Below are 57,671 nucleotides of genomic sequence, written 5' to 3'. Positions count from 1 at the left end.
TTGACGCGATTACGTTCAGCTTCAATTTCTGCTTTACCCTGAGCGATGATTTTAGCACGCTCAGCGTCTGCTTCGGTTTTGGCTTCTTCAACTATTTGAGCTTTACGCTTGTTAGCTTGCTCAATAATTTCATTAGCCGTTACCTTGGCTTCTTTTAGTTGGTCAGTCGCTTTCGCTTGTGCCAACTCCAGGTCTTTTACCGCACGATCAGCATCAGCTAGACCGTCAGCAATCCTTTTTTGGCGCTCTTCGATGGCATTCATCAAAGGGGGCCATACAAACTTCATGCAAAACCACACGAAGATGATAAAGGCGACCGTCTGACCGATTAGGGTAGCGTTGAAATTCACAACAGCCTCCTATTTAGAGTTAAGACAGAAGCGTTTTTTACAGCATTGCACCCAGTGGGTTGGTAAATAGCATAAATAATGCGATACCAACACCGATCATAGTTACGGCGTCAAGAAGACCCGCTACGATGAACATTTTAACTTGTAGCATAGGAGCCATTTCTGGTTGACGCGCAGCGCCTTCCAAGAACTTACCGCCTAATAAGCCGAAACCGATTGCAGTACCAAGAGCACCCATACCAATCAGCAGAGCAACAGCGATAGCTGTCATGCCTAAAATCGTTTCCATCTGTATCTCCAGTATCTAAATCTATATTAGTTGATGATTTAGTTTAAAATTTCTTCAGCAATCCTTAATGATCTTCATGCGCCATGCTTAAATAAACAATGGTCAACATCATGAAGATAAACGCCTGCAGCGTGATAACCAAAATGTGGAATATTAACCAGCCCAGTTGCAGAGTCACACCTAGGGTAGATAATAACAAGTTGGTACCATACATCAGCGCAATAAGGATGAAGATCAACTCACCTGCGTACAAGTTACCAAAGAGTCGCAATGCCAATGAAATTGGCTTAGCAATCAAAGTAACAGTCTCTAATAGGAGGTTGACGGGTATCATTGCCTTATGGTTAAAGGGCTGTAGTGTCAATTCTTTAACAAACCCAGACACACCTTTGACCTTAATGCTGTAAAAAATAATCAGCACGAACACACCGATAGCTAAGCTAAAGGTAATGTTAACATCAGTCGTCGGAACCGCTTTTAGATAGGGAATACCCATTAAACTTGCTGCGTGAGGCAGCCAATCTACAGGGATCATATCCATGAAGTTCATCATGAATACCCATACAAAAATGGTCAGAGCTAAAGGCGCGATCAGAGCATTGCGACCATGAAAACTTTCTTTCACGCTGTTATTTACGAACTCGACGATAATCTCAACAAAACATTGCAGTTTGCCAGGAACACCGGAAGTCGCTTTTTTACCAACGCTGCGGAAAATCCACAGGAACAGAACACCAAGACCAACCGAAAAGAACAACGAATCAATGTGCCATGTCCAAAAGCCTTCACCAACACTTAAGTTGGTAAGGTGATGTTGGATATAGCCCTGCGGTGTTAACGCTTCACCAGTTGCAGCCATGATTCATCCCACTTAACTTTGCTTGAAGTATAAAGGAGCTGTCCAATGCACGATTAGCGTCAGCACATAACAAACAAAAAGCGGCATAAAAGCGACCTTAAGATTGATAAATACAAACGAAAACATTGCGATGGTTAACAGCAACTTTACCGCTTCCCCCCAGTAAAAAGTCTTTATGACTTTTGCAGCTGAACTTGCTCCCGTGTGGGAGAAAGCGAGGGTTGCGAATACAAAATTAGGGAGCACAGCGATTGAACCACCTGCTAATGCAGAATAGCCAAACTGAACTCCCCACACGGCGAAAAAGAGAATTGAAGCACCCCCAGCGACCGCCGCCTGCATCATCACCAATTTATAGGCTGACCACCGGCCACGACGCGCTAAAACCTTACTCAATTCATCCTCTCCGCATTCATACTTTTTGTTTCGATGACCGGATGACAAATACCCGTATTTATGTCGATGCACAAAAAGCTTGCGAAAGTATACCTTTTCACGCCTTCATTGCAACTTTGAGATAAGGAAAAACAACACTTTTAACGTGATCTCGCGCCAAACGAGTTAAAATGTAAGATTAGCATCTGTCACAAATTTACATTAAAAACTGTTAATCTACAGACATTAATGAATTTTACTAAGAATTCCGTCTAATTCAGCCAGATTCTGATAGTTAATTACAATTTTACCCGTGCCCTTACTGCTATGAGCGATCGAAACCTTGGCACCTAATCTTTCAATTAACTGCTGCTCTAAACGACAAACATCTTGATCTTTAGTCGTAGTTTCGGCTTGTTTAGGCGGATTTAAGGTTTGATTAATTAATCGTTCAGTTTCGCGAACGGTTAATTCCTTAGCGGCCACTAATCTCGCAAGATTTGTTTGTTCTTCTCCCTCAATTGCCAACAAAGCGCGAGCATGACCCATATCAATGTCGCCATACTCGAGTAGACGCTTAACAGGCTCATTTAAGCCGTTTAAACGTAACAAGTTAGATACACTCGCTCTGGATTTTCCCACAACATCGGCAACCTGTTGGTGAGTCAGTTCAAACTCTTGCATTAAACGTTGCAATGCAATGGCTTCTTCCATGGCATTTAAGTCTTCACGCTGAATGTTTTCAATCAAAGCAATAGCAACAGCGGCTTCATCAGGTACTTGCTTTACTATGCAGGGGATTTTATTCAAACCAGCAAGTTGCGCAGCACGCCAACGACGTTCACCCGCAATAATCTCATACATGTTATTCGTTACTTGTCTTACAACGATAGGCTGAATAATGCCTTGATTGCGGATCGAGTGTGCCAGTTCTTCCAACGCTTCGGGGGACATGTCTTTACGAGGTTGATACTTACCTGGCTGTAATAAGTCTAAATCGAGATGGATAAGCTCTTCTTTTTTATCGACAACATCAGCTTCGTCAGTGTGCTTTTTACTGGCGGCATGGCTGTTACTCAGTAGGGCATCTAACCCTTTGCCTAATCCTCTTTTCTTCAACGTCATGGTGATCCTTTACGCTTGCTTAGCCTGAGTTTGTTGTTCTGAACGACGGATCATTTCACCCGCAAGCGCTAGATACGCCTTAGCGCCGGCACTCGATTTATCGTAATACATAGCAGGCGCTCCAAAACTTGGTGCTTCTGCTAGCCTCACATTACGTGGGATAACGGTACGATAGACTTTGTCACCAAAATGTTGTTTTAGCTGATCGGACACATCATTAGATAAACGATTACGCGGATCATACATAGTACGTAAAATGCCTTCGATGCCAAGTCCAGGATTAACCATAGCTGCGAGCTTAGTGATGGTATCAATCAGTGCCGTTAAGCCTTCGAGGGCATAATATTCACACTGCATAGGCACGAGTACAGAGTCGGCCGCAGACATAGCGTTTACGGTCAACATGTTCAATGAAGGAGGGCAGTCGATAAAGATATAATCATATTGATCTTTGATCGGTGCGAGTGCGTTACGCAAACGGATCTCACGGGCAAAAAACTCCATCAATTTGATTTCTGCCGCAGTGACATCGCCATTACTGGCGATCAGATCATACTTACCCGCAGTGTTTTTAATGACGATCTCGTCGAAGGATTTTTCTTCAACCAATAATTCATAGGCTGTATTAGCTACGTCATACTTATCGACACCGCTCCCCATGGTGGCATTACCTTGAGGATCGAGATCGATCAATAATACTTTACGTTTTGTTGCTGCTAACGAAGCGGCGAGGTTAACGCAAGTAGTTGTTTTTCCTACGCCACCTTTCTGGTTAGCCACGGCAATCACTTTACCCACAATATCACCCTGTATGTAAATGCTGGTTTATTGCCCTTGCTTATAAATGATTTATTTATCACTTTTAAGCCTGTTATTCTTTGATTATCTTCAATAAATGTCTTTTTTCATCGAGTTTAGGCACCTTAAGCTCGATAACTTCTTTCACCACAAATCCACTTGGAATATGTTGCATCTCTTCATCATTCAACTGGCCTTTAAGTGCATAAAACTGTCCATGTTCGGCGGGGAGATGATGGCACCAAGTCAGCATATCTTGGATTGAGGCAAATGCACGACTTAATACGCCGTCGAATTTATCCTCCGGTTGATAAGCTTCTACGCGGCTTTCAACTGAGCTGATGTTATGTATGCCTAATTCAAAGGACACTTGTTTTTGAAAACGAATACGTTTACCTAAGCTATCCAATAACACAAATTTTTTATCGGGATTCATAATGGCTAATGGGATCCCTGGTAAACCCGGTCCAGTGCCTACATCGATAAAACGTTCACCTTGCAGGTGTTTTGAAACCACTAAACTGTCCATGATATGACGGATCAGCATAGCTTCAGGATCTCTCACCGATGTCAGGTTATAGGCTTTATTCCATTTGTTGAGCATACCAACAAAATCAATTAGTTGTTTTTTCTGCTCGGCGGTGGCGGGCAAATTAATTTCGGCTAAATAAGCCTCTAACTGGGCAGATAACACTGAGCAACCTCAACAAAGATACGATTATGAACGCGAAGGCTATTATGAAGCCCGAAAACGATGAAGGGAAGCCTGAATGCTTCCCTTCTATGACCTAAGCAGCGATTAAGCTAGCTTTTACGCACTCTTACGTAATAAGCCACGCTTTTTGAGGTGAACCAACAAAATTGAAATAGCCGCAGGCGTAATACCAGAGATCCGTGAGGCTTGGCCTATGGTTTCTGGTTTATGGTTATTTAACTTAGCAATCACCTCGTTCGACAAGCCCGGTACTTCTTTGTAATCGAGCGTCAAAGGCAAACCAGTGTTCTCATTACGCACAGCTTTGTTGATCTCTTCCTGCTGACGTTGAATATAACCAGAATACTTAACTTGGATCTGAACTTGCTCAGCCGCCTGTGGATCTTCAAGCCCTGGACCAAAACCTTCGATCTGCATCAACTTGCTGTAATCCATTTCTGGACGACGCAGTAATTCTTCAAATGATGCTTCGCGAGAGATAGGCGTATTCAAGTGTGGGTTTAACGCATGGATCAAAGGTGAATTTGGATGCACCCATTGAGCGCGCAAACGTTGTAACTCAAGTTCGATCGATTCTAACTTCTCACTAAATGCCGCCCAGCGAGTGTCGTCAACTAAACCTAATTCGCGACCTTTTGCCGTTAAGCGAATATCAGCGTTATCTTCACGGAGTAGCAAACGGTATTCGGCACGACTAGTAAACATGCGGTACGGTTCTTTGGTACCCAGAGTCGATAAATCGTCAACTAGCACTCCAAGATACGCTTCGTCACGGCGTGGACACCAGGCTTCTTTGCCTTGCACTTGCAGTGAGGCATTCATGCCTGCTAACAAACCTTGAGCACCGGCTTCTTCATAACCTGTAGTGCCGTTTATTTGGCCAGCGAAGAATAAACCGTTGATCGCTTTGGTTTCTAATGAGTTTTTTAGATCTCTTGGATCGAAATAATCGTATTCGATCGCATAACCTGGACGCATGATTTCTGCGTTTTCCATGCCTTTGATCGAACGTACTAAATTCAACTGTACATCGAAAGGTAAACTAGTAGAGATCCCGTTAGGATAGATCTCATTGGTATTTAAACCTTCTGGTTCGATGAAGATCTGATGCGAAGATTTATCCGCAAAGCGGTGGATCTTGTCTTCAATCGATGGGCAATAACGTGGACCAATACCTTCGATGACGCCTGAATACATAGGGCTTCTGTCTAAACCACCACGAATAATTTCATGGGTTTTTTCATTGGTGTGAGTGATCCAGCAAGAAATCTGTTTTGGATGATGACTGATATCCCCCATAAATGACATGACAGGTAACGGAGAATCACCTTTTTGTTCAGCCATTTGAGAAAAATCGATCGTGTTTGCATCGATACGTGGCGGTGTACCTGTTTTTAAACGACCGACTCGGATCGGTAATTCACGTAATCGATTTGCTAAAGCAATCGCTGGTGGATCGCCTGCACGACCACCGCTGTAGTTTTCTAAGCCTATATGAATTTTGCCGCTTAAGAATGTACCTGCTGTTAATACAACAGCTGGAGATTCAAAAGCTAAACCCATTTGGGTAACTACACCAACTACTTGATGATTTTCAACAATTAAGTCATCTACGGCTTGTTGGAAAATACGTAAGTTAGGTTGGTTTTGTAATATATTTTGGATTTTTTGACGATACAGTGCACGGTCAGCTTGTGCTCGTGTTGCTCGTACTGCTGGGCCTTTACTTGAATTTAAGGTTCTAAATTGGATCCCTGCATAATCGGTTGCGATTGCCATTGCACCACCTAAGGCGTCAATTTCTTTCACTAAATGGCCTTTGCCTATGCCACCGATCGCTGGATTACATGACATTTGTCCTAACGTATCGATATTGTGCGTTAGTAATAATGTTTTTGATCCCATTCTTGCTGCTGCCAACGCGGCTTCAGTTCCGGCATGACCACCACCAACAACAATAACATCAAACCGTTCATGAAAATGCATGCCACTACCTTCAATTGCTAAGAGACTCAGTACGAGCCGAGCATTTTAGCATTTGCTTCGTCTTAGGTGAATGATCATTTTACGCTGTTCGATCGAGATGATCAGGACTAATAGATCTTAAGATCTTTATATAGATCTTCTTATTATGTTTACTATTAGGATCGCGTTTTTCTGTGCATAACCCAAATTCATTATATAAATCATTAATTAGCGCGATCTTGATCCTGTGATCTGATCGCGATCTAATGTCATTAAACATGGGGATAGATCGCCTACTTATCCACAAGGCGGATCATTAAGCAGATCGGACTGTGAATAGTACAGAGGTTGATCAGATCTAAATAATAGCTTATCCACATGTTTATACTTTAAACAAGTAAATTGTGGATAAATAGGATCTAAACTGTACATAGATCGGGACCTTATCCAATAAGCGATCTTAAATGTCCTGTTGCCATTGTGCTAACCATGCAAGGGCTGGGTCTTCCGGCACAGGATCAAGCTGTACATCGATCTGGATCTTATCCACAAAGGCTTTTGCATCGCAGTCTTGAATGGCCGAAATTAATTTTTCTGGGCCTTGGCAAAAGGTATCGTAACTTGAGTCACCAATTGCACATAAGGCAAAGTTTACTTGGCTGAGATCCGGTTTTTGCTCGGTAATTTCGTTGAAAAAAGGCTGAATATTATCTGGAAGATCACCAGCTCCATGAGTTGATGACACGATAATCCACAGTGCATGGGTGTCTATTTCGCACAATGTTGGGGTTAAATGAACTTGAACTTGGTGTCCTTGCTCCGTTAATTGGGCCATCATTTCGTCGGCAACATACTCTGCACTGCCCAATGTTGTACCAACGATTACTTCAATCTTTGCCATTATGATTTCTCAGTGTGTTGTTGTTTTTAAAACTAATTTCAATTAAATAGATAGCTGAATGGCTATTATTATGTTCATCATAAAGGAAATGTGGATAGGACCACAGAAGCAATATGTGATTTTTGCAGTTTTTGCATCCTTTATATAAGGTTGGTTTCGCTTACATGTTACCTTTAGCTTCTTGATACATAATTAATATATTTAAAAAGTTAATTTCATTTAAAATCAAATAATTATAATAGGATTATCCATGACAACACCCGTAAATGCGCCCCAGTGGCCACGGCAAATTCCTTACATCATAGCCAGTGAAGCTTGTGAACGTTTTAGCTTTTACGGTATGCGGAATATTCTTACCCCATTCTTGATGACAGCACTTTTGTTGTCTATTCCAGAAGAACTGCGCGGAACTATGGCTAAGGATGTGTTCCATTCCTTTGTCATTGGAGTGTACTTTTTCCCGTTACTCGGTGGTTGGATTGCCGATCGTTTTTTCGGTAAATACAATACTATCTTATGGTTAAGTTTAATTTATTGTGTTGGTCATGCGTTTCTCGCTATTTTTGAACACAGTATTCAAGGGTTTTATACGGGATTATTTTTAATTGCGCTCGGATCGGGTGGGATTAAGCCCTTGGTTTCTTCCTTTATGGGTGATCAATTTGATCAAACCAATAAAACATTGGCGCAGAAAGCGTTTGATCTGTTTTATTTTACGATTAACTTTGGCTCCTTCTTCGCCTCGTTATCGATGCCATTACTATTGAAATATTATGGTGCTGCGGTCGCATTTGGGATCCCTGGTGTCTTAATGTTTATTGCAACTGTGTTCTTCTGGTTAGGCCGCAAACGCTATGTGCATATGCCACCTGAACCGAAAAATCCCCATGGTTTTTTACCCGTTATTCGTACCGCATTGCTCACTAAAATTGCTGGTCAAGCCAACATAGGTTTAGTGTTAGCTTTAGTTGGGATAATTTCTGCAGCGTATGCTTTAGTGAATATTCCAACCTTAGGTATCGTTGCTGGTTTGTGTTGTGCGTTAGTGCTTGTGATGGGATTTGTTGGCGCAGGGGCTTCATTGCAACTCGAACGGGCTAGGGGGATCCATCCGGATATCGCTGTTGATGGGGTACGCTCAGTACTACGGATCTTAATATTATTTGCGTTAGTGACTCCTTTTTGGTCTTTGTTCGATCAGAAAGCGTCCACTTGGATACTGCAAGCCAATGACATGTCTAAACCGGAATGGTTTGAACCCGCCATGATGCAAGCTTTAAACCCATTATTAGTTATGTTACTTATCCCATTTAATAACTTTGTGTTATATCCGGCGATTGAGCGTATGGGTATAAAGTTAACTGCTTTGCGTAAAATGGGGGCAGGGATTGCCATCACGGGCGTGAGTTGGATAGTCGTTGGTAGCATTCAATTGGTGATGGATGGCGGCTCGGTATTATCAATATTTTGGCAGATTGTGCCCTATGCTTTGCTCACCTTTGGTGAAGTATTAGTCTCTGCCACTGGGCTAGAGTTTGCCTACAGCCAAGCGCCTAAAGCCATGAAAGGCACTATCATGAGTTTTTGGACCTTATCGGTGACCGTCGGTAACTTATGGGTGTTACTGGCGAACGTCAGTGTGAAAAGTCCGGCTGTGACTGAGCAAATTGCCCAGACGGGGATCAGTATTACTGCATTTCAGATGTTTTTCTTCGCAGGTTTTGCCATCTTGGCGGCATTGATGTTTGCGCTTTATGCAAGATCCTATCAAATGCAAGATCATTACCGCCACGTCGAATCATGAGGATGGGTGGAAATATTCGGTTGTAGATAAAAAATCAGCCCATATTGTATGGGCTGATTTTATGGAAATAATATTAAGGTTAGTTATTTTCCGATACAGAAAGAGCTAAAAATTTTGCCTAAGAGATCATCTGAGGTGAAGCGGCCAGTGATTTCTGATAGTGCTAATTGGCACATGCGTAACTCTTCTGCCAGCAGTTCTCCTGCTAGATATACTTCTAATTGTTCTTTACCCAATTGCAGATGGCTTGCGGCGAGTTCAAGGGCTTCTAAGTGACGACGCCGGGCGATAAAGCCACCTTCGAGGTTACTCTGGTAGCCCATGAGTGATTTTAAATGCTGCTTTAACTGTTCAACACCTAAGCCCGTTTTAGCCGAGATCCGGTAAACACTATAACCTTGTTCCTCTGTCATCATTAAGTCTTCGCCAGTGAGATCGGCTTTATTGCGGATCACTGTCACACCTAAATTTGAGGGCAGGCGATCGACAAAGTCAGGCCAAATATCATAGGGATTAACGGCGGCAGTGGTGGTGCCATCAACCATAAATAACACCCGATCGGCACTGTTTATTTCATTCCAAGCGCGTTCTATACCAATTTGTTCAACGGTATCTGTCGTATCACGTAGGCCTGCGGTATCGATAATGTGCAGTGGCATGCCATCTAAGTGGATGTGCTCGCGTAATACATCCCGTGTTGTACCAGCAATTTCGGTAACGATAGCCGATTCTTTACCGGCTAAGGCGTTTAATAAGCTGGATTTTCCGGCGTTGGGACGACCCGCGATCACGACTTTCATGCCTTCGCGGATGATAGAACCTTGTTTAGCACTGGCTTGCACTAGGTCGAGTTTGTCGATGATTTTGTAGAGTGCATTGGCAATTTTACCATCACTTAAAAAGTCGACTTCTTCATCGGGGAAATCAATCGCAGCTTCTACATATAAACGTAGGTTAGTGACTTGATCCACCAGCTCATGAACTTCCTTAGAAAATTCACCCTGGAGTGATTGCAGCGCACTTTTAGCCGCTTGCTCACTGGTGGCATCGATAAGATCGGCAATCGCTTCGGCTTGGGTTAAGTCTAGCTTGTCGTTCATAAAGGCTTGTTCGCTGAACTCACCGGGTTTGGCTATTCGAATACCACCGACTTCCATTACACGTTTGATCAGCATGTCTAGAACGATTTGGCCGCCGTGGCCTTGAAGTTCCAATACATCTTCGCCGGTAAAGGAATTGGGTCCTTTAAAAAACAGCGCTATGCCTTGGTCGATTACTTGGCCTGTTGCACTTTTAAAGTCGCAATAATCGGCATATCTCGTTTTAGGAAGATGACCCAATACGGCCATAGCGACATCACTGGCCTTGTTGCCTGAAATTCGGATGATGCCAACGCCGCCACGTCCGGGCGCGGTGGCTTGAGCCACGATAGTGTCAGTTGTCACGGAAATACCCACCAAACTAATATCTACCAAATCATGTAAAGGAAAAGGCGGCTAATTAAGCCGCCTTTAGTATTATTTTCACTTTATGCTTTGCTAAAGGTAGGGCTTATTTTAAGCCTTTTTTCTCAAGACCTGCATAAATAATCTTCTGCTGCGTGATGGCAACTATGTTACCTACTAACCAGTACAGTACTAGACCTGATGGGAACCACAGGAAGAATACGGTAAAGATTACTGGCATCCATTGCATCATTTTCACTTGCATTGGATCCATTGTCGGCGCAATTGGTTGCATCTTCTGCATTACAAACATAGAGACGCCCATCAGCAGCGGCAGTATGTAGTAAGGATCTTGTACCGATAAATCGTGGATCCACAGCATAAATGGTGCATGACGTAATTCGAAGCTTTCTAGCAATACCCAGTATAAAGCAATGAAGATTGGCATCTGTAAAATAATAGGTAAACAGCCACCCATAGGGTTAACTTTTTCTTTCTTATACAGTTCCATCATGGCTTGACCCATCTTTTGACGGTCATCACCAAAGCGTTCTTTTAAATCTGTCAGCTTAGGTTGTAGGTTACGCATCTTCGCCATTGAGGTGTACTGTGCTTTTGTCAGCGGGAACAGTAAACCACGAACGGTTAACGTGATTAGAATAATTGCCACACCCCAGTTACCGACGAATGATTGATAGAACATCAATAGCCAGTGAATAGGAACCGCTAACCACCATAAGAAACCGTAATCGACCACTAGGTTTAAGGTTTCAGAAATCGCTGACAGTGCCGCTTGATCCTTAGGACCAACATAGAACTGTGAGCTAATTTCTTGGCTGGCACCAGGTGCAATATCGTATACCGCGCCGCGGAAACCAATATTAGCTAAACCGCCAGCACTGACACTAGAAAAAATAGTGTTGCTGTCAGTTGCGGGTGGCACCCAAGCTGAAACGAAATAGTGTTGTAACATGGCTGCCCAACCGCCTAAAGTGGCTTGGTTCAGGTTACTTTTGGCCATGTCGTCAAAGTTGTATTTTTCATAGCGCACATCATTCGTTGAGAACGCACCACCACGATAGGTAGGCATCATCATGCTGCTTTCAGATGGCTTGATCGTTTGTTTAATCTGACCGTACATCTGAACTTGCAGCGGTGCTGCTGAAGTGTTGTTGATTTTATAGTCAACATCTATGTTGAACTTACCGCGATGGAATACGAACACTTTAGTATAAGTCACACCATTGTCAGCGATATAAGTTAACGGTACTTCTAAGGTATCTTGGCCTTCGGCTAAGGTATATTCAGTTGCCGTTGTGCTAAATGCGGCACGGCCTTTTGCGCTGCTATCGATACCATCGCGACCAATTAGGCCGCTTTGAGCGATATAAGTGAAATCATTCGTTTGCTCAAGCAATACAAATGGTTGATCTTTCTCTAGTTCTTTTTTGTGCGAAACTAACGCAGCAAAAACGATGTCACCACCCACTGGATTGATCTGAATGTCTAACTGATCTGTTTTTACCGTAATCAGTTTGCTGTTTGCAGTAACTGCTGCAGCAGGAACACCTGTATCAGCTTCTGGAACATCGGCACTGTGCGAGCTTGCCGCGTTCGCCACTAAGGACGATTCGGTTGCAACGGGTTTAGGAGCTTTGTCTGCTTGCCACTGTTGCCACAGCAAAAAGCTGACAAACAGTAGTCCTATGAGCAATATATTGCGTTGAGATTCCATAGCCTATTTATTACACCTATCATTTTTAGGGGGGACGGGATCACTACCGCCGGGATGTAAAGGGTGACATTTTAATATGCGTTTCAATGCAAACCAACAACCTTTCGCGGTTCCATGCACTTTTATTGCTTCAATAGCGTAGTGAGAGCAGGTGGGATTGAAACGGCATCGAGGGCCCAGTATAGGGCTTATGAATACTTGATAGCCACGAATTAACGTGGTCGCTAGCCATTGTAGCGGCGACTGAGTTTGCGCCATAGCTTTTCTATCAATTTGTTGATTTCAGCGTTTTCCATTTCCATCACGCCATTTCTGACAAGCACAACAATATCAAGATGAGGAATGTCGTGTTGATTTAAGCGAAAACTATCTCTGATCACGCGCTTAATACGGTTACGTTGATTGGCGCGTTTTACATAGCGTTTAGCAACAGTAAGGCCCATACGCGGATGTTGTTCCGTGTTAGGAATAGCGAGCAAGGTAATTTCAGCAGAAGATGCTTTGATGGGATTGGAAAATACAGATTTAAATTGCGCGGGAGTTAACAAACGTAACTCCCGCGAAAAGGTATAGCTAGTCAACTAGTTACCCACTTATTAAGCAGATAAACGAGCGCGACCTTTCGCACGACGACGTGCAAGCACCTTACGGCCGCCTACAGTAGCCATACGAGCGCGGAAGCCGTGAGAACGCTTGCGCTTCAGGTTGCTAGGTTGAAAAGTACGTTTACTCATGATGGCAATCCGTCTTTGTTATTAGTGAACATATCCTTATCTCTAGGATAGAGGTAAGGGCAAAAAAGAGGCCGAATTGTAATCACAATACTTAGTCACGTCAACAACGAAAGTAAGTAAGTGCTTTATTTCTGCCAGCGTATCCTTAGATCAATCCCCAGAATACACCATAAGATGTGGATAACTCTGTGCACGGACACTACATGTAGTAGTGCAGGGGATCTTCGAGCCGATCGAAGGGGCGCCATTATAGATCAATGTGGATCGCTTAATAAAGCAGGATTTGCGGTTAGTGCTGAATAAAAGGATCGTTTTGGATCTTTGATGATCGAGGATATCCACATAGAATGATCTCGCTGGGGATAAATATTTTTTAAGGATAGCGATCCTTGAGATCTCGCTATAGAATACACCTCTTTTTTGATGATCTTTTGGGGATAACTAAGTGGCTGTTTCACTTTGGCAACAATGTATCGGACGACTGCAAGATGAGCTTTCTGCTCAGCAGTTCAGTATGTGGATCAGACCGTTACAAGCCGAAATGGATGGAGATACTCTGGTGCTTTATGCGCCCAACCGCTTCGTGCTTGATTGGGTCAGAGATAAGTACATCAATATCATTAATCAGTTCTTTACTGAGCAAATGGGTAGCGACGCGCCTAAATTGCGTTTCGATATCGGTAGTCGTCCTTCGGCGAAAAAGCCAAGTGTACCGGCACCGATTGCGCCAACTCGAGCACCCAATACTCAAACGAAAGCGACTGTGGGCACGACCTTTAATGTCCAAGCCGAGCCTATGGCGAACGCGAATCACCGCAGTAACATCAATCCGAGCTACCAGTTTGATAACTTTGTAGAAGGTAAGTCTAACCAATTAGGTAAGGCTGCGGCGTTACAAGTGGCTGAAAATCCGGGTGGTGCTTATAACCCACTATTTTTATATGGCGGAACAGGTCTAGGTAAGACTCACTTGTTGCACGCTGTCGGTAACGGGATCATTAAAAATAATCCTAATGCCAAAGTGGTTTACATGCATTCCGAGCGTTTTGTCCAGGACATGGTTAAAGCGCTGCAAAACAATGCGATCGAAGAATTTAAACGTTACTACCGTAGCGTCGATGCTTTGTTTATCGATGATATTCAATTTTTTGCCAATAAAGACAGATCCCAAGAAGAATTCTTTCATACCTTCAATGCGCTGCTTGAAGGTAATCACCAAATTATTTTGACTTCAGATCGTTATCCAAAAGAGATCGACGGTGTTGAAGACAGATTGAAGTCGCGTTTTGGTTGGGGTTTAACCGTGGCCATTGAGCCACCAGAGTTAGAAACCCGCGTAGCGATCTTGATGCGTAAAGCTCAAGAGAGCGGCATTAACTTGCCCGATGAAGTGGCTTTCTTTATTGCTAAGCGTTTACGTTCAAACGTGCGCGAGCTAGAAGGGGCGTTAAACCGCGTTATCGCCAACGCAAACTTCACGGGTCGGCCAATTACTATTGATTTTGTTCGTGAAGCCTTACGTGACCTCTTGGCACTTCAAGAAAAATTAGTCACTATAGACAATATTCAGAAAACCGTAGCTGAATACTACAAGATCAAGATGGCTGATATGTTGTCTAAGCGTCGTTCACGCAGTGTCGCGCGCCCAAGGCAAGTGGCAATGGCGTTATCCAAAGAATTAACTAACCAAAGCTTGCCGGAAATTGGTGATGCTTTTGGTGGTCGAGATCACACCACAGTGTTGCATGCCTGTCGTAAGATTGCTCAGCTACGGGAAGAGAGCCACGACATTAAAGAAGATTATGCTAATTTGATTAGAACCTTATCTTCTTAAAACAAGGAATTTGGACACGATGAAATTCTCAATTGATAGGGATGCCCTATTAAAGCCGTTGCAATTGGTGTGTGGTGCGGTAGAAAGACGCCATAACTTGCCCATTTTGTCTAACCTCCTTGTAGAAGTAAGTGGTCACTCACTTAAGCTGACTGGTACAGATTTAGAAGTCGAACTCGTGGGCCAAGCTGTGGTTCACGGTGATATCGAAGAAGGTCGTACTACGGTTCCAGCGAAGAAACTGCTCGATATTGTTAAGTCTTTGCCAGAACAAAGCGAACTGAAAGTCGAACAACAAGATAATAAATGGTTGCTGCGCTCAGGCCGTAGCCGTTTTTCCTTAGCGACTTTGCCCGCAGAAGAATACCCTAACGTTGAAGCCTTCCAAGCTGAGATTGAATTTAGCTTAAAGCAGGGCGTGTTGAAGTCGATTATCGACTCGACGCAGTTTTCGATGGCTAACCAAGATGTACGCTATTACCTCAACGGTTTATTGTTTGAAACTGAAGGTAATGTGTTGCGTGCGATAGCGACCGACGGCCATCGTTTAGCCTTAAGTCATCGTACGATTGAAGCACAATTACCAGAAAAACAAGTCATTGTGCCCCGTAAAGGCGTAATTGAAATGGCGCGCTTATTGGAGTCTGACGATCTCGATATCACCATTGCTATTGGTGATAATGCTATTCGTGCCACCACGGCTAACACAGTATTTACCAGTAAATTAGTCGATGGTCGCTTCCCTGATTATCGCCGTGTATTGCCAAAGGGCGGTGATAAAATTGTGATTGCGAGTCGTAATCATCTGAAGCAAGCGCTGACGCGGGCTTCTATTTTATCCAATGAAAAATTCCGTGGTGTGCGTATTCAACTCGAAAATGGTCTGCTCAAGATCACTGCTAATAATCCTGAACAGGAAGAAGCGGAAGAAATCATTGATGTGGAATACAACAATCAGGCCTTAGAAATTGGTTTTAACGTCAGTTACTTACTGGACGTGCTCAACAACCTTAAGTCCGATGATGTGCGTATCACGCTTATTGATGGTAACTCCAGCGCCCTAATCGAAAACCATTTGGAAGAAGATTCCATGTATGTGGTTATGCCGATGCGCTTATAAACCATCGATTTTTTACGTTACCCGTGTCTGTACCTCTGTCTTCGATGTCTATGCCGCTTAACGGCGGCATAGTGTTTAATGCACAGCATTGGCCATTCCTTCACTCATTTACCGATAGCCTTAGCCTGTGGCAGCGATTGAGTTGCTCATTAAGTGCTATGAATCCTTGCCTACGCCGTTTACGCGGCTTAATGAGTAATGCATGAGCCTGACCCGTCTCAATATTGAAGCGTTTCGCAACATTCAGTCCGCACAGTTAATCCCCGCTCTTGGGATTAACGTGATTTATGGTCAAAATGGCAGCGGAAAAACCAGTATTTTAGAAGCCATTTATTTCCTCGGTATGGGGCGCTCTTTTCGCAGCCATTTATCCCAACGAGTGATTAATCACGATGACGATAAATTAACGCTATTTGCGACTTTAAATTTAGCGCGCGGTGACAGTAAAATTGGTTTACGCCGATTTCGCAATGGTGAGACGGAAGTGAAAATCGACGGCGAAAAAGTTAAACGTCTGTCGACATTAGCCGAAGCTTTACCTATTCAAGTGATCACACCTGAAAGCTTTTCTTTACTGTTTGAAGGCCCAAAATCCCGTCGACAATTTATCGATTGGGGCGCATTTCATGCTGACCCACAGTTTTATGGCGCTTGGACGAATGTTCGTCGCGTTCTTAAACAAAGAAATCAATTGCTTAGAAACGGTTCGGCTTACAGTCATATTCAATTTTGGGACCAAGAGTTTGTGCGCTATGCCGAGCAGGTCACCGAAATACGAAACCATTATGTAGACTCGTTAAATGAGCTACTTAAGGGTATAATCGGGGAGTTTTTACCGAGTGTCGATGTGAAGGTTTCATTTACGCGCGGCTGGGATAGTAAAACGGATTTTGCAGAACTACTCGAAAACCAATATTCCAGAGATTTGGCCACAGGTCATACCGTCAGCGGTCCCCATAAAGCTGACCTTAGACTTCGTGTAGGCACTTTGCCGGCGCAGGATGCCCTGTCCCGTGGTCAATTGAAATTATTAGTCTGTGCACTGCGTATTGCACAGGGAAAGTTGCTCAAACAACAAATAGATAAAAACAGTATTTATCTTGTGGATGATCTTCCGTCCGAGTTGGATGCACAGCATAGGCAGCTATTGCTTAAGCAGTTAACGGATACCGGAGCACAAGTTTTTGTGACCGCCATTGATCCTGCTGCAATAGTCGATTCGTTACACACGCCTCCCAGTAGGATGTTTCATGTGGAACAGGGACGTGTAACGGTAATTGAATAACCATTGAGAGAATAATATGTCAGAGAATAGTTACGATTCTTCGAGTATTAAGGTCCTTAAGGGCCTTGATGCAGTACGTAAGAGACCTGGGATGTATATTGGTGACACCGACGACGGTACGGGTCTACATCATATGGTGTTCGAAGTAGTCGATAACTCTATCGATGAAGCCTTAGCCGGCCACTGTAGCGATATTACGATTACTATCCATGTAGATGGTTCGGTTTCTGTTAAGGATGACGGCCGTGGTATTCCGGTCTCTATCCATGAGGAAGAAGGCGTATCGGCGGCAGAAGTTATTATGACGGTATTGCATGCCGGCGGTAAGTTCGACGATAACTCCTATAAAGTGTCTGGCGGTCTCCACGGCGTGGGTGTATCGGTTGTAAACGCTTTATCTAAAAAGCTGCAAATGACCATTCGTCGTGCTGGCAAAGTATACGAGCAGTTTTATACTCACGGTGTGCCTGATGCGCCGATCAAAGAGATTGGTGATGCAACCAAAACCGGTACCGAAATCCGTTTTTGGCCAAGTGAAGATACCTTCAGCGATGTTGAATTTCACTTTGAAATTCTGGCAAAGCGCGTGCGTGAACTGTCTTTCCTTAACTCAGGCGTGGGTATCCGTCTGGTTGATGAACGTGACAATAAAAATGAATTCTTTAAATACGAAGGCGGTATTAGCGCATTCGTCGATTACCTGAACCGTAACAAAACCCCAGTCAACAAAGATGTATTCCACTTTATGCAAGAGCGTGAAGATGGCATTACCGTTGAAGTGGCTATGCAGTGGAATGACGGTTATCAAGAAAATATTTTCTGTTTTACCAACAACATCCCACAGCGTGATGGTGGTACTCACTTAGTCGGTTTCCGTAGTGCGTTGACACGTAACCTCAACAGCTACATGGAAAACGAAGGCTATAACAAGAAAGGCAAAACCAGCGCGACTGGCGACGATGCCCGCGAAGGCTTGACTGCCGTTATCTCTGTTAAAGTGCCAGATCCTAAGTTCAGCTCGCAAACCAAAGACAAACTGGTTTCTAGTGAAGTGAAAACCGCGGTTGAACAAACCATGGGTGAGAAGCTGAACGATTATCTGCTGGAAAACCCAGCTGATGCGAAGTTGATCGTCGGTAAGATTGTCGATGCGGCCCGTGCCCGTGAAGCGGCGCGTAAAGCTCGTGAAATGACCCGTCGTAAAGGCGCACTCGATTTAGGTGGTTTGCCAGGTAAGCTGGCCGATTGCCAAGAAAAAGATCCTGGTCTTTCAGAAATTTACATAGTGGAAGGTGACTCTGCTGGCGGTAGCGCTAAGCAGGGACGTAACCGTAAGAACCAAGCGATTTTGCCACTGAAAGGTAAAATTCTAAACGTTGAGAAGGCCCGCTTCGATAAGATGTTGTCTTCTCAAGAAGTGGCCACACTGATCACGGCGCTTGGCTGTGGTATTGGTCGCGACGAATATAACCCAGATAAAACCCGTTATCACAACATCATCATCATGACGGATGCTGACGTCGACGGCTCGCACATTCGTACTTTGCTGTTGACCTTCTTCTTCCGTCAAATGCCTGAATTGATTGAACGTGGTTATGTGTATATTGCTCAACCGCCTTTATTTAAAGTGAAAAAGGGCAAGCAAGAACAGTATTTGAAAGATGAGCCAGCATTGACTCAATACCTCACGACTCAAGCATTGGATGGCACTGTTGTGTATCCAACGCAAGGTGCGATTGGTATGTCAGGTGAGCCGTTAGAGCGTTTAGTGACTCAGTATCGTGAAGTGGAAGCCATTGTGGCTCGTTTAGAGCAGCGCTATCCAACGCACATTACTAACCGTATGCTTTACCACCCAATGATCACCAACGAGATGTTGGCCGATGAAGGCAAGATGAAAGAGTGGATCGATGCCTTTATCCATGAGCTGGTGGAAATGGAAAACAGCGGTGTACTGTATTCTGCTGAGCCGATTCTCGATCCTGAGCGTAAAGTGTATCTGCCTAAGATCACCATTCGTAAACACGGTATCGATACTAACTATCTGTTTACTTATGACTTCTTCCAATCAAGCGATTATCAACGTATCGGTAAGTTAGGTGCGGCGTTAGATGGCATGATTGAAGAAGGCGGCTATGTACAACGCGGCGATCGTGTTAAAGAAGTCGGCAGCTTCCTCGAAGCGCTAGATTGGACGATTTCTGAAGCCAAACGCGGCTTATACATTCAACGTTATAAAGGATTGGGTGAGATGAACCCTGAGCAATTGTGGGAAACTACAATGGATCCTGAATCACGCCGTATGTTGCAAGTCACGATTGATGATGCCGTGGGTGCCGATCAGTTGTTCACTTGTTTGATGGGTGATCAAGTTGAACCTCGTCGTGAGTTCATCGAAGCGAACGCATTGAACGTGGCTAACTTAGACGTTTAATGCTAGATGTATAATATTAGACGTGTAATGCGCGTTAAGACTCGCGTTAGTACGTGAATGATTAAGGGAAAGCCAAGGCTTTCCCTTTTTTATCTCTATGATTTATCTCTTTATCGATCAATACCCGCTTCATCCGCTGCAACAATTTCAGTCTCTGCTTTAGCCGCATTAATCCACGCCTGCATTTCCGGACAGCTGATCACATGCTGCATATAGGCATGGCTTGCCTGCGAGACTTCAATATCGTAGGTAAGAAAACGCATAACCACAGGGGCAAACATCATGTCGGCAATCGACCATTGGCCAAATAACCAAGTACCTTCGGAATTTAATGGAGCAAACTCGGCCATCTGTGCTGACCAAATCGCATCGATGCGCTCAATGTCTTTGCGGACCGCATCAGTGAGCTCAACATAGCGCCTCGCGCGTATGTTCATTGGTAGAGCGTTACGCACGGCATTAAAGCCTGAATGCATTTCACTGGCAATCGATCTAGCCTTGGCTTTTTGTTTAGGATCTTGCGGCCATGCGCTACCTGCAAGATAGGTGTCGTTGAGGTATTCACAAATTGATAGTGAATCCCATACCCTAATGTCACCATCGACTAATGTCGGTACTTTTAACGTCGGCGAAATGGCTTTGAGTTGCTGATAGAAGCTGTTGGTATCGAGTTGCAGTAATACTTCGTTGAACGGTACGCCAGATTTTTCGGCCATAAACCAAGCCCGCAGTGACCAGCTAGAGTAGTTTTTATTGCCAATATAAAGATCCATTGTTTGTCCTTGAGTGAAATGCCGAGTGTTTCTGCAAAGCTACTATATGGACTCATTCCACCTATGACTAATGAATATTTTACCCTTTCTACATCCGCTAATACGCGTCATTTATCTTGAGCTTACGAGTCACTTTTATTGAATTTAAACGACCCACAGCATTGAGATAATTTAACCATATCTTAATTACTTTGTTCGATGGATTCTGTCGAGATAAAGGCTAATTGGCGAGATAAATGGATGTGGCAGCGAGTGATTTACCCCGTAAGTGCATTGATTTTTATGCTATCGGCGGTGGCAAACGCCGATGAGGCAAATAAGTTATTGAATATGTGTAAGGCCTGTCATGGCGAGTCCGGTGTGAGTCGTTTTGAGCATATTCCTAATATCGGATGGCAAAACTCAGAATACCTATTGAAGCAACTGCGAGCCTTTAAGGCGGGGAATCGCCAAGATCCCACTATGACTAAAGTCGCCCAACTCTTGACTGAGGCTGATATGCAGCTGATGGCGGATTACTTTTACCTCGGAAAGGATAAATAACATGGATCTTAATCGTCGGGTTTTTATTAAAGGTGCGGTAGCGACTTCTGTTTTATCTGCCTTACCCGTTAAGTGGGTATTTGCCGATCAGCTTCCCGCAGAGGTCATTCCTCTGGATATATCAGCATTAACTTGGACTAAGGGTGAGGACTTGCCGAGTTATTTCAAAGTGTTAAACACTCATCCACTGAATGCGTTTCCGCCGGAGCATAAGCTCGCTCCAGCTGTGACGCCTGCCGATGCCTCGTTTATCCGTTGGAATGGCATAGTGCCTGACTTTAAGGCGTTAGATGCTAAAACTTGGACTTTTCAAGTGGATGGTGAGTCTGTTATCACCCCAAAAACCTACACAATTGATGAACTTAAGCGTCGCTTTAAGCATTACACATTGCAGTTGCTGATTGAATGTGGCGGCAATAGTCGCTCTGGCTTTTTTCCTAGTACTAAGGGTAATCAGTGGAATAATGCTGGCGTATTTTGCTCCGAGTGGACAGGTGTCTTAGTGAGTGATGTGCTTAAGGATTGTGGTATTAAAGCTGATGCTGTTTACACAGGCCACCACGGTGTTGATCGGCATTTGAGCGGCAAAGGTGAGGCGATTTCACGCGGCGTACCAATAAAGGCGGCGCTCGAAGAGCTTGGGCTTATTGCATGGTCGATGAATGGTGAGGACATTCCTTATCTACATGGATATCCCTTACGTATTGTGTTTGGTGGACGGCCAGGCTCCGTTTCGCAAAAAGCGGCGACGGGGATCAGTGTGCGTAATAAAGTCCATGATGGACATAAAATGGAAGCACCAGCGTATCAACTCCCTAAATATCCTATAGCGCCAGGAGAGTCCGTTGATGATAAAGACTATAAAATCATTGAAGAAATGATAGTGAAGTCATTGATCACTCAACCCCAATCTGGAACCGAATTAGCTGTGGGTCAAAAGATGACTATCGCAGGCCATGCTTGGGCGGGATTGCGGGAAGTGGTTAAGGTGGAAGTAAGCTACGATTATGGCACCCGTTGGTTTGCCGCTGAATTAGAAAAACCTAAAAACATAACAGCATGGCAGCAATGGAAGATTGAATTGCAATTACCGTCGCAGGGCTATTATGAAATCTGGGCCAAAGCAACCGATAGTGAAGGTGATAGTCAGCCTGTCGTACAACCGCAATGGAATCCTAAGGGATATATGTTTAACGGCTGCCACCGTATTGCCGTTAGGGTGGTGTGATGAAGTCACATATCAATAAACTGATATTGCTTGGGTTAGTGGCATCCAGTATTTCGCTAGCTGCTGAGTATCCAGTGGACCCTAAATCGGGTTTGATCATGGCTCCTGGCTGGGAGTTAGTGAACTATCAATGTAATGCTTGCCATACCAGTATGATAGTCGTGCAAAACCACGGCGATAAAGCCTTTTGGAAAGAGACTTTGCAGTGGATGATAGACACTCAGGGTTTATGGGACTTGTCGGATACTTGGGAGCCCACCTTGAGTTATCTAAGCACTCATTATGGGCAGGCTGAAATGGATATGACGATCTTCAGACGTCTACCTTTAGAACCGAGCCTGCAGCCTGTGCTAGTTAAACCTTTCCCTAAGGAGCCAAAATGAAAGCGATTATCATAAGTTTGATTGCACTATGTGGCTTATCCACAGAGGTTAATGGAGAGGTTTATCAAGCAGATATAGAGCGAGGTCAGGCATTGGCTACAGCACAGTGTGAGTCATGCCATGGCAATGCGGTGATCGCTATGGCCAAGCAATTCCCAAACTTAAAGGGACAAAAATTAGCTTATCTTAATAAACAGCTCGTCGATTTTAAAACCGGTTTACGACTCGATCCTTTGATGCAATCACAAGTCAGCGCGTTAAGTTCTGAGCAATTACAAGATGTGGCGCTGTTTTATAGCCTGCTAGTTACACCGAAGCTAAGTGCGAATTAGCGCGAGTATATAGTGTGTTATTTGAATTAAACCTATATGGGCTTTAGTTGGGATACGGGGTGATATTTTGTAGATTTGATTATGCAGTGGTTCGTTAACCTAGGCTACGTTGTAGTCGGTAGAAGTAATCATGCCATTCCGCTTGCGCCGTTGCCGCTTGTTCATCATCAACCAATTCGAACTTAACTGTCTGCCCTGGGCGAGTTTGCGCGAGTTTCCATAGATCGGCTTCAATAATCACGGCGATTTGAGGATGATTGCTGGTGGTCTTAGCATCGGCAAGTAACACTAAAGGTTGCCCCGAAGCTGACACTTGAATGACTCCGGGCTTGACTGTATGGGATTGAACGGGAAATGGTTTTGCTAAGGTCAATATTTCCCCGTTGAGTATTGCACTTGCCCGATTGCTTTCTGCCGAAAGTTGCCACTGTGTTTGCCAGAATGTTTGCTGCGATTTCAACGAGAAGGCTTGGGTGTGCTTTGTTGCGAGTGCGCGAATATGCCCATTCCAACTTTTTTGAATTGCGCCAACTTGCCTTCTTAGTGGATGAGCGGAACCTAAGGTCAGGCTATCGCCAGCTTCTAATGCGCGGCCATGAAATCCACCGATACCTGAGGTTAAATCAGTTGCAGCAGAATCCATCACTAACGGCACTTTAACACCGCCGTCAACCGCAACATAGGCACGCATGCCTTTATTTCCCCCTCTAAGACTGAGTTTTTGTCCTGCCTTAATGGAGTAACGCCAGCCGCAAACTATGGGTTTATTGTCTATGCGGGCATCGAAATCGGCACCCGTTAAGGCAATCCAAGCATCGCGTTTAAACAAAAAAATCGATTGTCCGAAGGTCAATTCCAGTACGGGTGTATTGTCTGGATTTGAGAGTAGGCGGTTTGCTAAACACAGTGCAGGTCTATCTAAGGCACCGGCTTGGGTTACGCCTAAATGTCGATATCCCATGCGTCCGATATCTTGAACTGTGGTTAGTGCACCCGCTTTTATTACCTCGATCATCAAATTTTCCGTTGTTAGCTCGCGAGTAGATTGTTAATCACTTAAAGGGAGACAAAATACGTATCCCTTTATGAATTGTCGGCATATTGTCGGTTAAATGATGCTGAAATGTAAGTTTTTTGAGGTTTCAACTTGTAACCAAGATTGTCTTTGTAAAAGCAGTAATGGTGGGATAGAAGAAGTCCGAAATGAATTGAATATGTTACACTTAAGCTAAGTATTAGCCTGTCTACAATGTCTTAATACATGGCTTGAGCTGATCAAAATGGATTTATGATGGGCAATATTTAACTGACTTTTTAACAATTATTTATAATGACAGGTTGATGCTTCTTGATTAAATCACTTTTTAATAAACTCTTTAATATTCGCGATACGGCGACCGTTGAGAGACCCAAAAGTTTTTCAACGACGGACTTAGGTAAGTCGCTTGAACCTGCGCGAAAGCCAGCTAAACCTCTCGAAGACATTAGTGTGGTATCTGTGGATTTATCTGCACTCTTTTATAGTTTGTTATTTCCGACACGGGTTAAGGACACTGGCGGTGTAGCCAATAATCTTGAACGTCGAGTCATGACGGAGATAGAGCAGGCCTTGGCATCGCCACAAGTGATCGCCGAAAAAGTGTTAAAACTGCCGTCAAAAGTATTGGAGTTAGATCGTAAGCTGGCTGACCCACAGTTTGATATTAAGGCTCTATTAGCACTTATCGAGCGTGATCCTTTACTGAGTGTGGAGGTGCTTAAGCTGTGCAATTCCCCTGCGTTTAAACGTAGCGATAGGGATATCACCAGTTTACAACAGGCTTTGGTACAGCTTGGTCGTGAACAGCTGAGAAAGTTTGTCACCACTTGCCTAGTGCGTGAAATGTTAGATATCAAACCAATTTATTTCCGTCGTTTTGGGGCTGAAATTTGGCGCCATTCGATGCAGGTCGCTTTTCTTGCCAGTGAGTTAAGCGATGAAGATCAAGATACAGCTTTTTTATTGGGCCTATTGCACGATGTCGGCAAGTTGGCTATTTTTAAAATGCTCCTCGATGCATTTGTGCTGGCGGAGCCGGGAGAGCAGCCTAATTCTGGGTTATTTAGACAAGTTATGACTACCAAATCGTTAACCTTGAGTTCATTGCTTGCTAAGCATTGGCAGTTACCTAATACCTTTGAAACAGAATTAGACAGGCTCGCCACTGTGAACTCGCGTCCTCAAGCGGGGCTTGCTGCAGTGGTATGGCGGGCGAATGTGATCAGCGAGATTTCTATGCTGCATCAAGCAGGGCAATTATCCCCTGAGATACTGGCGAATTTACTGCAGCAAGTTAACTTGGAACGGACCCAATTTGATGGCTTACATCAAAAGCTGCTGCAGTTCTGATTGGGTAATTTAATACGTTTGGTATAAGAAATCAGGCCAATAAAAAACGCGCTTAAAAGCGCGTTTTTTATTGGTGCTTAGCGGCACATTATTGCAGTAATGAGATATCCGCTACGTGCAGGAACTGCTCGCGTAGATTATTCAACAATGCTAAGCGATTGTTTTTCAATGCTTCATCATCCGCCATAACCATCACATCTTCGAAGAACTGATCCACGCTTTCACGCAGGCCAGCTAACAAAGTTAAGGCTTGTTGGTAATCGGCATTGGCAAATAAAGGTGCCAACTGTGGTTGCAGCTCATTCAACTTGGCCGCTAATGCTTGCTCTGCGGCTTCGGTTAACAAACTCGCATCGATAGTAGTTGGTAAAGCGCCTTCAACCTTAGCCAGAATGTTGGATACACGTTTGTTCGCTGCTGCAAGTGCGCCAGAAGCTTCTAGGTTTCTAAAGTGTGATACCGCATTGATACGGCTATCAAAATCAGCAGGGCGTGTTGGGCGACGTGCTAGCACGGCTAAGATCACATCAACACCAATGCCTTTATCTTGATACCAAGCGCGGAAACGAGCCATTAAGAATTCAAGTACTTCCTCTGCAGCGTTTGCGTTGCTTAAGTTAGTACCATGGAGTTCCTGAGCTTTAGCTATCAGCGTTACTAAATCCAGTGGCAGTTTGTTCTCAACGATAATACGCAGCACGCCAATGGCTGCGCGGCGTAGGGCAAAGGGATCGGCTGCGCCTTTTGGTGCTTGGCCAATACCAAAGATACCGACTAAGGTATCGAGCTTATCTGCTAATGCGACTGCACAAGATACGCCAGCACTAGGCACTGTATCGCCAGAGAACTTAGGTTTGTATTGCTCTTCCATTGCAACCGCAACGGCTTCGGTTTCACCATCGAGGCGGGCGTAGTGCATGCCCATAGTGCCTTGAGTGTCGGTAAACTCCATCACCATATTGGTCATCAAATCGGTTTTAGATAACAAACCTGCACGTGCTGCATCAACCGCATTCGCGCCAGTTTGTCCGGCAATAAAGGCGGCTAGGGCAGAAATACGATTCACTTTGTCTTTTAAGGTACCGAGCTGCTGTTGGAACAGGACGGTTTCAAGACTAGGTAAACGCGATTCCAGCGTGTGTTTTTTATCGGTATTAAAAAAGAACTCGGCGTCGGCAAGACGTGGGCGAACGACTTTCTCGTTACCTGAGATAATTTGCGCGGGATCTTTAGATTCGATATTGGCCACAAAGATAAAGTTTGGCAGTAACTTGCCTGCATCATCAAAGACTGGGAAGTATTTTTGGTCGCCTTTCATGGTATAGACCAAAGCTTCAGACGGTACACTTAAGAATTTTTCTTCGAAGCTAGCGGTCAATACCACAGGCCATTCAACCAAAGAGGTGACCTCTTCAAGCAGGCTATCTTCGATATCCGCTGTGCCACCAATCTTAGCGGCGGCTTTTTCGGCATCGGCTTTGATTAACGCTTTACGGCTTTCGTAATCGGCGATGACTTTGCCTTTTTCTTTTAGGTCGGCAAGGTAGTGATCAGCATGGGCTAATTCAAACTGCTTGAGTCCCATAAAGCGGTGACCGCGAATAGTGCGTGCCGATTTAATACCCAGTAATTCACCTTCAATCAACTCACTGCCTAACAAGATAGTGGCTGTATGAACGGGGCGAATAAATTGGGTTTTATTATTGCCCCAACGCATTGGCTTAGGAATGGGCAATTTATCGAGGGCACGTTGCGCCATAGCAGCGATCAAACTTTTGGTTTCGACGCCCTCAACTTTGGCGTTATGGACTAACCATTCGCCTTTATCTGTAACTAAACGTTCGGCTTGCTCAACGGTAATGCCATTACCACGTGCCCAACCTTCGGCGGCTTTAGTCGGTTTGCCTTCAGCATCGAATGCTGAACTCACTGCTGGGCCGCGTTTTTCAACGACTTTGTCAGCTTGTGCAAGGGCAAGTTCAGTGACGTTAATTGCCAGACGACGTGGCGCTGCGTACCAAACGGCTGAGCTGAACGCTAAATCGGCTTTGGTGAGTTCTTCAGTAAAGTTAGCTAAAAAGGATTCAGCCAGTTTACGCAGTGACTTAGGTGGTAATTCTTCCGTGCCTAACTCTATGAGTAAGTTTTCAAAATTCATGTTTTTACCTCTACTTACACATTGGGAAGCCAAGCGCTTCGCGTGCCTGATAATAAGATTCAGCGACCGCTTTCGCCATAGTACGAACACGTAAGATGTAGCGTTGGCGCTCGGTAACTGAAATGGCATGGCGGGCATCGAGCAGGTTGAAGGCGTGTGAGGCTTTCATCACTTGCTCGTAAGCGGGCAGAGGTAAGGGTTTTTCTAGCGACAATAAATGCTGACACATTTTTTCGCACTGATCGAACAGGGTGAACATAAAATCCACATCGGCGTGTTCGAAGTTATAGGTCGATTGCTCGACTTCGTTTTGATGGAACACATCGCCATAGGTGATTAGGCCTAGTGGACCATCGGTCCATACGAGATCATAAACACTATCTACGCCTTGGATATACATGGCCAGACGCTCTAGGCCATAGGTGATTTCACCTGTGACAGGGCTGCATTCGATGCCGCCGACCTGTTGGAAGTAAGTAAACTGAGTCACTTCCATACCATTAAGCCAAACTTCCCAGCCTAAGCCCCAAGCACCTAGTGTTGGTGATTCCCAGTTATCTTCCACAAAGCGGATATCGTGGATTTGAGTATCAATACCCAGTGCTTGCAGTGAGCCTAAATACAGCTCTTGAATATTGTCAGGTGAAGGCTTCAACACGACTTGGAATTGGTAGTAGTGCTGCAGACGGTTAGGGTTTTCACCGTAACGACCATCCGTAGGGCGGCGCGATGGCTGCACATAGGCACTGCTCATAGGTTCTGGCCCTAAAGAACGTAGGAAAGTTTGTGGGTGGAATGTACCCGCGCCGACTTCCATATCTAGAGGTTGAACAATTGCACAGCCTTGCTGTGCCCAATATTCCTGCAGGGTGAGAATGAAACCCTGAAATGTTTTTACGTCGTGTTTTGTCGTCATGTCTACTTGTCTACTGCCGTCAGCCTGAATAGAAAATGGGTTCGATTATACCTTGTAGATATCTGCTTATGTAGGTTATTTTTTACCTTCTTAATTAAAACAATAAGGTTATATACCATGGAAGAGATCCGCTGTGGCTGGGTCAGTGATGATCCCTTGTATCGTGAGTATCACGACAAAGTGTGGGGGCGACCTGTTTATGATCCAAAGGAGCTGTTTGCTAAGTTGTGTTTAGATGGTCAACAGGCCGGATTATCTTGGATAACTATCCTGAAGAAGCAACAAAACTATGAACAGGCCTTTGCTAATTTTGAACCTGAGATTATTGCGACTTTCGATGAGGCGAAGGTAGAGGAGCTCATGTTGAATCCCGGTATAGTGCGCAATCGCTTGAAGGTGAACTCTATCATCAAGAATGCTAAAGGTTATTTAGCCTATACAGCCGATGGGAAGGATTTCTCTGCATTTTTGTGGAGCTTTGTGGGCGGTAAACCCATAGTTAATCAGATTAGGGCAATGTCGCAGGTTCCGGCACAAACACCAGAATCTGAAGCCATGTCAAAGGCGTTGAAGAAACTCGGATTCAATTTTGTCGGTCCAACCATTTGTTATGCCTTTATGCAGGCGGTGGGTATGGTGAACGATCACCTTGTCGAGTGTATTGCTTATCAGGCCTGTGTCGATTCCTGTGCTGAGCATAGCCACTAGAATCATTAATCGTTGGGCTGACTGATATTAAAGAAAACTCTTGTAGAGTATCCAAATACAAAAAAGCATGTTCCACGTGGAACATGCTTTTTGAGCTTCGCTGGAACTCATCTTGTTAAACTTAAACGGTCTCAACAGGAAAGCTATTCTCCTAGACTTGAAAGTTGCCCTTAGAGTTTCTCAAAGAAAAACGGCTTACGCTGTTCTTTATCCCCATTAAGTTCCTTCATAGTCTCTGCATCAAATAACTTACCATTGACCATAGTATGAGTGACTCTGTCGGTGACGCGAATGTCGGCTAATGGATCACCATCAATAACGATCAAGTCTGCGAGCTTACCTTCTTTGATAGAACCGAGTTGCTGCTCCATGCTAAAGGTCGTCGCTGGATTAATGGTGGCCGTTTTCAACACTTCCATATTGCTCATGCCGCCTTGGGCAAACATCCACATTTCCCAATGTGCCGCTAAACCTTCACGTTGACCGTGGGCGCCAATATTTGGGTGAACCCCTAACTTATTGAGCTCGTTAGCAACCTTAGCAACATTGAAATGATTGTAGTGGCTCTCTGGTGCATGGGGGCGTCGCATTGATCTTGCTTGTAAAATATCGGCTGGCACATACATGGATAGGCGTGGATGTGCCCACACATCGGTTTTATCATACCAGTAGTTTTCACCAGAAATACCACCATAGGCAACCACTAAGGTTGGCGTGTAACCAACTTGAGTCTGGCTCCAAAACTGTTTGATATCGTTATAGATTGAACCAACGGGGAGTGAGTGCTCAATCGTAGTATGTCCATCGGCGACCATGCTTAAATTATGTTGCAGCAAGCTGCCACCTTCAGGCACGACCATCATTTCGAGTTCACGTGCTGCGGCTATGACTTGCTGTCTCTGATTGCGGCGCGGTTGGTTATAGCTTTTTACGCTAAAGGCTCCAACTTTTTTCAGGCGTTCAAGATGGAATTTGGCATCATCTAGTGAGTCTATGTGCGATGTGTAGCCAGGCGCATTGGCACCATAAAGTATGGTGCCGGTGGAGAATATTCGTGGGCCAACAATATTACCTGCTTTTTGTTGCTCAGATGCGGCAAAGATTTCTGTGGTGTCATTCGAGGGATCGTGAATCGTGGTGACACCCAAGGATAAGCCTGAATACAGCGCCCAGTTCTGTTGTGGCACAATTTCATCATCTGCTTGCGGTCCATGGGCATGGGCATCGAATAGTCCTGGCATAATGGATTTGCCTTTGATGTCGATGATCTGCGCATCCTTAGGAATCGCAACATTGGCATCGCCTACGGCGACAATATGATTGTCTTTGACTATGACCACACCATTATCAATCACCTGGTCATTTTCCATCGTAATCACTTTGCCACCGACGAAGGCGATTGTTCCACGTGGAACATCGGCCTTTTCGGTAAAGCCTAAATCGATAATGCTTGGTTGTGCCTTTTCATCTTTGTCGCGATATTGAGTGTCAACCTTGGCTTGGTACAACTCGGGGCCAAGAGTCCAATATAGTTGGTCGCTTTTACTGTTCCAACTGATACTTTCGCCCGCACGGGCACTCAATTGGCTTACGGGTAGATTGCTGGCATTGGGGCCAATCTCAACTGTCTCGCCGTGTTTAGCAAAAGGTGTTACCCAAACCTTAAAGCGTTCAGCAAAGGCGAGTTGCTCGCCATCGGGTGAAACCCTAAATTCAGTTGCATGTTTGCTGCTGTAATGAACCCGCTTATCGAAGCCGTCTAAGTTGATGGATGATAACTGCGGCGTTTCATCTTCGCTGCTATTCATAAAAAAGACGCGATCAGCATTGGCACCGAATTGAGCTTGATAGCCATCGGTACTGATCTTGCTATTTTGTTTACCTTTAATATCGACTTTATATAGCCCGGGCTCCTGCGACCAAGTTCTTGGTGTGAGGTTACCGCCTTGAGTTTTACGATACACTACGAGTTCACCATTGGGTGAAAAGGTGGGTTCGACATACTTTCCTGGTTCAGATGTTAGCTGCTTAGGTTTGCCACCTTTGGCGCTAATCACTTGTACTGTGCCTTGGTCTTGGTCATTCCAAGTGGTGAAAACAATATTTTTACCATCGCGCGACCATTGGGGATAAAGTTCTGCAATATTTTTGTCTAGATCAGTTAAGCGCGACATTCTGCCATCGGGTAAGGATTTTAACCAAATTTTCCCCAGTGCTTCGAAGGCGACTTTGCTACCATCCGGTGAGACTTGCGCCATACGTAGCATTTTTACATCGAAAACGTCTTTATCGATATCTTGCTTAAAGCGCACCGAGGGTTGTATGGCTAACTCAGTTTTTACACTAAAGGGGATATCTGTGAGTGTTTTATTGGCAACATTCAGACGATTAATTTTTCCCTTAGCCCAGAAGAAAATATCCTTGTTATCTTGTGTCCATGCCATTGTTGGATAGACGCCATGAATGGCCCAAGTCTCTTGCATATCACGGTCAAGTTCGCCAAACAGTTTAGTCGTCTCTCCCGACTTAAGGTCGAGTAGGTAGAGTGATGACTGAAAATCATCGCGCTTAATATAGGCGAGCTTAGTGCCGTCTGGGCTCGGCGTTGGCCGAATTGCACCACCCGTGCCTTCGATTAATACTTCAATCTCACCAGTTTGAGTATCGTAGCGTTTTATTTTGTAGATACCGTTGACCGAGTCCTTTGAGTAATGGAATGTTTTACCCGGCGTGTCATCTTGGCTAAAGTAGATATAGCGACCATCGGGTGAATACGCGGGTTCACCTAAATCTTTCTCATCATTAGGACGCTCGGTCAATTTAACGCCTTCACCACCCGCAACGTGGTATAGCCACACTTCGCCCGCACCCAAACTACGACTGGCGGTAAAGTGCTTACGGGCAACCAGATACTGGGAGTCTGGGCTCCAAGCTGGACTGTTTAGCAGCCTGAAGGTTTCTTGGGTAACTGTTCTTGGGTTTTTACCATCAGCATCCATAATCCAAATGTTATCACCACCATCACCATCGGACGTAAAAGCAATGTGCTTGCCATCAGGGCTATAGACGGGCTGCATCTGCCAAGCTATGCCTTGGGCTAATGGCTTAGCTTCACCGCCTGTTACTGGAATTTGGTAGATGTCACCGAGTAAGTCGAAGACGATATATTTACCATCTGGGCTGACACTTAAGTTCATCCAAGTGCCTTCATTAACATCAACTTTGACTTGCACTAAGGGAGCATTCGCTGGAGCGTTAACATTCCAAGTCGATTCTTTCGTTTCTGTGGCGTTAACTGCGAGGGTATTCATCCCAAGAGTGAGGGCAATATAAAGCGGGGTAAGTTTAGAGTTCAACATGTCACTTCCTGTTATCGTTCTTATGGGCTACATGAGCGGTATTAATCACAAGATAAAGTTTTGTTAATACTTGGTGTAGTTATCGCATAAATAGATAGGAAGGAAAACGTAAATACTGTTTCAATTGATGTTCGAGCTAGAAAGCTGATATTTATATTAGGATTGGGACAACAGAAATAGAACCAAGTTATTTGGTTCTATTTATAGAGGAGTATGGAGAACTAGCTGAGATAGGCTGATTGGATTAGCTAGGAAAGAAAATTGCTATCTCATCACCTAAGTGGATCATAGCGTCATTCAATACCCTGCATGTTACACCTCCTCGCCAATCTGGGGTGAGTGCGGCTTCTAAACCAACATGTGCAATTTCCATTTTTTTACAAGGATCGGTCTCACCTGTAATTTCAAGTAGTAACTCACCAATCTGTAAATGTTTACCAACATCTGCACTGCTAAATACTAGACCATCAACGAGCAGATTTGCTCTGCGAGTCGTCCAAGGCAATTCTGCCTCGATAGCACGACAGGCTTGTTGCCATTGTAGTTTGGAAAGCACAGTGACTTGGCGTTTGCCTGGACGACCAAATACATCTTTCTCTACACCATTTAACTGGGTGACATTGGCACAGAGAACCTCATTCATTGGGCCGCGCTTTACAGTTTTATAGGCAATTGCCAGCAGTTTTGGCATAGTTCCTCACATCCTTTTTTAATGATTAAGTCGCTAAAACGATACGACTTAAAGTCCTTTTTTGATCAAATATTGGTATGGCGTCTGAGCCGTTTCGCTGGCGATAAGGGTGTGATCCATAAACTCACAGAAGCTTGGAATATCGCGTGTCGTTGCAGGGTCATCGGCAATGATCAGCAGTGTCTCGCCTGCAGCCATTTGTCTTACCGTTTTACGCACCATCATTACAGGTTCTGGGCAACGTAAGCCTATTGCATCGAGCCTATGCTGTGCGGTTGAGAAAGCGTCGTTCATATTACCTCTACTGAACGGTTAAGCAGAATTAGCTAATGTTACTCCAGCCCCCATGATAAACCAAGTTGGTGGTCTCAATTTGTGATGTGGTTTGATTGGTGTGCTTTTTGTCGTTACCAAAGCTAGAGATAAAATGTTCCACGTGGAACAAACTTATGGCTGATAGTAATTAACATTACTCAACGGCTTTATCAGCAGCGCTTTGAGATTGAGAGATTGGATGGATGACAGCTGTACTATTCTCTGGTGCTAAATCATTTGCTGCCGCCATAGTTTGTTGCTGCAATTTGGACGCCCGTTTGTAGCTATACATTTTTTGATCGGCTTTATGAATTAAGCTATTGGCTTCTTCATATTCATAGGGGCCAGTATCTGTAATGCCAAAGCTTAAGGAAATATTGTTTAGACTGAGTTTTATTTTTTGATTAAACCGAGTGATGAAATTCTCGCGAGCTTGTTCCTCACGGCAGTTAGGCATGATGATACAGAACTCATCTCCACCATATCGAAAACATTGATCTTCAGCACGAGTGGTTTCTTTAATCGCTTTTGCGACAGCACAAAGTACTTCATCACCTGATCTATGGCCTTGAGTGTCATTAAATAATTTAAAATCATCTACATCTAAGTAGATGACACATACAGGCTCGGCGCGTCTTTGGGCTGCTCTGAGTATGCGAGTTGCGGTTTCTTGTAAGTGCCTTACGTTGAGCAAACCTGTTAAGGGATCGGTTTGCGAGAGTTCTTCTAACTGCTGGGTCCGCTCTTTGACTTTGCTTTCCATGCTTTGGGCATATTTCTCGGCCTTATCTTTAGCGTTCTCAATCTCTGAGACTAAACTGCGAATATAAGTATCGAATACTAGTGTGACATCAAACAGCACGAGTTTATCAATTGCGGCTCGAATACGTTCGGCTTGACGTACATCTTGTACTGAGCCGTTGATCACGGCATAGATCAACTCCTTGAGTGTGTGTACCGCAGACAGGTAAAGTTTGGGCTCAACACCAATGCGTTTATGGACTAAACCAATCCGTAGGCGATTGTTTACGTACTCAAGATCATAAACACCATTAAATAAATCAAGCACATATCTTCTCTGTGCGGTACGCAGGCGGGCAAGGGTGTCTGAGTCTCCAATCAAGAGCGCAATTTCTGACACACTGGTTTGTAAGCCGTAAAAGTCGTCGACGATTTTATCTATGTTTTCTTCAATGATGGGCTTAAAGGATTGCAGGGCCTTTACGTCCGCCCCAGTAAAAGAGAAGAGTGCCTTACGAGACTCGATCTCCAGCTCAGTGATCCGCATTTGTTCGAAAAGGGTCTGTTCCGTTTGTAGCATCTGGCATTCCTCTGGTAAAACAACGAATTGCATCCTTGCACTACACTGCCTAGATTTGGCTGATGATTGCTTGCCTGTTGTCGTCCACAATAGCCAGTAATGCCCTTGTAGTTAAGTCGATAACGGACTGATTTTCAAATGAACAGCAGAAGAAATGAGAAATATTAATATTTACGATGGCAGAAGATTTGGCATAAAAAAGCCGGAACAAGTTCCGGCTTTGATGATTATTTGATTAACGAATTAAACGCGTTCGAACACGGTTGCGATACCTTGGCCTAAACCAATACACATGGTCGCTAAACCTAAGGTCGCGTCTTTGTCTTCCATCAAGTTGATCAGCGTCGTAGAGATACGCGCACCTGAACAACCCAGTGGGTGACCTAGTGCAATCGCACCGCCGTTGAGGTTGATTTTGTCATCAACCACATCCGCTAAGCCTAAATCTTTTACACAAGGTAAAGACTGAGCTGCAAACGCTTCGTTCAGTTCAATCACATCTAAATCGGCAACTGTGATACCGGCACGAGCCAGCGCTTTTTGCGTGGCTGGCACGGGGCCGTAACCCATGATAGCCGCATCACAACCCGCAACCGCCATAGAGCGAATACGTGCACGAATTGGTAAGCCAAGTGCGCGCGCTTTAGATTCTTCCATGATTAACATGGCTGAAGCGCCATCAGACAGTGCAGAAGAAGTACCCGCAGTGACAGTACCGTTAACTGGATCAAATACCGGACGCAGTGCTGCTAGAGATTCCATAGTCGTTTCTGGGCGGATCACTTCGTCTTGCAGGACTTTAATTAAGGCACCGTTAGCATCGTGACCTTCAATGCCATAGATTTCCTTGGCAAAACGGCCTTCAATCGTCGCAGCATAAGCACGTTGATGAGAACGTACTGCAAAAGCATCTTGCTGTTCACGGGTAATACCGTGCAGCTTACCCAGCATTTCAGCTGTTAACCCCATCATGCCAGAGGCTTTTGCCACGTTATTAGCAAGACCTGGGTGGAAGTCGACACCATGGCTCATAGGCACATGGCCCATATGTTCTACGCCACCGATAATAAAGGTGTCGCCCATGCCTGTCATAATCGCACGCGCCGCTTGATGGATAGCATCCATTGATGAGCCACACAGGCGGTTAACCGTCACAGCGCCAGCGGTTTTTGGAATGCCGGCTAATAGTGAAGCATTACGGGCAATGTTGAAGCCTTGCTCTAGGGTTTGTTGCACACAACCCCAAATCACGTCTTCAATTAGGTTTGGGTCGAGTTGCGGATTACGCAGCAACAGACCTTTCATCAATTCGGCAGACAGAGTTTCTGCACGCACATTACGAAATACGCCAGCCTTTGAGCGGCCCATCGGAGTACGGATGCAGTCTACGATAACAGCTTGTTTCATGATTAAATTCCTTTCCCGCTAATTAGGCTTGGTAGTAGCTACCGTTATTGGCTGCTAATGTACGCATCGCATCTGTGACTTGATACAGACCGCCCAAGTGAGCATATTTGTCTGCTAAGGCTACAAAGTTTGCGACACCCATGGTATCCAAGTAACGGAACACGCCGCCTCTGAATGGTGGGAAACCTAAGCCATAAACTAGGCCCATATCCGCTTCGGCAGGCGATGCGACAATACCTTCTTCTAAACAGCGCACGGTTTCGATGATCATAGGGATCATAGTACGGGCAATAATGTCATCGGCTTCAAAGGTTTTTAACTCGCCAAAGGCATCTTTCAATAGGCCGTAGCTCGTTGGATCGACATCTTTCTTCGGTTTACCACGGCTATCGACTGAATAGACATAGAAACCTTTGCCATTTTTCTGGCCAAGACGTTTGTTCTCAAACATCACATCAATCGCATCAGTGCCTGATTTACCCATTCGATCAGGGAAACCTTCAGCCATAACGGCTTGGGCGTGATGACCTGTGTCTAAACCCACTACGTCGAGCAGGTAAGCAGGGCCCATTGGCCAACCGAATTGTTTTTCCATTACCTTGTCGATTGCAGCAAAGTCGCCACCTTCGGCAAGTAAGCCGTTAAAGCCTGCAAAGTAAGGGAAGAGTACGCGGTTAACGAAGAAGCCTGGGCAATCGTTAACCACGATTGGGGTCTTGCCCATTTTGCTGGCGTAAGCCACAACAGAGGCGATGGTTTCTTCAGAGCTGTGCTCGCCACGGATAACTTCTACCAACGGCATTTTGTGTACTGGGTTGAAGAAATGCATACCGCAGAAACGCTCAGGTTTCTTCATGCTCTTAGCGAGCACGTTGATTGAAATCGTTGAGGTGTTTGACGCGATAATTGCATCTTCACTCACATAGCCTTCAACTTCGGCTAAAACCTGTGCTTTAATTTTTGGATGTTCAACAACGGCTTCAACGACGACATCACTGTGTTTGAGCGCAGCATAATCTAATGAAGGCGTGATGTTGTTCAGCACTTTGGCCATTTTTTCTGGCGTTGAACGGCCACGAGCAACTTGGGCAGACAGCAGTTTGGCGGCTTCATTGAGGCCTAAATCTAATGCTGGCTGGGCAATGTCTTTCATGACAATCGGTGTGCCTTTACTGGCGCTTTGGTAGGCGATACCGCCGCCCATAATGCCAGCACCTAATACGGCAGCGTTTTTCACTTCTTTGGCTAACTTACCCGCTTTTTTCGCTTTGCCTTTAACGAATTGATCATTAAGGAAGATACCGATAAGCGCTTTAGCTACGTCAGTTTTAGCCAGTTTGATAAAGGCTTGATGCTCGATTTGGAGTGCTTCGGTGCGGCCTTTAGTCGATGCTTGCTCAATCACGCTTACTGCGGCCATTGGTGCAGGGTAGTGTTTACCCGCAACAGCAAACACCATGCCTTTAGCTGTGGTGAATGACATCATAGCTTCAAGTTTTGGCAGTGTTAGTGCAGACAGCTTGCGGTTACGACGCGCTTGCCAATCCAACTTTTCAGCAACAGCATCTTTGAGCATTTGAATCGCAGCCGCTTCTAATGCTTCTGGCGCAACCACAGCATCCACAGCACCGACTTTCAGTGCATCTTCAGCGCGTTGGTCGTTACCTGTGGTGATCCATTCAAGTGCGTTATCTGCACCAATCACACGTGGCAGACGAACTGTGCCGCCAAAGCCTGGGATGATGCCGAGTTTAGTTTCAGGTAAACCGATTTTGGCTGTGGTATCTGCGATACGAAAATCCGTTGCCAGAATGGTTTCACAGCCGCCACCTAAGGCAAAGCCTTTGATTGCAGATGCTGTTGGGAAAGGTAAGTCTTCGAGTTTGTTGAAGACAGCGTTGGCTTGTTCAACCCAAGAGAGCAGTACGGCATCATCCTGTGCAAATAGGCCTAAAAATTCGGTAATGTCGGCACCCACAATAAAGGTATCTTTACTTGAGGTCAGCACTAACGCTTTGATATTGGAATTTTGCTTGATGCTGTCTAATGCGGCATCGAGCGAAGCGAGGGTTTCTCTGTCGAATTTGTTCACCGAACCGGGTGCGTTAAAGCACAGCTTGGCAATATTATCCTCGAGTAACTCAACTTGAATTGTAGGACTTTGGTAGATCATTGCTTGCTTCCTTTTGGCTTAAAAGTGATACCCACCATTATGTGTTGGTGCTAGTACGACTCTCTATCTCACAGCAGCTTCGGCCATCATTTGACCAGTTGTGTGCCAGTGTGCTTCGAAATTCGATAAATTACAACACCCAATTTAAACGACTGTTTAATTTCTTGTCGGCTAGAGTGATTTTTCACCTTTGTGATACACTGCACAGAGTGTAGAACACCTAGAATGTGTTAAATCACTTTGCGGATAAATAGGTATTTGTGGCTGTTTTCCTTAGACGTTTAAACGCTGTAGCCATGCTAGGGTTGAATAGAATTATTAAAAATAATCATGATGTTATCGCTTTAATTTTCTTTATTCAGCAGCCATGTATTTTAGATTGAGTGACAGTTTAACGTTTTGATTGAATCTGTTGTTCATGATCAGATTAAGATTATGTGGGCAAGTTTGGCTCATAATATTAACTTTTATTCATTGCAGGAGATGACAAATGGATCAGTTGGCTCATCACTATCGTGCCCATATTGCCGAGTTAAACCGCCGAGTCGCAGAGATTTTGTCTCGAGAAGCTTTGTCTGGTTTAGTGATCCATTCGGGTCAACCGCATCGGATGTTTTTGGATGATATCAATTATCCCTTTAAAGCAAACCCGCACTTCAAGGCATGGTTGCCTGTGTTGGATAATCCGAATTGCTGGTTAGTCGTCAATGGTCGCGATAAGCCGCAGCTGATTTTTTATCGTCCTGTGGATTTTTGGCACAAAGTATCCGATGTGCCGGATATGTTCTGGACCGAGCATTTTGATATTAAGCTGTTAACTAAGGCCGATAAGGTTGCTGAGCTGTTACCTAAAGACACAGTTAATTGGGCTTATTTGGGTGAGCATTTAGATGTAGCCGAAGTGCTGGGTTTTACCAGTCGCAATCCCGATGCTGTGATGAGCTATTTGCATTACCACAGAACCACTAAAACTGAATATGAGCTGGAATGTATGCGCCGCGCCAACCAAATTGCGGTGCAGGGACATTTGGCGGCTAAAAATGCGTTTTATAACGGTGCGAGTGAGTTTGAGATCCAACAGCATTATTTATCTGCCGTGGGTCAGAGCGAAAATGAAGTGCCCTACGGCAATATTATCGCTCTTAATCAAAATGCGGCGATTTTGCATTACACCGCGCTCGAGCATCAAAGCCCTGCGAAACGTTTGTCTTTTCTTATCGATGCGGGCGCGAGCTACTTTGGTTATGCGTCTGATATCACTAGAACCTATGCATTCGAGAAGAATCGTTTTGATGAGTTGATCGCTGCGATGAATAAGGCGCAGCTTGAACTCATCGACATGATGCGCCCCGGCGTGCGTTATCCTGATTTACACTTAGCGACTCACGCTAAAGTCGCGCAAATGCTATTGGATTTTGATTTAGCCACGGGTGATGCCCAAGGTTTGGTTGATCAAGGCATTACCAGTGCTTTCTTCCCCCATGGTTTAGGCCATATGTTAGGTTTACAAGTACATGACGTGGGTGGCTTCTCCCACGATGAGCGCGGTACCCATATCGCGGCGCCCGAGGCCCATCCATTCCTACGTTGCACCCGCATTTTAGCGCCAAACCAAGTGCTGACTATGGAACCTGGGTTATACATCATAGATACTTTGCTCAATGAGCTTAAACAAGATAGTCGTGGCCAACAGATCAATTGGCAAACGGTTGATGAGTTAAGGCCTTTTGGCGGTATTCGTATCGAAGATAACGTCATAGTGCATCAAGATAGAAACGAGAACATGACCCGTGAGCTCGGCTTAGCCGATTGATGTTTGAAAATAGATTAGGGCGAATTCGTGCTCGAAAGTTATAACGTTCCCTGTGATGAAATCGTCATTGAAGAAGAGATAAAGCATAGTCGCTTTATCTCTTTTCTCTTTCATTGCGATAGTGTCGATAAATTAAAGTTAGTACTTACTGACATAAAGCGTGACTATCCCGGCGCAAGCCACTATTGCTCAGCTTTTGTTGCTGGCGCACCGGATGATAGCGTCTTGATTGGTTCGAGTGATGACGGTGAGCCCGCTGGCAGTGCAGGCCGCCCTATGTTAGCTGTGTTGCAAGGGGCACATATTGGCGAAGTTGGCGCTGTTGTCGTGCGTTACTATGGCGGTACTAAGCTAGGCGTAGGTGGACTCGTTCGGGCTTATACGTCGGGCTTAAGGCAAGGCTTGATTCAATTACCGACGCAACTCAAACAGTTACGGTATCCCGCCAAGTTGCATTGTGATTATGCGCAGCTGCGCGATGTCGAGCATCTATTACAGCAAGTGGATGCCGTGATCATTGATAAGCAATTTGCCGCAGCGGTCGATATTGTGTTTGAGATAGGGCGAGAGCAACAGGCATGGCTTTGTGAGTCGCTGGCGACACTGAGTCAAGGAAGTTTGAGGCCCGAGTTTGAGCTGTGATGCCTGCGTAAATTATGCCAAAATAGCCCAAATGCTGAAAATACCTTTACAGCCAATGGAATAATTGAACTCGCGTAATGCAATATAAAACCATAATTAGAATCATAGGCCTGCTGATTGGTTTATTTTCAATCACTATGCTGCCACCAGCACTGATCGCTGTTTGGTATAACGATGGCGGCGGCACGGCGTTTATGCAGGCATTTTTTGTTAGCCTATTTATTGGTTTTTGGCTCTGGTATCCGAACCGCCACTGCAAAGAAGAATTGCGTACGCGAGAGGGCTTCCTGATTGTCGTGCTGTTCTGGACTGTACTGGGTTCTATTGGTGCCTTGCCGTTTATCTTTTCGAGTCAGCCAGACTTAAGCTGGACAGACAGCTTCTTTGAATCTTTTTCTGCGTTAACCACCACCGGAGCCACTGTCATTGTCGGGCTCGATTTTTTACCTAAGGCCATTTTGTTTTACCGCCATATGCTGCAATGGCTTGGCGGCATGGGGATTATTGTGCTCGCTGTGGCTATTTTACCTGTGCTCGGTGTGGGAGGAATGCAGCTTTATCGCGCAGAAATTCCGGGGCCAGTGAAAGACAGTAAGATGACCCCACGGATAGCCGAAACCGCTAAAGCACTGTGGTATATCTATTTACTGCTAACGATTTCCTGCGCGACGGCTTATTGGTGGGCGGGCATGAGTATTTTTGACGCCATTTGTCATTCATTTTCGACCATAGCCATCGGAGGTTTTTCGACCCACGATGCCAGTATGGGCTATTTCGATAGTCCTACTATTAATCTTATTTGTGTGTTCTTTTTAATTGTTTCTGCGGTTAACTTTAGCGTGCATTTTGCGGCATTTTCACGACGTGGGATTAACGTTAGAGTCTATTTTAAAGATGCTGAATTTAAGATGCTGGTGGCGATTCAACTTATTCTCACAGCGATTTGTTTCTTCACGCTTTATCGTTCTGGTATTTATGATTCGCCAGAAGAAACCTTAGATCATGCTTTATTTCAGGCAGTTTCAGTTGCCACTACGGCTGGATTTGGCACTGATAGCTTCCATCTGTGGCCATTATTTTTACCCATACTATTAATGTTTTCGAGTTTTATCGGTGGCTGTGGTGGCTCAACTGCGGGTGGGATTAAGGTCATTCGAGTAATTTTACTGCTGCTACAGGGTTCACGTGAATTGAAACGACTCGTTCACCCTAAGGCAATGTTTTCGATTAGGATTGGCTCTAAAGCCTTACCCGACCGCGTGGTTGATGCTGTTTGGGGATTCTTTTCTGCCTATGCGCTGGTGTTTGTGATTTGTATGCTTGCACTCATGGCGATGGGATTAGATGATATTACGGCTTTTAGTGCCACGGCGGCATGCTTAAACAACTTAGGTCCAGGTTTAGGTGAGGTCGCGAGCAATTATGCCAGCATTGGTGATGGAGCTAAGTGGGTATTGGTCGTGGCTATGCTGTTTGGTCGCCTCGAAGTATTTACCTTACTGATTTTGTTTACGCCAACTTTTTGGAAGAATTAATCATGCAGACGTTAATAATCTATTCGACGATAGATGGCCAAACATTGGCAATTTGCCAAAAAATGAAGACGATTGCTGAACAGGCGGGAGAGCAGGTTTCGCTCGTCACATTAGAGCAGGCGGAAGCGTTGAGCTTAGTGGATTTTGATAAAGTGCTGATTGGTGCCAGTATTCGCTATGGTAAACATAGACCAGAGCTTTATCAGTATGTGAACCGCCACCATGCAGTGCTAGATACTAAGATTAATGGTTTTTTTACCGTTAACGTAGTGGCGCGCAAACCCTTAAAAAATACGCCTGAAACCAATCCTTATATGCAAAAGTTTCTCAAGCTTTCACTGTGGCAACCCCAGCTGTTAGAAGTGTTTGCGGGCAAGATTGATTACCCTAAATACGGTTTCTTCGACCGGACCATGATACGTTTTATCATGTGGTTGACTAAAGGGCCAACGGATATCACTGGCACTTTTGAGTTTACCGATTGGGCAAAAGTCGATGCCTTCGGTAACCGTTTTAGCCAACATTAAAAACCATTAAGCCCTAATCACTTGCAAGAGGTTAGGGCTTAAATTTAGGCTAATTTTGCAGTGTTAGGCTGCGCAGTAGCGGCTATGCAGAATCGAAATCACTTGGGTGACTTGCTCGTTCTTGAGTTTATAGTAAACAATCTGCGAGCTCTTACGGGTATCCACGAGATCTTCTGCGCGTAATACGGCTAAATGCTGGGATAGGGCCGACTGGCTTAATGGCACTGTGGCGTTGAGCTCGGTTACGCTCAACTCTTTGTCTAGTAATAGACATAAAATCATTAGGCGATAAGGGTTCGCTATGGCCTTGAGCCATTTAGCCGCACTTTCCGCATTAGTTACCATTGCATCTACATCTATATCATTTTGCATAAGGTCACTCACTTTATCGCTTTTGATTAGATAATTCTAATTGAACACATGTGTTTACGCAATCATACTGCTCGGCAATGCAGATCTCAATTTTTGCATCTCAGAATATGAGATACGACTGATTTGTGATCCTATCAGAGGTTTATTTAACGTAACCTTGCCACAATGGTGGTATTACTCAGTGGATCGGGAATTGCCTATGACACGCGTCCTCGTACTTTATTTTACCCGTGGTGGCCATACGGCCAAGATTGCCAGTGCAATTGCCGAGCAATTAAGATTTCGTGACGCTAAGGTTGACCTCATCGATATCAACAGTGCTGCTGCGACTTGTATTAATTGGCCTGATTATGATGTCGTTGCCTTAGGTGCCTGCGTGCTCTATGGCACCTATGATAAGAGCGTTTTTCAATTTATTGAGCAGCATGCACAGGCTCTGGGCGCATTGCCAAACAGTTTTTTCTGCGTCAATGTTGTGGCGAGAAATCCTGAAAAACGTATCCCTGCAAATAATAAATATCTGCAAAAGTTCATTGCGTTATCGCCATGGACGCCTGCTGATCTTAAAATTATTGCGGGCAAAGTGGATTATCCTTCATGGCCTTGGTATGACAGATTGGCGATTCAGTTGATTATGAAGATGACTAAGGGTCCAACTGATCCTAAGTCAGTTATCGATTATACTGACTGGGCAGATGTGAAAGTCTATGCTGATCATCTGTTGGAATTAGCTGACGTTACTGCAACAGCTTAATAAAAAAGGCGCTTAACAAGTTAAGCGCCTTTTTAGTATTCAAGCTCTACTGAATTAGTACTTCCAGAAACTCGGGTGAAACAACACCGCCACGGTTAAGATTTCTAAACGACCGAGGAGCATGCCGAGTGACAACGCCCATTTAGCGACATCGGGTAGCGTTGAGAAGTTACCTACAGGTCCAATAATCGGGCCTAAACCAGGGCCCACGTTAGTGACTGCCGTAATCGCGCCCGTGAAACTGGTCATAGGATCGAGACCCGTGAGCACTAAAATCACTGACAAGCCCACAATCACCATCACAAACAGCAGTACGAAAGTGATCAGAGAGCGCACGATATCATCACTGATGATGCGGTTGTTGTAACGTTCCCTAAAGATACCGTTTGGATGACATTGCTGTTTCAATTGCTCGCGCATAATGGCCCCAGCAATTTGAAAACGGAAGATCTTAATCCCGCCCGAAGTGGAACCAGAGCAACTACCGACAAACATTAAAAACAGGAAGGCGATATTGGCAAAGGCGCCCCAAGCACCGTAGTCCGTTAAGCCATAACCTGTAGTGGTGACTACCGATACCACGTTAAAGCTGGATAAACGCAGTGCATCTAGAAGCTCAATGTCGCGGGTTTGCCACAGCCAGAAGCCAATAGAACAAGATACAAATGTGAGGAAAAATAAGAAGCCTTTGACCTGAGCATCGTTCCAAATCCGTAGATCCCTTTGCTGTATGGTTTGTACAAACATGAGCAGTGGCAAGCCACCTGCTGCCATAAAGAAAATCCCAACCCAGTGTGCAGAGTTGGAGAACGCCGCCATTGAGCTATCTGAGGTCGAGTAGCCACCAGTCGAGAGGGTGGTCATTGCATGATTGATGGCCTGAAACCAAGTCATTCCAGCCAGATGATAGGCAACACAGCAGATACTCGTTAGTAAAATATATATAAAGAATAAATACTTAGCCATGCTTTGGGTGCGAGGCACTGCTTTATCGCTCCAATCGGATGATTCAGTGCGGAATAGCCGCATCCCGCCAACGTTTAAGAAGGGCAGAATCGCCACCGCCATTACGATAAAACCAATCCCACCTAGCCATTGCAATAAAGAGCGCCAGATTAAGATACTGTGATCCATAGTATCCAACCCTGAGAGTACAGTAGAACCTGTGGTCGTGATGCCGGACATGGTTTCAAAGAAGGCGTCGGTATAACCAATACCGTGATAAAGGGTAAATGGCATTGCCGCGAATAGGCTTACGATCAACCACGTTAGGCTGGTTAGCAGGAACATATCGCGGATATTGAGGTTAATGCTTTTGCTTTGGCCATTGTGTAAACACAGGCTTGAGCTAATGCCTGTGACTAATGCCGACACCATAAAAGAGCCCACAGTTTCCTCACCTTTGTATGCGGCGAGGAGCAGTGGGATCAGCATGAAAGCTGTCAGCATGGACAAAAACAGCCCTAAAATAAACAATAGCGGTCTAAAGTTCAGCATAAGTTGGCTTACTAAGGTTCTTAGAAGAAGAAAGCACTTGGTTGGAAAAGCTTCTCGACTTCGCCGACAAACTTTTTATTCACTAAGAACAAGATCACGTGATCTCCTTGCTCTATCACGGTTTTGTCGTGGGCCATCAGCACTTCATCATTGCGGACAATAGCGCCAATCGTTGTCCCCGGTGGCAACTTAATATCACCAATGGCTTTGCCAACGACTTTAGAAGTGCTGGCATCTCCGTGGGCGATAGCTTCAATTGCCTCGGCCGCCCCACGACGTAGAGAGTAAACGTTACAGATATCACCCTGACGAATATGAGTTAATAGTGCCGAAATAGTCGCTTGTTGTGGTGAGATTGCAATATCGATGTTGGCTTCTTGCACTATATCCACATAGGCTTCGCGTTGAATAAGCACCATGACCTTTTTCGCGCCCATACGTTTTGCTAGCAGGGCGGACATAATATTGGCTTCGTCGTCATTGGTGACCGCAATAAATACGTCGGTTTGGTCTATGTGTTCTTCGAGCAGTAATTCTTGATCTGAGGCATCACCGCAGAACACTGTGGTATTTTCCAACTGCTCCGATAATGCTTCTGCACGTTCTAATTTATGCTCAATTAGTTTGACCGAGTGGGTGCGCTCAAGGCGTTTTGCTAAACCTAGGCCTATGTTACCGCCACCGGCGATCATAATGTTGCGGTAGGAGTTATCGAGCTTTTGCATTTCGCTCATGACAGCGCGAATGTGGCGACTGTCTGCAACGAAGAAGACTTCATCATCGGCTTCGATAATGGTCGTTCCGCGAGGCATAATAGCGCGGCCTTGGCGGAAGATCGCCGCGACCCGGGTATCAATATTGGGCATATGCTCGCGAAGTGCCGCTAATGCATTCCCCACCAGTGGACCGCCGTAATAGGCTCGTACAGCCACTAGGCTCAAGCGGCCTTCCGCAAATTCAAGCACTTGCAATGCGCCTGGATATTCTACGAGTCGCTGGATGTAAGCGGTCACTAACTGTTCTGGGGCGATTAATTCATCGATCACGAAGCCGCCACGGGGACGACCATCGCTATTTTTGGTTTCACTGTCGATAAAGAGTTTATCGCGCATCGCCAAATAGGGTTCTGAGCGGATACGGGCAATTTTAGTCGGCGTACCAAAAAGGGTATAGGCAATCTGGCAGGCAGCCATATTGCATTCATCACTATTGGTTACGGCGATAAGCATGTCGGCATCTTCTGCGCCCGCTTCTCTGAGCACATCAGGGTGAGCGGCATGGCCCGCTACGACGCGAAGGTCATATTTATCTTGCAGGGCGCGTAATCTGGATTTGTCATAATCGACAATGGTGATGTCATTGTTCTCACCCACCAAATTTTCGGCCAAGGTTCCCCCAACTTGACCCGCACCTAATATGATAATTTTCATGGCCTTGCTTACTTCCTAATCAGTCGCTTTCAATAAACGGGCATAATAAAACCCATCCATATTGTCTTGTCCTGGCGTGATTTGCCAACCTATATCCTGTGGCGAATTTTGCTGGGCGAGTATGTCTAGCTTAGCATCTGCCGTTCTATCTAAAAATGCACTGATCTGGTCGCGGTTTTCCTGCGGTAAAATCGAGCAAGTGGCATAAAGTAGCGTGCCACCGGGTTTTAGCCACTTCCAGCAATGATCGAGAATGTGCAGTTGTAGCTGTGCCAGCTCTTCGATGTCATGGTTTTTACGCAACCATTTAATATCGGGATGACGGCGGATCACTCCTGTGGCTGAGCAAGGCGCGTCCAATAAGATACGATCAAATTTCCCACCTTGCCACCATGAGTCAATATTGGCCGCATCGCCATGGATAAGATCCGCTTTTAATGATAAGCGGTCAAGGTTCTGTTGCACGCGTTCAAGGCGTTTGGCATCAAAATCGACGGCGACTAACTTGATGCTCGGTTCAAGTTCGAGTAAATGGCAACTTTTGCCACCGGGCGCCGCGCAGGCATCGAGTATTAACTCATTGGCTTGCGGGGCGAGTAAGGTCGCCGCCCATTGTGCCGCGCCATCTTGCACTGATGCCGCGCCTTCATGGAAGCGTGGCAGTGTGGCGACATCCTTTGGATGGGCTAAGAGAATGGCATCGGCACTATTGCCTTCGCTCGCTTCAATGTCGAGTTCGGCTAAGGCTGCAAGGTATTCGGTACGGCTCTGGGATAAGCGATTGTTACGCAGCCACATGGGCGGGCGTTCATGGCTTTGTTGAATGATGTCTTGCCACTGCTCGGGATAGGCTTCTTTTAAGCGCTTAATTAACCAAGCGGGTGTGTTATAGCTTAAGGTATCTGATCCAGTACTTAGCGGCGATAGCTGGCGCTGAATATTGCGCAGTACACCATTAACCACTTTGACCATGCCTTCAAATTTTAATTGGCGACAGGCTTCGGCGGTTTCTGAAATTGCGGCGTGGCTTGGAATACGAGTGAAGTACAGTTGATAGCAACCTATGATCAGCAGCTGGTGGATAATCCTTTGCTTACCTTTGAGTGGTTTCGCTAGGCATTCACTGATGCGTTTCTCTATTTGCGGCAGAGTGCGCATCACGCCGTAACAGAGCTCGGCGAGTAGGGCTTTATCTTTGCCGCTGGCAAGGTGCTTTTGTTGATCGGGCAGTGCCACTGAGAGTGACACGCCTTTTTCTAATACTTCGAAGATGGCTTTCGCAGCCAGCGCGCGCAAGTTCATACTATTGTGCCTCGTTTGCGAGGCGAGTATTCGGGCTAAACCATTCACCTCGAGCATTGAGAATATCGGCAACATTGAGCGGCTTTTTCCCCGGAAGCTGCATACTCAGCAGGGTTAACACACCATCAGCGGTGGCGACGTCTATGCCTTTTTTGCTGGCGCTGATAATAGTGCCCGGAGCAGCTGTGCTGTTGGTTTCGCTGACTTGGGTTTGCCACACTTTAATAGTGTTACCTTGGTGCTCAAAGTAACTCACAGGCCAAGGATTAAAGGCGCGGACTTCTTGCCATAACTGTTTAGCGGATTTATTCCAGTCGAGTCTGGCTTCTTCTTTGCTGAGTTTTTCTGCGTAGTTCGCTAAGGCTTCATCTTGTTTTTCAGCGGCTAAGGTGCCATTTGCCAAACCTTCGAGTGCTTGCAATAGGGCAACGGGACCTTGTTCTGCCAGTTTCTCGTAAAGGCTGGCTGACGTGTCGTTATCTTCGATTGGCAGATAGGTTTTAAGCAGCATGTCACCAGTATCTAAACCCACATCCATCTGCATAACGGTTACGCCAGTTTCTTTGTCGCCGGCCCAAAGTGCGCGTTGGATCGGTGCGGCACCACGCCAGCGTGGCAAAATAGAACCATGAACGTTAATACAACCTAAACGCGGTGTATCTAACACGACTTTTGGCAAGATCAGGCCGTAGGCGACGACCACCATGATATCGGCGTTGAGTGCGGCAAGTTCTTGTTGCGCGGGTTCTTTACGTAATGAGCCGGGTTGAAACACTGGAATACTATTGGCGATAGCGAGTTCTTTTACTGGGCTGGCGGTCAGTTTCTTGCCGCGGCCAGCGGGTCTATCGGGCTGAGTGTAAACGCCAATCACATTGTGGTGTGAGTTTAAAAGTGCTTGTAAGTGGCGAGCGGCAAAATCCGGTGTTCCGGCAAAGATGATGTTGAGTGGTTTCAAATCTGATCCTATGCTTCTTTGGCGTCCAATCGGGCCGCTTTTTCAAGTTTTTGTTTGATCCGCTGACGTTTTAGCGGCGACAAATAATCGACAAACAATTTGCCTTTGAGGTGATCCATTTCGTGTTGAATACAAATGGCAAATAACTCATCGGCTTCAACTATAAATTCGTTACCGTGCCTGTCTAAGGCTTTTACCGTGACAAATTCGGCGCGATCGACTTTGGCGTAAATCCCCGGAACCGACAGGCAACCTTCTTCATTGCAGAAGTCACCGCTGCTGGCGATAATTTCGGGGTTGATAAACACTTTTGGTCGTTCGACTTCATCCTGTAAGTCCATGACAATAAGTTGTTTATGGTAATCAACTTGGGTCGCGGCCAGACCGATACCTTTTTCTTGGTACATGGTTTCGAACATATCATCAATTTGAGTCTGCAGCTCGGCATTAAACTCTGTGATGGGTGTGGCTTGTGTTCGTAATCTTTCGTCAGGGAATTGTAATACTTTTAATAGTGTCATACATAAACTCTTAACAAGTCTGTCAAATCTCTGCCAGTTAGTTATACTGACTGATGCTAATGAGTTAATTTTAATCTTTAGTGCCTACCAATAACAGTAAAAGCTCAAACTAAGAGTTAAACAACATGGAAATACCCATGAAACGGTTAATTTTACTCGCGTTAATGACATTCAATTGCACGTTTGTTGCCGCAGATACCCTGACGCTTAAGGCGGGGCATCCTGAGTCATATGTAGTGAAAAAGGGCGATACTCTTTGGGATATCTCCGCCGCGTTTCTGAATGACCCATGGAAATGGCCGAGTCTTTGGGATGTAAACCCACAAATTGCTAATCCCCACCTTATTTACCCTGGCGATCAACTCACTCTGGTATTTATTGATGGTCAGCCCCGCCTTGTGCGTAATGGTGCTACTGTTGATAGTGCTAAACCCCATGTAAGAAAGAGTCCCGAGGGACGTGTCATTGCTAAGAGTAATGCTATTCCAGCCGTTGATTTAGCCTTGATTGAACAATATTTAGTGCAGAATCGGGTCATCGAGACTCACTGGCTTACTGAGCAACCTATGGTGTTGGCAGGTGAAAGTCCATCGCGTCACCATATTGTGGGTGATGTGATTTATATTGATGCTGAACTGCCAATAAACCAAAAGTATGGTATTTACGAACGCGGTCGCGAGTTTTTCAATAAAGAGTCAGGCGAAGCGTTAGGACAAGAAGCCATTTTGTCGTCTACTGGCCAAGTGATTGAGTCTGGTAAGGTTTCAAAAATTAAGTTGCTAACGAGCTTTCGCGAAACCAAAGCGGGCTTCAGAGTATTGCCGATGGAAAGTGATTCCTTGATGTCAGCTTACTTTACTCCTAAACCTGCGGAATTAAAGATACCAGCTTTAGTGTTAGCAACAGAATCAAATTTGCGTGAAGCGGGTAAGTTGAATGTCGTGTACTTAGATAAAGGCACTCAGGATGGCGTCGAGCCTGGGGTGGTATTTTCTATTTACCGTGATGGTGAGGTTATTGTTATCAACAATGATGGTATGCCGGTTCCTGCAATTGAACGTACTGCCTATGATAACCTAATGGCGTCAGTCTCTTCGGATCGTGCAGTTAAGATGCCGGATGTTTATCATGGTAAGTTGTTAGTGTTTAAAGTTTTTGATAAGGCGAGCTTAGGTTTGATTGTCTCCACCGAGCGGCCTGTTCGTGTCGACGATAAGTTAATCGCCCCAGAATCTTTAGCCTTAAGAGGTCTATAATCTCTGAAAATTTGGTTGATTGGTTAGTTGTTTGTGCTGTATCTGGGCTAGGACCCGCTCGGATCCAACAATTATTAACGCACATGGAAGTGGACGACCTCAGACAAAGGTTAGAGCATGAGAGACAAGCGCTACCTTTATCTGATCATCTGCTCCATAGCCTTGTTATTGATTATCAAAAAGTGGATGTCGCCCTCGAATGGCAACAGCAAGCCGCCGATCATCATCTGCTTTGTTTCTCTGATCCGCTTTATCCACCATTATTAAAACAACTCTCAGATCCGCCCGCCGTCCTGTTCGTTAAAGGTTGCTTAGAGGCGTTAGCCCTTCCTTATCTTGCTATTGTTGGCAGTCGTAATGCTTCTCCAGGCGGATTGCAGGTCGCTTATCAACTGGCTGCTGAGATGTCCTCAATGGGATTTGGTATCTGTAGTGGCATGGCGATGGGGATTGATGGGGCGGCCCATAAAGCCTGTGTTGACCATCAAGGGCGCACTATTGCCGTACTAGGAACGGGCATAGAGATCATTTATCCACGAAAACATCGACAGCTTTATCATGATATTCAGCGGCAAGGCTGTATACTTAGCGAGTTTTGGCCCGATACTGGTCCCTTTGCGGGTAATTTCCCGAAACGAAATCGCATTATTAGCGGTCTATCTTTAGGTACTCTTGTGGTTGAAGCCTGTCGCAAAAGCGGCTCTTTAATCACTGCTAGGTTGGCGATGGAACAAGGGCGTGAGGTGTTTGCCGTTCCGGGCTCAATCTTAGGGGGTTACCATCAAGGCTGCCATGATTTATTACGTGATGGAGCAAAGCTTGTGGAAACCGCTGCCGATATAGTGGAAGAGTTGGCAAGTTTAACCGCTTTCCACCTTGAAGAATTGAAGTTATGCCACCATATACAGCAAGACGAGATTTGTAATTTGCCATTTTCGTCTCTGTTAGCTAGTGTAGGTTATGAAACTACATCAATTGATGCAGTCGTTGAACATAGTGGAAAAACGATAGATCTGGTGTTAGAACAAATGCTTGAACTTGAGTTGCAAGGTTGGGTAATAGCAGTACCCGGTGGTTACGTCAGAGTAAAGAGGAGCTAGCCATGTTTGATATCCTCATGTATCTATTTGAAAACTATGTTCACAGTGAAGTTGAACTACTAGTTGATGAAGACGAGTTAACCAAGGAACTCACTCGTGCCGGATTTCATCAATCCGAGATTTTAAAAGCGTTAACTTGGTTGGAGCGCTTAGCTGAATTACAAGAAGGGGATAAACCTTATCTTTGTAATCACGATCAGCATTCGTTTCGTATCTATACAAAGGACGAAATGGACAAGCTGGATGTAGAATCCCGCGGTTTCTTGTTGTTTTTAGAGCAAGTTAAAGTGCTGAATGTCGAAACCCGTGAAATGGTGATCGATAGAGTTATGGAGTTGGATGAACCAACCCTGATTTTAGAAGATCTCAAATGGGTTATCTTAATGGTGCTGTTTAATGCTCCTGGCCATGAGTCCGCTTATGAGCAAATGGAAGATTTGATCTTCGAACAGCCCGAAGGCCGACTGCATTCTTAATTGTTGTGACAGATGAATTATGAGAGAAAGGAGGCTAAGACCTCCTTTTTTGATGCCATAAATTCCTTGATGGCACTGCGCTTGATATCCTAATGCGCTACGACAGGTGGTGAATGATTATGTCTAAGATTGATGAACAATTATTTAGTGCCCACGAACACGCACTGGAAAAAGAATACGAACTTTGTCCTGAATGTGGCAGCGAGTTATCGGTTAAACACAGTAAGCACGGCGGTTTTATTGGCTGTAATAATTACCCTCGCTGTAATTACACTCGACCCTTAGTGCAGCACGAATCTATTGAAACTCAAGTGATTGAAGGTTCTGTATGCCCTGAATGCGGTCACGAACTGGCAGTAAAGTCTGGGCGCTTTGGGATCTTTATTGGGTGTACTCAATATCCTAGCTGCACGCATATTGAAAAACAGGATCAAGCGAGTGATAAGCCTGACATTCCTTGCCCTGAATGCAAAGCGGGTAAGCTTGAGCACAGAACGAGTCGCTTCGGAAAGAGTTTTTATGCCTGCAGTGCTTACCCTAAGTGCAAGTTTATTGTGAATTATCCTCCGGTTGCTGAAGCTTGCCCGAGTTGTGGTTTTGGGATCTTAGTCGAGCGTAAAGGTGCGGCTGGGATGCGTTTAGAATGCCCGCAAAAAAGCTGTAAATACAAAAGACCACTTTAGTTTATTGTGTGACCTGCATCTTAATATTTGGCCGATGAAAGTGGCTTGCGTATAATCCTCGGCTGACCGCTGATGGGGTGGTCAGTATTCGAATTTATCCAATAATTTGATTGTTGAAATCGACAATACTCAAAAGGTGATCCTAAGATGTTGCAGCTGCACCCATCTGACATAAAAGATATTGTGCTTAACGGTGGTGTTATCGCTTATCCAACCGAGGCCGTTTATGGCCTAGGTTGCGACCCAGATAATGACACCGCTATCCAAAAGTTATTGGCTGTAAAACAGCGCCCATGGCAAAAGGGACTGATCTTAGTCGCCAGTGATTTTCAGCAGCTTTTAGCTTATGTTGATGAATCGCAATTAACGGCTGAGCAGCTCGAGTTTGCATTTTCCAAGTGGCCGGGGCCTTTTACCTTTGTAATGCCAATCAAAGCGCAGGTTTCAAAATACCTCTGTGGTGAATTTGACTCTATCGCAGTGCGAGTATCTGCCCATGCTGGAGTGCAATCCCTGTGCCGCGCGCTCAATAAACCTTTAGTGTCGACCAGTGCTAACCTTGCGGGTGAAGAGCCAGCATTAACTGCCGATGAAATTCTCGCAGATTTTACAGGTAAAATTGATGCACTCGTATTAGGTGAACTCGGAGAGCAACGTCAGCCCTCGACCATTATCGATGCGCGAAGCGGTAAGATTTTACGAAATGGACAATGAGCAAACCAATAATAAGGATAACAAGATGAGTGTGCCTGATGTTGCAGTGGTAAAAGCGTTTTTAATCGATCTACAAAACCGAATTTGTGCTGGTTTACAGGTGCTGGATGGCCAAGCCACGTTCGCCGCCGATTCATGGACTCGCGCCGAAGGCGGTGGTGGTACGAGCCGAGTATTAACCCAAGGTGCAGTGTTCGAGCAAGCTGGGGTTAACTTTTCCCATGTGACTGGCGCTGCTATGCCTGTGTCGGCTACGGCGCATCGCCCTGAGTTAGCGGGCCGTAGTTTTGAAGCTATGGGGGTTTCTTTAGTTATTCATCCTAATAATCCTTATATCCCAACGACTCATGCCAATGTGCGTTTCTTTATTGCTCAAAAAGAGGGCGCCGATCCCGTGTGGTGGTTTGGTGGTGGCTTTGATTTAACGCCTTATTATCCTTTCGAGGAAGATGTGCGCGAGTGGCACCAGACTTCTAAGAATATTTGCGCGCCTTTCGGGGATGAGGTTTATCCCAAGTATAAGAAATGGTGCGATGAGTATTTCTTCCTGCCGCATCGTAATGAAACCCGCGGCGTGGGGGGATTGTTTTTCGATGACTTGAATCAAGCAGGATTCGAGCAAAGCTTTAGCTTTATGCAAGCTGTAGGTAATGGCTTCTTAACGGCCTATGCGCCGATTGTCGAGCGTCGTAAAGAGACTGAATTCGGTGAGCGTGAGCGTCAGTTCCAACTCTATCGCCGTGGTCGTTATGTTGAGTTCAACTTAGTCTACGACAGAGGCACTTTATTTGGTCTGCAGACGGGCGGCCGTACCGAGTCTATCTTAATGTCGATGCCGCCATTAGTGCGTTGGCAATATGCTTATACGCCAGAGGCGGGAAGCCCAGAGGCAGATTTGTACGATAACTACCTCAAACCCCGCGACTGGGTTTAGCCAGTAATCTTAAAAAGTGGATGCGATGTCCACTTTATTGATTACGCATATGATCAGCCAGAGTTGAAATCGCCTCAAAGATGGCGGCTCGATGCTCTGGCTTATTAATGTTTTCTTCAATCGCAAATTTCATACAAAACAGCCATTGATCCCGCATCGCCTCATCGACGGCGAAATGCATGTGTCGTGCTCGCAATGCGGGATGACCATATTTCTGCTGGTAGAGCTGCGGTCCGCCGAGCCAACCACTTAAAAATTCGAACAACTTCTGCTCTGATTCCGCAATTGGCGCTCTATGAATGGCAAGCAGTGTTGCCGTTTCTTCAGAGCTTGCCATCTTCAGATAAAAACATTTGGTGATAGCGCGGATCACTTTTTCGCCGCCGATTAAGTCGTAAGCGTTAGATTGGCTCGGATCGCGATCATCCTGCGGTGGAGTGTGTTTGCTAAAAATCTTTTTAAGCCAGTTCATTGGAATAGTCGTTCACTAAAATAGAGTATTGAGCCGATGGCGCATTATAGCGTGAAACCTAGTGTGAAATTTAGTTGAGCATAATTCGTCTTGCCTAGGCTCAAAAGCGCGGTAGACTGCAAAGCCATTGAACCTAAAATTTAATATCGCTATGACAGACAGATACGCAGTGTTTGGCAATCCAATTAGCCACAGTAAATCGCCGTTCATTCATGGACAATTTGCCGCGCCCACCCAAGAGTTATTAACCTATGAAGCCATTCTTGCTCCGGTCGATGGTTTTGAAGCCTCACTGACGGCGTTTTTCAATGCGGGCGGCAAGGGCGCGAATGTGACAGTGCCTTTTAAGGAGCAAGCTTTTGCGCTGTGTGACAGTCTCAGCCCAGAGGCCAAGCTTGCCGGCGCGGTAAACACCTTAAGTTTATTGGCCGATGGCACTATTCGCGGTGATAACACCGATGGATTAGGGCTGGTAGCCGATCTCATCGCTAACTTAGGCAGCCTGCAAGATAAGCGCGTGTTACTTATTGGTGCTGGTGGTGCGGCGCGCGGTTGTATTCTGCCGTTATTAAATGCGGGAATTGCGCAGCTGATCATCAGTAATCGCACTCACACTAAGGCACTGCTTCTGGTCGATATCTTTACTTCGGTGGATAACGGTGCTTTCGCAAATAGAGTCACCGCCGTAGAAATGAATGAGCTTGTGGGCGAGTTCGATATCGTCATTAACTCAACCTCGGCGAGTCTTGCGGGCGAGTTGCCAACTTTGCCAGCGCATATCATCACTACCCAAACTGTTTGTTATGACATGATGTACGGCGCCTCGGTCACCGCTTTTAACCAATGGGCGCTATCTCAAGGTGCAGCTAAGGTTATTGATGGGCTCGGCATGTTAGTCGGACAAGCGGCTAAGAGTTTTACCCTATGGCGAGGTATTGAGCCCGACACTCAAGTGGTATTAAATCTTTTGAGGGATAAACTCATGGCCGAGCCTAAGTAGGAAGCATGAATCAAAGTATTCTTTTTCCCGAACTGCAATATTGGGACGACGCCCACAAGCGAGTCTGCTTTATCGCGCAGTCACAGGGGATGAACATCAAGTGCTATATCAGTGTGAATAAGTTAGCCGAGCTGAATGATTTCTCTGAACAGCCGAGTGCCAATGAAGCCGCCGCTATGCTGGCATTGTTTGATGCGGTGAGATTTGATGCCGAAGAAATGGCGGAAGACTTAATTGAAGCCGAAGAGTTTGATGAGTTTGGGGCAGTACACTTAGGCTAAACTTATCGAACTCAGATAGTTTTCTGAATCAGCGAATAGCAAAAGGCGGTAGAGACTCAATGAGTCTCTACCGCCTTTCTTATATAGCTATAGTGACACTAAGCGACTAACTATAAGAGATTAGCTATAAGTGATTAGATGTTCTGTAACTCAACTAAGTATTCGTTTTTCAGTCTGACATAGTTGTCGGCAGATTCTGGCAAAAAGGCAATTTCGGCAGGCGTTAATGGGCGAGCTTGCTTAACTGGGCTGCCTACATATAAATAGCCACTCTGTAATACCTTGCCCGGTGGCACTAAAGAACCTGCACCTAAGATCACATCATCTTCTAAAATCGCACCGTCGAGAATAATCGCGCCCATGCCCACTAATACTCGGTTACCGACTTTGCAACCGTGAAGCATAGCCTTGTGACCAATAGTTACATCATCACCAATAATCAGTGGATGACCATCGGGACGAGCAGCTGACTTACGCGTCACATGTAATATGCTACCGTCTTGTACGTTCGAGCGCTTACCAATACGAATATGGTTAACATCACCACGCGCCGCCACCATAGGCCAAATACTGGCATCAGTATCTAACGCAATATCGCCAACAAGCACCGAAGCTTCATCTACATATACGTTATTGCCTAATTGAGGATGAATACCTTGGTAAGTTCTGAGTGGCCCTGACATAGAAAAGTCCCTAATTGAGTGGTTTTTAGCATTATAAAGGTTAAAAACTAGCGGGTCAGGTCAAATATCCAACGAACAGTGAGAAAATGACAATTATCTTAAAAATAGGGGTTGCGGACTTTCTCAATCTCCCTATAATGCGCATCCACTGACACGGCAGACAGCGAAAGCGTGCTGACGAGTTAGGTTGAATTGAGTCCCTTTTAAGCACTTAATTCAAGCGCAGCAAGAAGTTGTAAAAACTCCTTGACGCGAAA

The 57,671-nt window shown here is 45.2% G+C and carries 56 protein-coding genes (1 of these 56 running past the window's edge); 24 read left to right on the top strand and 32 right to left on the bottom strand.

Annotation, left to right across the window (positions count from 1 at the left end; translation table 11 throughout):
* The 9 genes from atpF to mioC all read right to left on the bottom strand — a co-directional run.
* Positions 1 to 350: the 5' portion of a F0F1 ATP synthase subunit B gene (gene atpF, locus HGO26_RS20810; RefSeq protein ID WP_006083841.1), read on the bottom strand. The gene continues 121 nt to the left of window position 1, outside the view; only the first 350 of its 471 coding nucleotides appear in the window; the start codon lies at positions 348 to 350; its stop codon lies off the left edge, out of view.
* A gap of 37 nt (positions 351 to 387) precedes the next feature.
* Positions 388 to 639 (bottom strand): F0F1 ATP synthase subunit C, encoded by a 252-nt coding sequence (gene atpE, locus HGO26_RS20805; protein WP_006083840.1) that lies wholly within the window; start codon positions 637 to 639, stop codon positions 388 to 390.
* Positions 640 to 703: 64 nt separating this feature from the next.
* Positions 704 to 1,498, bottom strand: a complete 795-nt coding sequence (gene atpB / locus HGO26_RS20800; protein WP_105250793.1) for a F0F1 ATP synthase subunit A — start codon at positions 1,496 to 1,498, stop codon at positions 704 to 706.
* Between the two features lie 12 nt (positions 1,499 to 1,510).
* Entirely contained in the window at positions 1,511 to 1,894 is a 384-nt protein-coding gene (locus HGO26_RS20795) for an ATP synthase subunit I (RefSeq protein ID WP_105250794.1), read from the bottom strand.
* A gap of 225 nt (positions 1,895 to 2,119) precedes the next feature.
* Positions 2,120 to 2,998, bottom strand: a complete 879-nt coding sequence (locus tag HGO26_RS20790) for a ParB/RepB/Spo0J family partition protein (protein ID WP_131524523.1) — start codon at positions 2,996 to 2,998, stop codon at positions 2,120 to 2,122.
* 9 nt (positions 2,999 to 3,007) lie between these two features.
* Positions 3,008 to 3,796 carry a ParA family protein gene (locus HGO26_RS20785; protein WP_105250796.1) on the bottom strand — a complete coding sequence of 263 codons (789 nt, stop codon included), beginning with the start codon at positions 3,794 to 3,796 and terminating at the stop codon, positions 3,008 to 3,010.
* A gap of 73 nt (positions 3,797 to 3,869) precedes the next feature.
* Positions 3,870 to 4,490, bottom strand: coding sequence for a 16S rRNA (guanine(527)-N(7))-methyltransferase RsmG (rsmG, locus tag HGO26_RS20780; RefSeq protein WP_168827625.1), 621 nt, complete (start codon positions 4,488 to 4,490; stop codon positions 3,870 to 3,872).
* Positions 4,491 to 4,607: 117 nt separating this feature from the next.
* Positions 4,608 to 6,497, bottom strand: a complete 1,890-nt coding sequence (mnmG, locus tag HGO26_RS20775) for a tRNA uridine-5-carboxymethylaminomethyl(34) synthesis enzyme MnmG (RefSeq protein ID WP_168827624.1) — start codon at positions 6,495 to 6,497, stop codon at positions 4,608 to 4,610.
* A 439-nt stretch (positions 6,498 to 6,936) separates the two neighbouring features.
* Positions 6,937 to 7,377: an FMN-binding protein MioC gene (gene mioC / locus HGO26_RS20770; RefSeq protein ID WP_105250799.1), complete on the bottom strand. Its 441-nt coding sequence runs from the start codon at positions 7,375 to 7,377 to the stop codon at positions 6,937 to 6,939.
* A gap of 250 nt (positions 7,378 to 7,627) precedes the next feature.
* Between mioC and HGO26_RS20765 the strand changes: the two genes are divergently transcribed.
* A complete protein-coding gene (locus tag HGO26_RS20765) occupies positions 7,628 to 9,181 on the top strand; it encodes a POT-type proton-dependent oligopeptide transporter (protein WP_131524519.1) in 1,554 nt (517 codons plus the stop codon).
* Positions 9,182 to 9,264: 83 nt separating this feature from the next.
* Here HGO26_RS20765 and mnmE read toward each other — a convergent pair whose 3' ends face one another.
* From mnmE to rpmH, 5 genes are all read right to left on the bottom strand, one after another.
* Positions 9,265 to 10,626, bottom strand: coding sequence for a tRNA uridine-5-carboxymethylaminomethyl(34) synthesis GTPase MnmE (gene mnmE, locus HGO26_RS20760; RefSeq protein ID WP_168827623.1), 1,362 nt, complete (start codon positions 10,624 to 10,626; stop codon positions 9,265 to 9,267).
* A 106-nt stretch (positions 10,627 to 10,732) separates the two neighbouring features.
* Positions 10,733 to 12,361: a membrane protein insertase YidC gene (gene yidC, locus HGO26_RS20755; protein WP_105250801.1), complete on the bottom strand. Its 1,629-nt coding sequence runs from the start codon at positions 12,359 to 12,361 to the stop codon at positions 10,733 to 10,735.
* A gap of 3 nt (positions 12,362 to 12,364) precedes the next feature.
* Positions 12,365 to 12,619, bottom strand: a complete 255-nt coding sequence (yidD, locus tag HGO26_RS20750) for a membrane protein insertion efficiency factor YidD (RefSeq protein WP_006083829.1) — start codon at positions 12,617 to 12,619, stop codon at positions 12,365 to 12,367.
* Positions 12,586 to 12,942 carry a ribonuclease P protein component gene (rnpA, locus tag HGO26_RS20745; RefSeq protein WP_105250802.1) on the bottom strand — a complete coding sequence of 119 codons (357 nt, stop codon included), beginning with the start codon at positions 12,940 to 12,942 and terminating at the stop codon, positions 12,586 to 12,588. Before rnpA ends, yidD begins: the two co-directional genes overlap by 34 nt.
* Positions 12,943 to 12,957: 15 nt before the next feature.
* Positions 12,958 to 13,095, bottom strand: coding sequence for a 50S ribosomal protein L34 (gene rpmH / locus HGO26_RS20740; RefSeq protein ID WP_006083827.1), 138 nt, complete (start codon positions 13,093 to 13,095; stop codon positions 12,958 to 12,960).
* Between the two features lie 445 nt (positions 13,096 to 13,540).
* Here rpmH and dnaA point away from each other — a divergent pair, with 445 nt between their 5' ends.
* The 4 genes from dnaA to gyrB all read left to right on the top strand — a co-directional run bounded on the left by dnaA (position 13,541) and on the right by gyrB (position 19,768).
* On the top strand, positions 13,541 to 14,929 hold the full coding sequence (gene dnaA, locus HGO26_RS20735) for a chromosomal replication initiator protein DnaA (RefSeq protein ID WP_113941415.1): 1,389 nt from the start codon (positions 13,541 to 13,543) through the stop codon (positions 14,927 to 14,929).
* A gap of 19 nt (positions 14,930 to 14,948) precedes the next feature.
* On the top strand, positions 14,949 to 16,049 hold the full coding sequence (gene dnaN / locus HGO26_RS20730) for a DNA polymerase III subunit beta (protein ID WP_105250803.1): 1,101 nt from the start codon (positions 14,949 to 14,951) through the stop codon (positions 16,047 to 16,049).
* A gap of 202 nt (positions 16,050 to 16,251) precedes the next feature.
* Positions 16,252 to 17,334, top strand: coding sequence for a DNA replication/repair protein RecF (recF, locus tag HGO26_RS20725; RefSeq protein ID WP_168827622.1), 1,083 nt, complete (start codon positions 16,252 to 16,254; stop codon positions 17,332 to 17,334).
* 16 nt (positions 17,335 to 17,350) lie between these two features.
* Positions 17,351 to 19,768, top strand: a complete 2,418-nt coding sequence (gene gyrB / locus HGO26_RS20720) for a DNA topoisomerase (ATP-hydrolyzing) subunit B (RefSeq protein ID WP_113941413.1) — start codon at positions 17,351 to 17,353, stop codon at positions 19,766 to 19,768.
* 110 nt (positions 19,769 to 19,878) lie between these two features.
* On the opposite strand, the gene HGO26_RS20715 is transcribed toward gyrB, so the two are convergent.
* Positions 19,879 to 20,541 carry a glutathione S-transferase family protein gene (locus tag HGO26_RS20715; protein ID WP_168827621.1) on the bottom strand — a complete coding sequence of 221 codons (663 nt, stop codon included), beginning with the start codon at positions 20,539 to 20,541 and terminating at the stop codon, positions 19,879 to 19,881.
* A gap of 240 nt (positions 20,542 to 20,781) precedes the next feature.
* Between HGO26_RS20715 and HGO26_RS20710 the strand changes: the two genes are divergently transcribed.
* From HGO26_RS20710 to HGO26_RS20695, 4 genes are read left to right on the top strand one after another with little or no spacing between them, the layout of a single operon-like run.
* On the top strand, positions 20,782 to 21,084 hold the full coding sequence (locus tag HGO26_RS20710) for a c-type cytochrome (RefSeq protein ID WP_006083821.1): 303 nt from the start codon (positions 20,782 to 20,784) through the stop codon (positions 21,082 to 21,084).
* Between the two features lies 1 nt (position 21,085).
* Entirely contained in the window at positions 21,086 to 22,312 is a 1,227-nt protein-coding gene (locus HGO26_RS20705; protein ID WP_168827620.1) for a sulfite oxidase, read from the top strand.
* A complete protein-coding gene (locus HGO26_RS20700; protein ID WP_105250809.1) occupies positions 22,312 to 22,695 on the top strand; it encodes a cytochrome C in 384 nt (127 codons plus the stop codon). Before HGO26_RS20705 ends, HGO26_RS20700 begins: the two co-directional genes overlap by 1 nt.
* Positions 22,692 to 23,027, top strand: coding sequence for a c-type cytochrome (locus HGO26_RS20695; protein ID WP_168827618.1), 336 nt, complete (start codon positions 22,692 to 22,694; stop codon positions 23,025 to 23,027). The genes HGO26_RS20700 and HGO26_RS20695 overlap by 4 nt, the downstream gene beginning before the upstream one ends.
* Positions 23,028 to 23,121: 94 nt before the next feature.
* Here HGO26_RS20695 and HGO26_RS20690 read toward each other — a convergent pair whose 3' ends face one another.
* The gene (locus tag HGO26_RS20690) at positions 23,122 to 24,042 is read right to left on the bottom strand and encodes a 5-oxoprolinase subunit C family protein (RefSeq protein WP_168827616.1); all 921 of its coding nucleotides are present in this window, start codon (positions 24,040 to 24,042) and stop codon (positions 23,122 to 23,124) included.
* A gap of 333 nt (positions 24,043 to 24,375) precedes the next feature.
* Here HGO26_RS20690 and HGO26_RS20685 point away from each other — a divergent pair, with 333 nt between their 5' ends.
* Positions 24,376 to 25,416, top strand: a complete 1,041-nt coding sequence (locus HGO26_RS20685) for an HDOD domain-containing protein (protein WP_168827613.1) — start codon at positions 24,376 to 24,378, stop codon at positions 25,414 to 25,416.
* 88 nt (positions 25,417 to 25,504) lie between these two features.
* Here the strand turns inward: HGO26_RS20685 and glyS are convergent, their stop codons facing one another.
* Complete coding sequence (gene glyS, locus HGO26_RS20680; RefSeq protein WP_168827611.1) at positions 25,505 to 27,574, bottom strand: glycine--tRNA ligase subunit beta; 2,070 nt, start codon at positions 27,572 to 27,574, stop codon at positions 25,505 to 25,507.
* Between the two features lie 10 nt (positions 27,575 to 27,584).
* Positions 27,585 to 28,490: a glycine--tRNA ligase subunit alpha gene (gene glyQ, locus HGO26_RS20675; protein WP_006084781.1), complete on the bottom strand. Its 906-nt coding sequence runs from the start codon at positions 28,488 to 28,490 to the stop codon at positions 27,585 to 27,587.
* 117 nt (positions 28,491 to 28,607) lie between these two features.
* Between glyQ and HGO26_RS20670 the strand changes: the two genes are divergently transcribed.
* Entirely contained in the window at positions 28,608 to 29,198 is a 591-nt protein-coding gene (locus HGO26_RS20670; RefSeq protein WP_168827609.1) for a DNA-3-methyladenine glycosylase I, read from the top strand.
* A gap of 170 nt (positions 29,199 to 29,368) precedes the next feature.
* Here the strand turns inward: HGO26_RS20670 and HGO26_RS20665 are convergent, their stop codons facing one another.
* From HGO26_RS20665 to fadB, 6 genes are all read right to left on the bottom strand, one after another.
* On the bottom strand, positions 29,369 to 32,557 hold the full coding sequence (locus tag HGO26_RS20665) for an amidohydrolase family protein (RefSeq protein ID WP_168827607.1): 3,189 nt from the start codon (positions 32,555 to 32,557) through the stop codon (positions 29,369 to 29,371).
* 244 nt (positions 32,558 to 32,801) lie between these two features.
* On the bottom strand, positions 32,802 to 33,248 hold the full coding sequence (locus HGO26_RS20660; RefSeq protein ID WP_168827597.1) for an MOSC domain-containing protein: 447 nt from the start codon (positions 33,246 to 33,248) through the stop codon (positions 32,802 to 32,804).
* 48 nt (positions 33,249 to 33,296) lie between these two features.
* Entirely contained in the window at positions 33,297 to 33,542 is a 246-nt protein-coding gene (tusA, locus tag HGO26_RS20655) for a sulfurtransferase TusA (RefSeq protein WP_168827595.1), read from the bottom strand.
* A 175-nt stretch (positions 33,543 to 33,717) separates the two neighbouring features.
* Positions 33,718 to 34,884, bottom strand: a complete 1,167-nt coding sequence (locus HGO26_RS20650; protein WP_168827593.1) for a diguanylate cyclase domain-containing protein — start codon at positions 34,882 to 34,884, stop codon at positions 33,718 to 33,720.
* Between the two features lie 243 nt (positions 34,885 to 35,127).
* A complete protein-coding gene (gene fadA, locus HGO26_RS20645) occupies positions 35,128 to 36,291 on the bottom strand; it encodes an acetyl-CoA C-acyltransferase FadA (protein ID WP_014609502.1) in 1,164 nt (387 codons plus the stop codon).
* A 22-nt stretch (positions 36,292 to 36,313) separates the two neighbouring features.
* Entirely contained in the window at positions 36,314 to 38,464 is a 2,151-nt protein-coding gene (fadB, locus tag HGO26_RS20640) for a fatty acid oxidation complex subunit alpha FadB (RefSeq protein ID WP_168827581.1), read from the bottom strand.
* A 490-nt stretch (positions 38,465 to 38,954) separates the two neighbouring features.
* On the opposite strand from fadB, the gene pepQ reads away from it, so the two are divergent.
* From pepQ to hemG (HGO26_RS20620), 4 genes are all read left to right on the top strand, one after another.
* Positions 38,955 to 40,277: a Xaa-Pro dipeptidase gene (pepQ, locus tag HGO26_RS20635; protein ID WP_113941399.1), complete on the top strand. Its 1,323-nt coding sequence runs from the start codon at positions 38,955 to 38,957 to the stop codon at positions 40,275 to 40,277.
* Between the two features lie 27 nt (positions 40,278 to 40,304).
* A complete protein-coding gene (locus HGO26_RS20630; RefSeq protein ID WP_168827579.1) occupies positions 40,305 to 40,919 on the top strand; it encodes a YigZ family protein in 615 nt (204 codons plus the stop codon).
* Between the two features lie 77 nt (positions 40,920 to 40,996).
* A complete protein-coding gene (locus HGO26_RS20625) occupies positions 40,997 to 42,454 on the top strand; it encodes a TrkH family potassium uptake protein (protein ID WP_105250821.1) in 1,458 nt (485 codons plus the stop codon).
* Positions 42,455 to 42,456: 2 nt separating this feature from the next.
* The gene (hemG, locus tag HGO26_RS20620) at positions 42,457 to 42,981 is read left to right on the top strand and encodes a menaquinone-dependent protoporphyrinogen IX dehydrogenase (protein WP_168827577.1); all 525 of its coding nucleotides are present in this window, start codon (positions 42,457 to 42,459) and stop codon (positions 42,979 to 42,981) included.
* Positions 42,982 to 43,044: 63 nt separating this feature from the next.
* On the opposite strand, the gene HGO26_RS20615 is transcribed toward hemG (HGO26_RS20620), so the two are convergent.
* Complete coding sequence (locus HGO26_RS20615; RefSeq protein ID WP_105250823.1) at positions 43,045 to 43,353, bottom strand: ArsR/SmtB family transcription factor; 309 nt, start codon at positions 43,351 to 43,353, stop codon at positions 43,045 to 43,047.
* A 199-nt stretch (positions 43,354 to 43,552) separates the two neighbouring features.
* Here HGO26_RS20615 and hemG (HGO26_RS20610) point away from each other — a divergent pair, with 199 nt between their 5' ends.
* Positions 43,553 to 44,107 (top strand): menaquinone-dependent protoporphyrinogen IX dehydrogenase, encoded by a 555-nt coding sequence (gene hemG, locus HGO26_RS20610; protein WP_105250824.1) that lies wholly within the window; start codon positions 43,553 to 43,555, stop codon positions 44,105 to 44,107.
* Positions 44,108 to 44,161: 54 nt separating this feature from the next.
* On the opposite strand, the gene HGO26_RS20605 is transcribed toward hemG (HGO26_RS20610), so the two are convergent.
* From HGO26_RS20605 to def, 5 genes are read right to left on the bottom strand one after another with little or no spacing between them, the layout of a single operon-like run.
* Positions 44,162 to 45,604, bottom strand: coding sequence for a TrkH family potassium uptake protein (locus HGO26_RS20605; protein WP_113941395.1), 1,443 nt, complete (start codon positions 45,602 to 45,604; stop codon positions 44,162 to 44,164).
* 20 nt (positions 45,605 to 45,624) lie between these two features.
* Positions 45,625 to 47,034 carry a Trk system potassium transporter TrkA gene (trkA, locus tag HGO26_RS20600; protein WP_105250826.1) on the bottom strand — a complete coding sequence of 470 codons (1,410 nt, stop codon included), beginning with the start codon at positions 47,032 to 47,034 and terminating at the stop codon, positions 45,625 to 45,627.
* A gap of 15 nt (positions 47,035 to 47,049) precedes the next feature.
* Complete coding sequence (rsmB, locus tag HGO26_RS20595; RefSeq protein WP_168827575.1) at positions 47,050 to 48,336, bottom strand: 16S rRNA (cytosine(967)-C(5))-methyltransferase RsmB; 1,287 nt, start codon at positions 48,334 to 48,336, stop codon at positions 47,050 to 47,052.
* 1 nt (position 48,337) lies between these two features.
* Complete coding sequence (fmt, locus tag HGO26_RS20590; protein WP_168827573.1) at positions 48,338 to 49,294, bottom strand: methionyl-tRNA formyltransferase; 957 nt, start codon at positions 49,292 to 49,294, stop codon at positions 48,338 to 48,340.
* Between the two features lie 8 nt (positions 49,295 to 49,302).
* Entirely contained in the window at positions 49,303 to 49,815 is a 513-nt protein-coding gene (gene def / locus HGO26_RS20585; RefSeq protein WP_206766142.1) for a peptide deformylase, read from the bottom strand.
* Positions 49,816 to 49,940: 125 nt separating this feature from the next.
* Between def and HGO26_RS20580 the strand changes: the two genes are divergently transcribed.
* From HGO26_RS20580 to hemF, 6 genes are all read left to right on the top strand, one after another.
* Positions 49,941 to 51,071 carry a LysM peptidoglycan-binding domain-containing protein gene (locus HGO26_RS20580; RefSeq protein WP_168827570.1) on the top strand — a complete coding sequence of 377 codons (1,131 nt, stop codon included), beginning with the start codon at positions 49,941 to 49,943 and terminating at the stop codon, positions 51,069 to 51,071.
* Between the two features lie 83 nt (positions 51,072 to 51,154).
* Positions 51,155 to 52,171 (top strand): DNA-processing protein DprA, encoded by a 1,017-nt coding sequence (dprA, locus tag HGO26_RS20575; RefSeq protein ID WP_168827568.1) that lies wholly within the window; start codon positions 51,155 to 51,157, stop codon positions 52,169 to 52,171.
* Between the two features lie 2 nt (positions 52,172 to 52,173).
* The gene (locus HGO26_RS20570; protein WP_006083793.1) at positions 52,174 to 52,647 is read left to right on the top strand and encodes a DUF494 family protein; all 474 of its coding nucleotides are present in this window, start codon (positions 52,174 to 52,176) and stop codon (positions 52,645 to 52,647) included.
* 119 nt (positions 52,648 to 52,766) lie between these two features.
* Complete coding sequence (locus HGO26_RS20565; protein ID WP_168827566.1) at positions 52,767 to 53,330, top strand: DNA topoisomerase family protein; 564 nt, start codon at positions 52,767 to 52,769, stop codon at positions 53,328 to 53,330.
* Between the two features lie 147 nt (positions 53,331 to 53,477).
* The gene (tsaC, locus tag HGO26_RS20560; protein ID WP_168827564.1) at positions 53,478 to 54,044 is read left to right on the top strand and encodes an L-threonylcarbamoyladenylate synthase type 1 TsaC; all 567 of its coding nucleotides are present in this window, start codon (positions 53,478 to 53,480) and stop codon (positions 54,042 to 54,044) included.
* Positions 54,045 to 54,069: 25 nt separating this feature from the next.
* Positions 54,070 to 54,978: an oxygen-dependent coproporphyrinogen oxidase gene (hemF, locus tag HGO26_RS20555; RefSeq protein ID WP_168827562.1), complete on the top strand. Its 909-nt coding sequence runs from the start codon at positions 54,070 to 54,072 to the stop codon at positions 54,976 to 54,978.
* Positions 54,979 to 55,012: 34 nt separating this feature from the next.
* Here hemF and HGO26_RS20550 read toward each other — a convergent pair whose 3' ends face one another.
* Positions 55,013 to 55,450: a group II truncated hemoglobin gene (locus HGO26_RS20550; protein ID WP_168827560.1), complete on the bottom strand. Its 438-nt coding sequence runs from the start codon at positions 55,448 to 55,450 to the stop codon at positions 55,013 to 55,015.
* Positions 55,451 to 55,601: 151 nt separating this feature from the next.
* On the opposite strand from HGO26_RS20550, the gene aroE reads away from it, so the two are divergent.
* Both aroE and HGO26_RS20540 read left to right on the top strand, forming a co-directional pair.
* Positions 55,602 to 56,450 (top strand): shikimate dehydrogenase, encoded by an 849-nt coding sequence (aroE, locus tag HGO26_RS20545; RefSeq protein WP_168827637.1) that lies wholly within the window; start codon positions 55,602 to 55,604, stop codon positions 56,448 to 56,450.
* A gap of 5 nt (positions 56,451 to 56,455) precedes the next feature.
* Positions 56,456 to 56,731, top strand: a complete 276-nt coding sequence (locus HGO26_RS20540; protein ID WP_113941387.1) for a DUF1488 family protein — start codon at positions 56,456 to 56,458, stop codon at positions 56,729 to 56,731.
* Between the two features lie 134 nt (positions 56,732 to 56,865).
* Here the strand turns inward: HGO26_RS20540 and HGO26_RS20535 are convergent, their stop codons facing one another.
* A complete protein-coding gene (locus tag HGO26_RS20535; protein ID WP_168827558.1) occupies positions 56,866 to 57,414 on the bottom strand; it encodes a gamma carbonic anhydrase family protein in 549 nt (182 codons plus the stop codon).
* Positions 57,415 to 57,671: the final 257 nt, after the last annotated feature.

This window comes from Shewanella oncorhynchi, assembly GCF_012584455.1.
GTDB classification, from domain to species: Bacteria; Pseudomonadota; Gammaproteobacteria; order Enterobacterales; family Shewanellaceae; genus Shewanella; species Shewanella oncorhynchi.
Note: the sequence above shows the minus strand (reverse complement) of the source record. Positions and strands in the feature narration are given on the sequence as shown.

Coding starts and splice junctions, on each gene's coding strand:
- HGO26_RS20550 (WP_168827560.1), bottom strand. CDS start 55,450: ATGAACTGGCTTAAAAAGATTTTTAGCAAACACACTCCACCGCAGGAT.
- hemG (WP_168827577.1), top strand. CDS start 42,457: ATGCAGACGTTAATAATCTATTCGACGATAGATGGCCAAACATTGGCA.
- mioC (WP_105250799.1), bottom strand. CDS start 7,377: ATGGCAAAGATTGAAGTAATCGTTGGTACAACATTGGGCAGTGCAGAG.
- HGO26_RS20615 (WP_105250823.1), bottom strand. CDS start 43,353: ATGCAAAATGATATAGATGTAGATGCAATGGTAACTAATGCGGAAAGT.
- mnmG (WP_168827624.1), bottom strand. CDS start 6,497: ATGCATTTTCATGAACGGTTTGATGTTATTGTTGTTGGTGGTGGTCAT.
- HGO26_RS20695 (WP_168827618.1), top strand. CDS start 22,692: ATGAAAGCGATTATCATAAGTTTGATTGCACTATGTGGCTTATCCACA.
- HGO26_RS20790 (WP_131524523.1), bottom strand. CDS start 2,998: ATGACGTTGAAGAAAAGAGGATTAGGCAAAGGGTTAGATGCCCTACTG.
- def (WP_206766142.1), bottom strand. CDS start 49,815: ATGACACTATTAAAAGTATTACAATTCCCTGACGAAAGATTACGAACA.
- gyrB (WP_113941413.1), top strand. CDS start 17,351: ATGTCAGAGAATAGTTACGATTCTTCGAGTATTAAGGTCCTTAAGGGC.
- pepQ (WP_113941399.1), top strand. CDS start 38,955: ATGGATCAGTTGGCTCATCACTATCGTGCCCATATTGCCGAGTTAAAC.
- HGO26_RS20650 (WP_168827593.1), bottom strand. CDS start 34,884: ATGCTACAAACGGAACAGACCCTTTTCGAACAAATGCGGATCACTGAG.
- dprA (WP_168827568.1), top strand. CDS start 51,155: ATGGAAGTGGACGACCTCAGACAAAGGTTAGAGCATGAGAGACAAGCG.
- yidD (WP_006083829.1), bottom strand. CDS start 12,619: ATGGCGCAAACTCAGTCGCCGCTACAATGGCTAGCGACCACGTTAATT.
- HGO26_RS20705 (WP_168827620.1), top strand. CDS start 21,086: ATGGATCTTAATCGTCGGGTTTTTATTAAAGGTGCGGTAGCGACTTCT.
- hemF (WP_168827562.1), top strand. CDS start 54,070: ATGAGTGTGCCTGATGTTGCAGTGGTAAAAGCGTTTTTAATCGATCTA.
- HGO26_RS20765 (WP_131524519.1), top strand. CDS start 7,628: ATGACAACACCCGTAAATGCGCCCCAGTGGCCACGGCAAATTCCTTAC.
- tsaC (WP_168827564.1), top strand. CDS start 53,478: ATGTTGCAGCTGCACCCATCTGACATAAAAGATATTGTGCTTAACGGT.
- HGO26_RS20700 (WP_105250809.1), top strand. CDS start 22,312: ATGAAGTCACATATCAATAAACTGATATTGCTTGGGTTAGTGGCATCC.
- HGO26_RS20565 (WP_168827566.1), top strand. CDS start 52,767: ATGTCTAAGATTGATGAACAATTATTTAGTGCCCACGAACACGCACTG.
- HGO26_RS20710 (WP_006083821.1), top strand. CDS start 20,782: ATGTGGCAGCGAGTGATTTACCCCGTAAGTGCATTGATTTTTATGCTA.
- HGO26_RS20540 (WP_113941387.1), top strand. CDS start 56,456: ATGAATCAAAGTATTCTTTTTCCCGAACTGCAATATTGGGACGACGCC.
- HGO26_RS20665 (WP_168827607.1), bottom strand. CDS start 32,557: ATGTTGAACTCTAAACTTACCCCGCTTTATATTGCCCTCACTCTTGGG.
- rpmH (WP_006083827.1), bottom strand. CDS start 13,095: ATGAGTAAACGTACTTTTCAACCTAGCAACCTGAAGCGCAAGCGTTCT.
- aroE (WP_168827637.1), top strand. CDS start 55,602: ATGACAGACAGATACGCAGTGTTTGGCAATCCAATTAGCCACAGTAAA.
- hemG (WP_105250824.1), top strand. CDS start 43,553: ATGACACGCGTCCTCGTACTTTATTTTACCCGTGGTGGCCATACGGCC.
- fadA (WP_014609502.1), bottom strand. CDS start 36,291: ATGAAACAAGCTGTTATCGTAGACTGCATCCGTACTCCGATGGGCCGC.
- recF (WP_168827622.1), top strand. CDS start 16,252: ATGAGCCTGACCCGTCTCAATATTGAAGCGTTTCGCAACATTCAGTCC.
- fadB (WP_168827581.1), bottom strand. CDS start 38,464: ATGATCTACCAAAGTCCTACAATTCAAGTTGAGTTACTCGAGGATAAT.
- glyS (WP_168827611.1), bottom strand. CDS start 27,574: ATGAATTTTGAAAACTTACTCATAGAGTTAGGCACGGAAGAATTACCA.
- yidC (WP_105250801.1), bottom strand. CDS start 12,361: ATGGAATCTCAACGCAATATATTGCTCATAGGACTACTGTTTGTCAGC.
- atpE (WP_006083840.1), bottom strand. CDS start 639: ATGGAAACGATTTTAGGCATGACAGCTATCGCTGTTGCTCTGCTGATT.
- HGO26_RS20580 (WP_168827570.1), top strand. CDS start 49,941: ATGGAAATACCCATGAAACGGTTAATTTTACTCGCGTTAATGACATTC.
- atpB (WP_105250793.1), bottom strand. CDS start 1,498: ATGGCTGCAACTGGTGAAGCGTTAACACCGCAGGGCTATATCCAACAT.
- HGO26_RS20570 (WP_006083793.1), top strand. CDS start 52,174: ATGTTTGATATCCTCATGTATCTATTTGAAAACTATGTTCACAGTGAA.
- HGO26_RS20605 (WP_113941395.1), bottom strand. CDS start 45,604: ATGCTGAACTTTAGACCGCTATTGTTTATTTTAGGGCTGTTTTTGTCC.
- HGO26_RS20715 (WP_168827621.1), bottom strand. CDS start 20,541: ATGGATCTTTATATTGGCAATAAAAACTACTCTAGCTGGTCACTGCGG.
- HGO26_RS20660 (WP_168827597.1), bottom strand. CDS start 33,248: ATGCCAAAACTGCTGGCAATTGCCTATAAAACTGTAAAGCGCGGCCCA.
- HGO26_RS20625 (WP_105250821.1), top strand. CDS start 40,997: ATGCAATATAAAACCATAATTAGAATCATAGGCCTGCTGATTGGTTTA.
- tusA (WP_168827595.1), bottom strand. CDS start 33,542: ATGAACGACGCTTTCTCAACCGCACAGCATAGGCTCGATGCAATAGGC.
- glyQ (WP_006084781.1), bottom strand. CDS start 28,490: ATGACGACAAAACACGACGTAAAAACATTTCAGGGTTTCATTCTCACC.
- trkA (WP_105250826.1), bottom strand. CDS start 47,034: ATGAAAATTATCATATTAGGTGCGGGTCAAGTTGGGGGAACCTTGGCC.
- HGO26_RS20670 (WP_168827609.1), top strand. CDS start 28,608: ATGGAAGAGATCCGCTGTGGCTGGGTCAGTGATGATCCCTTGTATCGT.
- HGO26_RS20535 (WP_168827558.1), bottom strand. CDS start 57,414: ATGTCAGGGCCACTCAGAACTTACCAAGGTATTCATCCTCAATTAGGC.
- HGO26_RS20690 (WP_168827616.1), bottom strand. CDS start 24,042: ATGATCGAGGTAATAAAAGCGGGTGCACTAACCACAGTTCAAGATATC.
- dnaN (WP_105250803.1), top strand. CDS start 14,949: ATGAAATTCTCAATTGATAGGGATGCCCTATTAAAGCCGTTGCAATTG.
- rsmB (WP_168827575.1), bottom strand. CDS start 48,336: ATGAACTTGCGCGCGCTGGCTGCGAAAGCCATCTTCGAAGTATTAGAA.